52 protein-coding genes (2 of these 52 only partly in view) are annotated in these 57,109 nt (G+C 57.0%); 28 read left to right on the plus strand and 24 right to left on the minus strand.

Translation table 11 applies throughout. The features are described from left to right. Window positions 1-3,784, minus strand: partial view of an Ig-like domain-containing protein gene (locus tag EU556_RS22695; RefSeq protein WP_135436537.1) — the 5' portion only. The gene continues 884 nt to the left of window position 1, outside the view; 3,784 of the gene's 4,668 nt are visible here — the first part of the coding sequence; the start codon lies at window positions 3,782-3,784; the stop codon falls past the left edge of the window. A 461-nt stretch (window positions 3,785-4,245) separates the two neighbouring features. After that, entirely contained in the window at window positions 4,246-5,025 is a 780-nt protein-coding gene (locus EU556_RS22700) for an oxygenase MpaB family protein (RefSeq protein WP_135436538.1), read from the minus strand. A 186-nt stretch (window positions 5,026-5,211) separates the two neighbouring features. Here EU556_RS22700 and EU556_RS26380 point away from each other — a divergent pair, with 186 nt between their 5' ends. Next, complete coding sequence (locus EU556_RS26380) at window positions 5,212-5,451, plus strand: ribosomal maturation YjgA family protein (protein ID WP_210116353.1); 240 nt, start codon at window positions 5,212-5,214, stop codon at window positions 5,449-5,451. A gap of 168 nt (window positions 5,452-5,619) precedes the next feature. On the opposite strand, the gene EU556_RS22710 is transcribed toward EU556_RS26380, so the two are convergent. Further along, complete coding sequence (locus tag EU556_RS22710) at window positions 5,620-7,020, minus strand: NAD-dependent succinate-semialdehyde dehydrogenase (RefSeq protein WP_135436539.1); 1,401 nt, start codon at window positions 7,018-7,020, stop codon at window positions 5,620-5,622. A 293-nt stretch (window positions 7,021-7,313) separates the two neighbouring features. Here EU556_RS22710 and EU556_RS22715 point away from each other — a divergent pair, with 293 nt between their 5' ends. From EU556_RS22715 to EU556_RS22750, 8 genes are all read left to right on the plus strand, one after another. Continuing rightward, window positions 7,314-7,871, plus strand: a complete 558-nt coding sequence (locus EU556_RS22715; protein ID WP_245327843.1) for an RNA polymerase sigma factor — start codon at window positions 7,314-7,316, stop codon at window positions 7,869-7,871. A 2-nt stretch (window positions 7,872-7,873) separates the two neighbouring features. Beyond that, window positions 7,874-8,755: an anti-sigma factor gene (locus EU556_RS22720; RefSeq protein WP_135436541.1), complete on the plus strand. Its 882-nt coding sequence runs from the start codon at window positions 7,874-7,876 to the stop codon at window positions 8,753-8,755. 135 nt (window positions 8,756-8,890) lie between these two features. Beyond that, on the plus strand, window positions 8,891-9,442 hold the full coding sequence (locus EU556_RS22725; protein WP_167855693.1) for a heme NO-binding domain-containing protein: 552 nt from the start codon (window positions 8,891-8,893) through the stop codon (window positions 9,440-9,442). A gap of 53 nt (window positions 9,443-9,495) precedes the next feature. After that, complete coding sequence (locus EU556_RS22730; protein ID WP_135436543.1) at window positions 9,496-9,834, plus strand: arsenosugar biosynthesis-associated peroxidase-like protein; 339 nt, start codon at window positions 9,496-9,498, stop codon at window positions 9,832-9,834. A gap of 74 nt (window positions 9,835-9,908) precedes the next feature. Then, window positions 9,909-10,958, plus strand: coding sequence for an arsenosugar biosynthesis radical SAM (seleno)protein ArsS (arsS, locus tag EU556_RS22735; protein ID WP_135436544.1), 1,050 nt, complete (start codon window positions 9,909-9,911; stop codon window positions 10,956-10,958). A gap of 20 nt (window positions 10,959-10,978) precedes the next feature. Further along, a complete protein-coding gene (locus EU556_RS22740; RefSeq protein ID WP_135436545.1) occupies window positions 10,979-11,527 on the plus strand; it encodes a rhodanese-like domain-containing protein in 549 nt (182 codons plus the stop codon). 126 nt (window positions 11,528-11,653) lie between these two features. Then, entirely contained in the window at window positions 11,654-12,250 is a 597-nt protein-coding gene (locus EU556_RS22745) for a TIGR04282 family arsenosugar biosynthesis glycosyltransferase (protein WP_245327846.1), read from the plus strand. 55 nt (window positions 12,251-12,305) lie between these two features. After that, window positions 12,306-13,262 (plus strand): hypothetical protein, encoded by a 957-nt coding sequence (locus EU556_RS22750; RefSeq protein ID WP_135436547.1) that lies wholly within the window; start codon window positions 12,306-12,308, stop codon window positions 13,260-13,262. Here the strand turns inward: EU556_RS22750 and EU556_RS22755 are convergent. From EU556_RS22755 to EU556_RS22765, 3 genes are all read right to left on the minus strand, one after another. Beyond that, window positions 13,231-14,649 (minus strand): hypothetical protein, encoded by a 1,419-nt coding sequence (locus EU556_RS22755; protein ID WP_135436548.1) that lies wholly within the window; start codon window positions 14,647-14,649, stop codon window positions 13,231-13,233. The two genes, EU556_RS22750 and EU556_RS22755, sit on opposite strands and share 32 nt — an antisense overlap. 12 nt (window positions 14,650-14,661) lie before the next feature. Next, complete coding sequence (locus EU556_RS22760) at window positions 14,662-16,137, minus strand: cellulose synthase family protein (RefSeq protein WP_135436549.1); 1,476 nt, start codon at window positions 16,135-16,137, stop codon at window positions 14,662-14,664. Between the two features lie 95 nt (window positions 16,138-16,232). Further along, complete coding sequence (locus tag EU556_RS22765) at window positions 16,233-16,937, minus strand: glycosyltransferase family 2 protein (RefSeq protein ID WP_135436550.1); 705 nt, start codon at window positions 16,935-16,937, stop codon at window positions 16,233-16,235. A 170-nt stretch (window positions 16,938-17,107) separates the two neighbouring features. Here EU556_RS22765 and EU556_RS22770 point away from each other — a divergent pair, with 170 nt between their 5' ends. Continuing rightward, window positions 17,108-17,572: a peroxiredoxin gene (locus EU556_RS22770; protein WP_135436551.1), complete on the plus strand. Its 465-nt coding sequence runs from the start codon at window positions 17,108-17,110 to the stop codon at window positions 17,570-17,572. A 218-nt stretch (window positions 17,573-17,790) separates the two neighbouring features. Here the strand turns inward: EU556_RS22770 and EU556_RS22775 are convergent, their stop codons facing one another. From EU556_RS22775 to EU556_RS22785, 3 genes are read right to left on the minus strand one after another with little or no spacing between them, the layout of a single operon-like run. After that, window positions 17,791-18,114 carry a hypothetical protein gene (locus tag EU556_RS22775; protein ID WP_167855694.1) on the minus strand — a complete coding sequence of 108 codons (324 nt, stop codon included), beginning with the start codon at window positions 18,112-18,114 and terminating at the stop codon, window positions 17,791-17,793. 40 nt (window positions 18,115-18,154) lie between these two features. After that, window positions 18,155-18,907, minus strand: coding sequence for a dolichyl-phosphate beta-glucosyltransferase (locus EU556_RS22780; protein ID WP_135436553.1), 753 nt, complete (start codon window positions 18,905-18,907; stop codon window positions 18,155-18,157). Next, window positions 18,904-19,872, minus strand: a complete 969-nt coding sequence (locus tag EU556_RS22785; RefSeq protein WP_135436554.1) for a radical SAM protein — start codon at window positions 19,870-19,872, stop codon at window positions 18,904-18,906. Before EU556_RS22785 ends, EU556_RS22780 begins: the two co-directional genes overlap by 4 nt. 258 nt (window positions 19,873-20,130) lie before the next feature. Between EU556_RS22785 and EU556_RS22790 the strand changes: the two genes are divergently transcribed. Beyond that, complete coding sequence (locus EU556_RS22790; RefSeq protein WP_135436555.1) at window positions 20,131-21,150, plus strand: sensor histidine kinase; 1,020 nt, start codon at window positions 20,131-20,133, stop codon at window positions 21,148-21,150. After that, window positions 21,147-21,896, plus strand: coding sequence for a LytR/AlgR family response regulator transcription factor (locus EU556_RS22795; protein ID WP_135436556.1), 750 nt, complete (start codon window positions 21,147-21,149; stop codon window positions 21,894-21,896). The genes EU556_RS22790 and EU556_RS22795 overlap by 4 nt, the downstream gene beginning before the upstream one ends. Before the next feature lie 469 nt (window positions 21,897-22,365). Here EU556_RS22795 and EU556_RS22800 read toward each other — a convergent pair whose 3' ends face one another. Further along, complete coding sequence (locus tag EU556_RS22800) at window positions 22,366-22,797, minus strand: hypothetical protein (RefSeq protein WP_135436557.1); 432 nt, start codon at window positions 22,795-22,797, stop codon at window positions 22,366-22,368. Window positions 22,798-23,578: 781 nt separating this feature from the next. Between EU556_RS22800 and EU556_RS22805 the strand changes: the two genes are divergently transcribed. From EU556_RS22805 to EU556_RS22820, 4 genes are all read left to right on the plus strand, one after another. Next, window positions 23,579-24,202: a porin family protein gene (locus EU556_RS22805; RefSeq protein ID WP_135436558.1), complete on the plus strand. Its 624-nt coding sequence runs from the start codon at window positions 23,579-23,581 to the stop codon at window positions 24,200-24,202. Window positions 24,203-24,513: 311 nt separating this feature from the next. Beyond that, window positions 24,514-25,071, plus strand: a complete 558-nt coding sequence (locus EU556_RS22810) for a hypothetical protein (protein ID WP_135436559.1) — start codon at window positions 24,514-24,516, stop codon at window positions 25,069-25,071. Window positions 25,072-25,158: 87 nt separating this feature from the next. Next, window positions 25,159-26,151 (plus strand): alpha/beta fold hydrolase, encoded by a 993-nt coding sequence (locus EU556_RS22815; RefSeq protein ID WP_135436560.1) that lies wholly within the window; start codon window positions 25,159-25,161, stop codon window positions 26,149-26,151. A gap of 60 nt (window positions 26,152-26,211) precedes the next feature. Beyond that, entirely contained in the window at window positions 26,212-26,538 is a 327-nt protein-coding gene (locus EU556_RS22820; protein ID WP_135436561.1) for a hypothetical protein, read from the plus strand. Window positions 26,539-26,588: 50 nt separating this feature from the next. Here EU556_RS22820 and EU556_RS22825 read toward each other — a convergent pair whose 3' ends face one another. From EU556_RS22825 to EU556_RS22840, 4 genes are all read right to left on the minus strand, one after another. After that, a complete protein-coding gene (locus EU556_RS22825) occupies window positions 26,589-27,134 on the minus strand; it encodes a hypothetical protein (RefSeq protein ID WP_135436562.1) in 546 nt (181 codons plus the stop codon). Between the two features lie 66 nt (window positions 27,135-27,200). Further along, window positions 27,201-28,616, minus strand: a complete 1,416-nt coding sequence (locus EU556_RS22830; protein ID WP_135436563.1) for a 4Fe-4S binding protein — start codon at window positions 28,614-28,616, stop codon at window positions 27,201-27,203. Between the two features lie 82 nt (window positions 28,617-28,698). Continuing rightward, window positions 28,699-28,929 (minus strand): hypothetical protein, encoded by a 231-nt coding sequence (locus EU556_RS22835; RefSeq protein WP_135436564.1) that lies wholly within the window; start codon window positions 28,927-28,929, stop codon window positions 28,699-28,701. Window positions 28,930-29,006: 77 nt separating this feature from the next. Next, window positions 29,007-30,338: an NAD(P)/FAD-dependent oxidoreductase gene (locus EU556_RS22840; protein WP_135436565.1), complete on the minus strand. Its 1,332-nt coding sequence runs from the start codon at window positions 30,336-30,338 to the stop codon at window positions 29,007-29,009. A 239-nt stretch (window positions 30,339-30,577) separates the two neighbouring features. Here EU556_RS22840 and EU556_RS22845 point away from each other — a divergent pair, with 239 nt between their 5' ends. After that, window positions 30,578-30,961: a hypothetical protein gene (locus EU556_RS22845; protein WP_135436566.1), complete on the plus strand. Its 384-nt coding sequence runs from the start codon at window positions 30,578-30,580 to the stop codon at window positions 30,959-30,961. Window positions 30,962-31,204: 243 nt separating this feature from the next. Next, window positions 31,205-31,906: a carboxypeptidase-like regulatory domain-containing protein gene (locus tag EU556_RS22850; protein WP_135436567.1), complete on the plus strand. Its 702-nt coding sequence runs from the start codon at window positions 31,205-31,207 to the stop codon at window positions 31,904-31,906. A gap of 127 nt (window positions 31,907-32,033) precedes the next feature. Here the strand turns inward: EU556_RS22850 and EU556_RS22855 are convergent, their stop codons facing one another. Beyond that, entirely contained in the window at window positions 32,034-33,503 is a 1,470-nt protein-coding gene (locus tag EU556_RS22855; RefSeq protein WP_135436568.1) for an APC family permease, read from the minus strand. A gap of 281 nt (window positions 33,504-33,784) precedes the next feature. Here EU556_RS22855 and EU556_RS22860 point away from each other — a divergent pair, with 281 nt between their 5' ends. After that, entirely contained in the window at window positions 33,785-36,517 is a 2,733-nt protein-coding gene (locus EU556_RS22860; RefSeq protein WP_135436569.1) for a hypothetical protein, read from the plus strand. A 381-nt stretch (window positions 36,518-36,898) separates the two neighbouring features. Next, window positions 36,899-38,074: a neutral zinc metallopeptidase gene (locus EU556_RS22865; protein WP_135436570.1), complete on the plus strand. Its 1,176-nt coding sequence runs from the start codon at window positions 36,899-36,901 to the stop codon at window positions 38,072-38,074. Between the two features lie 206 nt (window positions 38,075-38,280). On the opposite strand, the gene corA is transcribed toward EU556_RS22865, so the two are convergent. Continuing rightward, window positions 38,281-39,486, minus strand: coding sequence for a magnesium/cobalt transporter CorA (gene corA / locus EU556_RS22870; RefSeq protein ID WP_135436571.1), 1,206 nt, complete (start codon window positions 39,484-39,486; stop codon window positions 38,281-38,283). A gap of 167 nt (window positions 39,487-39,653) precedes the next feature. On the opposite strand from corA, the gene EU556_RS22875 reads away from it, so the two are divergent. The 3 genes from EU556_RS22875 to EU556_RS22885 all read left to right on the plus strand — a co-directional run bounded on the left by EU556_RS22875 (window position 39,654) and on the right by EU556_RS22885 (window position 43,066). Next, complete coding sequence (locus EU556_RS22875) at window positions 39,654-40,655, plus strand: hypothetical protein (RefSeq protein WP_135436572.1); 1,002 nt, start codon at window positions 39,654-39,656, stop codon at window positions 40,653-40,655. 55 nt (window positions 40,656-40,710) lie between these two features. Continuing rightward, on the plus strand, window positions 40,711-42,003 hold the full coding sequence (locus EU556_RS22880; protein ID WP_135436573.1) for an MATE family efflux transporter: 1,293 nt from the start codon (window positions 40,711-40,713) through the stop codon (window positions 42,001-42,003). A 145-nt stretch (window positions 42,004-42,148) separates the two neighbouring features. Continuing rightward, on the plus strand, window positions 42,149-43,066 hold the full coding sequence (locus tag EU556_RS22885; protein WP_135436574.1) for a glycosyltransferase family 2 protein: 918 nt from the start codon (window positions 42,149-42,151) through the stop codon (window positions 43,064-43,066). Window positions 43,067-43,225: 159 nt separating this feature from the next. On the opposite strand, the gene EU556_RS22890 is transcribed toward EU556_RS22885, so the two are convergent. Continuing rightward, on the minus strand, window positions 43,226-44,887 hold the full coding sequence (locus tag EU556_RS22890) for an ArnT family glycosyltransferase (protein ID WP_135436575.1): 1,662 nt from the start codon (window positions 44,885-44,887) through the stop codon (window positions 43,226-43,228). A gap of 50 nt (window positions 44,888-44,937) precedes the next feature. On the opposite strand from EU556_RS22890, the gene EU556_RS22895 reads away from it, so the two are divergent. Together EU556_RS22895 and EU556_RS22900 are read left to right on the plus strand one after the other, a co-directional pair. After that, the gene (locus tag EU556_RS22895; RefSeq protein WP_135436576.1) at window positions 44,938-46,557 is read left to right on the plus strand and encodes a hypothetical protein; all 1,620 of its coding nucleotides are present in this window, start codon (window positions 44,938-44,940) and stop codon (window positions 46,555-46,557) included. A gap of 110 nt (window positions 46,558-46,667) precedes the next feature. Further along, the gene (locus EU556_RS22900) at window positions 46,668-47,657 is read left to right on the plus strand and encodes an acyl-ACP desaturase (RefSeq protein ID WP_135436577.1); all 990 of its coding nucleotides are present in this window, start codon (window positions 46,668-46,670) and stop codon (window positions 47,655-47,657) included. A gap of 77 nt (window positions 47,658-47,734) precedes the next feature. On the opposite strand, the gene EU556_RS22905 is transcribed toward EU556_RS22900, so the two are convergent. The 3 genes from EU556_RS22905 to EU556_RS22915 form a co-directional block, all read right to left on the minus strand. Continuing rightward, on the minus strand, window positions 47,735-48,376 hold the full coding sequence (locus EU556_RS22905) for a hypothetical protein (RefSeq protein ID WP_135436578.1): 642 nt from the start codon (window positions 48,374-48,376) through the stop codon (window positions 47,735-47,737). Window positions 48,377-48,621: 245 nt separating this feature from the next. After that, a complete protein-coding gene (locus EU556_RS22910; RefSeq protein ID WP_135436579.1) occupies window positions 48,622-49,260 on the minus strand; it encodes a hypothetical protein in 639 nt (212 codons plus the stop codon). A 211-nt stretch (window positions 49,261-49,471) separates the two neighbouring features. Beyond that, window positions 49,472-49,753, minus strand: coding sequence for a DUF427 domain-containing protein (locus EU556_RS22915; protein WP_135436580.1), 282 nt, complete (start codon window positions 49,751-49,753; stop codon window positions 49,472-49,474). A 152-nt stretch (window positions 49,754-49,905) separates the two neighbouring features. On the opposite strand from EU556_RS22915, the gene EU556_RS22920 reads away from it, so the two are divergent. Then, window positions 49,906-51,012 carry a vWA domain-containing protein gene (locus tag EU556_RS22920; RefSeq protein WP_135436581.1) on the plus strand — a complete coding sequence of 369 codons (1,107 nt, stop codon included), beginning with the start codon at window positions 49,906-49,908 and terminating at the stop codon, window positions 51,010-51,012. 209 nt (window positions 51,013-51,221) lie between these two features. Beyond that, complete coding sequence (locus EU556_RS22925) at window positions 51,222-52,748, plus strand: sigma 54-interacting transcriptional regulator (RefSeq protein ID WP_135436582.1); 1,527 nt, start codon at window positions 51,222-51,224, stop codon at window positions 52,746-52,748. Window positions 52,749-52,844: 96 nt separating this feature from the next. Here the strand turns inward: EU556_RS22925 and EU556_RS22930 are convergent, their stop codons facing one another. Further along, complete coding sequence (locus EU556_RS22930; RefSeq protein WP_135436583.1) at window positions 52,845-53,306, minus strand: peptidylprolyl isomerase; 462 nt, start codon at window positions 53,304-53,306, stop codon at window positions 52,845-52,847. 192 nt (window positions 53,307-53,498) lie between these two features. On the opposite strand from EU556_RS22930, the gene EU556_RS22935 reads away from it, so the two are divergent. After that, window positions 53,499-54,134, plus strand: a complete 636-nt coding sequence (locus tag EU556_RS22935; RefSeq protein ID WP_135436584.1) for a fasciclin domain-containing protein — start codon at window positions 53,499-53,501, stop codon at window positions 54,132-54,134. A 253-nt stretch (window positions 54,135-54,387) separates the two neighbouring features. Here EU556_RS22935 and EU556_RS22940 read toward each other — a convergent pair whose 3' ends face one another. From EU556_RS22940 to EU556_RS22950, 3 genes are all read right to left on the minus strand, one after another. Further along, window positions 54,388-55,272, minus strand: coding sequence for an NAD(P)-dependent oxidoreductase (locus EU556_RS22940; RefSeq protein ID WP_135436585.1), 885 nt, complete (start codon window positions 55,270-55,272; stop codon window positions 54,388-54,390). Between the two features lie 126 nt (window positions 55,273-55,398). Then, window positions 55,399-56,325: a ribosome small subunit-dependent GTPase A gene (rsgA, locus tag EU556_RS22945; protein ID WP_135436586.1), complete on the minus strand. Its 927-nt coding sequence runs from the start codon at window positions 56,323-56,325 to the stop codon at window positions 55,399-55,401. Between the two features lie 120 nt (window positions 56,326-56,445). After that, window positions 56,446-57,109, minus strand: the 3' portion of a protein-coding gene (locus tag EU556_RS22950; RefSeq protein WP_245327848.1) for a 3-deoxy-D-manno-octulosonic acid transferase. 536 nt of this gene lie beyond the right edge of the window; only the last 664 of its 1,200 coding nucleotides appear in the window; the start codon falls outside the window, past its right edge; it ends in the stop codon at window positions 56,446-56,448.

Raw genomic sequence — 57,109 nt, forward strand, 5'->3', positions numbered from 1 at the left:
CGTCGCCATCAGCATCTGCATAGAACACCAGGCCAGGGTGCACGGCGGGGTTGAGGTCGTCGCAGTCCTCGTTGGAGGGGTAGCCGTCGCCATCTTCATCGGCGTAGGCCACCGTAACGTTCACCGGCACCGAGGTAGTGGCTAGGCCACCATTATCGGTGGCTTTAGCCGTGAGGGCATAGCTGCCTACAGGCACGTTGTTCCACTGGAAGCTGTAGGGCGCCGTTGTAGCCGAGCCCAGCAAGGTGGTGCCCTGGAAGAACTCTACTTTACTGATGGTGCCATCAGTGTCAGCGGCCGAGGCCTTGAGCGTAATGCTAGCTGGCACAGCAAATGTGGCCGAAGCCGTGGGTGACGTAAGGCTAACTGTAGGCGGCGTATTTACCGGGGCAGTGCCACAGGAAGCGCCTACCGTGTAGCTCACCTTGGCGTCAGCGGTGTTGCGCTCCAGGCCATTGGGGCCTACTTGGTAGGTAAAGTACAGGCTGAGTACTGAGCCGGCGGCCTGTCCGCGCGCCGTGTAGGTAAAGTCACCAACGGAGTTCTTGGTCATGCCGTAGCCACCGCCATTGATGTACAAGATAACCAGGTTGCCCCCAGCCGTTGCCCCCAGCGGGTGAAACGTGAAGGCAACATCGGTCCCAGTAGTTACGGCCTTCCAGCTAAAGTCACCGTTGGCCGCCGTGCCGCAGTAGCCGCCGGTGTCACCGCCGGGCGTAGTACCCGTTACGGTTATTGCTACAGGTGCCGAGGTAGTGGCTAGGCCACTGTTGTCGAAGGCTTTAGCGGTGAGCGAGTAGCTGCCTGCCGCTACATTGCTCCAAGAGAAGCTGTAGGGTGCCGCCGCAGCCGTGCTAAGCAGGGTGGTACCCTGATAGAACTCTACCTTACTGATGGTACCATCGGCATCGGCGGCATTAGCCGTGAGGGTAATAGTAGCTGGCGCAGCAAACGTAGCCGAAGCCGCGGGCGAGGTCAGGCTGACGGTCGGGGCAGAAGGGGCGGGCGCATCGCTGCACACCGTGCCTACCGTGTAGGAGTGGGGCGCGGCCGCCGAGTTCTTTTCACCACCGCCGGCTCCTACTTGGTAAGTAAAGTAGAAGTTGAGGGCTTGGCCGGCCGTCTGGTTGGGCAGCGAGTAAGTGAAGTCACCCACCGAGTTTTTCGTCATGCTGTAGCCGGGGCCATTCACGTAGATGATGGCCAAGTTGCCGCCGGCCGTGGCACCCAGGGGGTGAAACACAAAGTTGACGTTGTTGCCCACCGTAGTAGCTGCGTAGCTGTAGTCGCCGCTGGCGGCGGTGGCGCAGTACGTCACGGGCGGCACCGTTACGGGCGCCGAGTTGTAGTATACGTTGTCAAAGTAGAAGTCGGCCTGGGCGCTGGGGGCATCACCGGCAAACATGAAGGCCTGCTCCAGGGCGGTCCAGTCGAGGTTGCCGAAGGCTTTGAGCGGAATGGTCACCTCGTGCCACTGCCCGTCGCGCACCAGCCCGTACTGCGTGGCGCCGGGCGCGAAATCAACCCAGCCTTCGGTGCCGCTTTTCACGCCCACTTTAAACTGCCCGGCGTAGGTAGTCTTGAAGTGGAATTTCAGGGAGCCATTTGAGAAAGCTGCCAGATTCTTGACGCTGTTGGCAATGCCAAACCCAAACCAATTACCGGCACCCGCGCGCAGGGCCAGCACATCAGAGCCCTCGTAGGGCGTGGGGGAAGGAATGTTGCTGAGGTTGTTCCACAGGTACAAATCGGCATCCTGGCCGAATGCCAGCTTCTCTGTTACTTGGGCATTTTCGGTATACACCCCGAAGTTGGGCCCGGCAATGACGTTGCTCTTCACCGTGATGGTCACTGGAGCTGAATTGGTTACGAGCTTGCCGTTATCTGTCACCTTAGCCGTGAGCGTGTAAGTGCCCGCCGCTACCCCGCTCCAGGTGTAGGTGTATGGGCTGCTGTAATCGGTGCTGAGCAAGGTTTGGCCGTTGTAAAACTCCACTTTATACACCGAGCCGTCGGCATCGGCGGCAGTGGCGGCTAGGTTGATGGTAGCCGGGGTGGTGAAGCTGGTGCTGGCCGTAGGGGCGGTTATCGAAACTGTGGGAGCCGTGTTGTTGGGCGCCGCCACAAACACCGTAATTGGGGCGGAGGTAGTCGTTACACCTTCGTTGTCGGTAGCTTTGGCCGTGAGCGTGTAGGTGCCAGGAGCCACGTTGTTCCAAGTGGCACTGTAGGGCGCGGTGGTAGACGTGCCCAGCAGCGTGGGTCCGTTGTAAAACTCCACCTTCGTAACCGAGCCGTTAGCATCGGCGGCTTTGGCCGTCAGGGTGATAGTGGCAGGCGTAGGTATCAGCGCCTCATTAGCTGGGGAGGTTAGGCTGACGGTAGGAGCGGGGTTGGTGGCCACGCCGCCGCTGTAGTAGATGTTATCGAAGTAGAAGTCGGCGGCACTACCGGGTGCATCACCGGCAAACATGAACGTAGCCGTTACCGAGCCCAGGTCGCCATTGTTGAAGGCCGACATCGGAATCACTACTTCGTGCCACTGCCCATCGCGCACCAGTCCGAAGCGCGAGGTGCCGGCCGGGAAATCAACCCAGCTCTCACCCGCCCCCGACTTAATCCCGAACTTGAACTGCCCAGCATAGGAGGTTTTGAACTGAAGCTTTAATGAGCCCTTATCAAAGGCCACTAAGTTTTTTACCTGGTTATCTACGCCCATGCCAAACCAGTTGCCGGGGTTGGCGCGCAGGGCCAGCACCTCCTGCCCTTCAAAAGGGGTTGGGGTAGGGGAGGTGATGTTGGTCAGGTTGTTCCAGATGTAAAGGTTGGCATCCTGCCCGTAAGCCAGACGCTGCGTGATGGCGGGGTTCTCGGTGTAGATACCGAAGTCCCCGGCAATGCCGTTGTTGGTGCCCAGGTATAGCTCGTCGCCAGGGCTCTGGTACAGCCGAATGTAGTCTACCTGCATCTGACCCGGTAGGGGCGCTGTGATGCCCTCAGTGCCGTAAATGCCGGTGTACTGGCCGCCTACGGCTAAGTTTAGCAGAATGTACTGGGCCTTATGAAACTCCTCTAAGTCGGCAGCGGCGCCCTTCGAAATGTCGATGGCGTAGTACTCGTGGTCGTCGATGAACATGCGGATGAGCTGGCTGTCCCAGGTCATGCGGTACACGTGGTAGTCGTTGGTAAGGTCCGTGGGACTGTCGAAGTACCGGTCGTAGGAAGCGTGCTGACCGGCGTTTTGCCAGTGCGTGGCCCCACCCACCCGGCGGTTGATGACGCCATCTTTGATGGCCGCCGCCGAGCCCATTTCCATAATGTCGGTTTCTCCGCTGGCGGGCCAGGTACCGCTGGCGCCCAGGAGCCAGAAGGCCGGCCAAAGGCCGTTTTGCAGATTGGGTACTTTGATGCGGGCTTCCAGAGTGCCATACTTAAACTGCACGCGGCCCAGGGTTTTCAGGCGGGCTGAGGTGAAGGGCTTACCCTGGTAATTTTCTCGACGGGCCTCGATAATTAGGTTACCGTTTTCAACGCGGGCGTTTTCGGGGCGGTTAGTGTAGGTTTCCAGCTCGCTGTTGCCCCAGCCGCACACGCCCTGAGCGCAGCCGTCGCCGAGGTCATACGTCCAGGTGTTGGGGTTAATGCTGGTGGTGTTGAAGTTTTCTTCCCACACGAGTTGCTGCTGGGCCTGCGCTGGGAGGTGCGCGGCGGCTAGTAGGCCACCCAACAGCGCTAGGCAACTCAACCGGACTCGTTGGACATACTTGTAGAAGGTTCTTTTCATACTAGTGGGATTTGAAAGGGAAAATGGATCGGAAAGCGAAGGGAAGGGCGGCAGGTTAGCCGCGATAACTCTAGCTAGCGGCGGAAATAGGGGACTCGCCGCGAAAGTGAATTCAGAATAGTAGAGGCCTAGCCAGTAAGAGGCAGTAGCTAATAAAGGAGGTTGACGGGGCAGATAGAAGTGTCAGAAACTGGCCTAGAATAGTGCTAATGTATCCTTAATAATTACCTAAATGCAAGGTGCAAAACTGAGCTACAGGCTATTAGATAAGCATATAGTCCGGATATAATACACTTAAAGCACACGCCGAAAATCGGTCTGAGCACACGTGCTTGTACACGCTCCGAGACTCACCAATCGGGAGCATGCGCTTAAAAAACAAAGCGCCCCGGTCCCGTTTCAGCAATATTTTTTGCGAAACGGGGCCGGGGCGCTTTCAGGTACCCAAGCTAGGCTAAAGTTTAGGCTGCCAAGCGCATACCTGGGTCACCATCGAGGGCCAGGATCTGGGCCTTGTAGGCCGACGGCAGAAGTGATGCTCTGAGCCAGCGGCTAAACGCCAGGTGTTGCACGCGCCGGTACACGGGCAATACTGGTCGCAGCCAAGAGCGCCGACCCAGCTGTAGCAACTGCCGCACTTGAGTTGGCGCTACTAACCGTTGCGCCTCCAGCAGCAACCGGTAGCGCACTGGCCCCAGGTGATGCCGGTACTGCTTATATAAATCGGCAGTGAAGTGGCTGTGGATCAGGTGCTCATTGAGGTGCTGCTCGCGGGCCACCTGCCACTCCGTGAAGTTGTCTGGCAAGCCACTAATGCCCATGCGCTGGCCTACGCGGCCAAACACGTCAAACACCTCGGCCTTCTCGGTTTCGGTCAGAGGGCGCTCCAGCACTTCAAATGCTTGAATAGAGTAAGACACCAGCATATAAAGCACGTCGCGGTAGGCCCAATCCGGAATGTTCATGCCCCGTTTGGCTTCCACCGCGCCGTGAATGGCAGCAATGGTGTCAATGGCCCGCTCGGCCCCCGCCCGCTCCGCAAACACAATTTGCCGGGCGTACTCTACGGTTGAAAACAGCCGGGCCAGCGGGTCGGCGGGCAGGCGGCCGGTAAAGTACAGCCAGTCCACGGCCTTGTTCAGGGCAAACTCGGCCGCCGAGCCCGCAAAGATGAACAGCACCACGTCGGCCTTGCTCCAGATAGAGCGCACCACTGAGCCCGGGGCAACGAAATATTCCATAGGAGTGATAACCTGAAAGTGAGTGGCCTAGATCCTTCGAAGTACTTTGGCTGGAAGTTGAGCTATAAAAGAACTTTGAATTACAAAGTAAGTGATAATTTTGCTAACAATCATCTAGTGCTACTAATCATTACAAGCTGAGTGAAGAACCTTCGCCTGAGGTATTTACTACTGAGCATCAGCACAATGCTTCTAGGCCTATCCTCCCGCCTCTACGGAGCCTGGCTGCCGAGTTGGGTGGCCGCCTACGCCGGCGACACGCTTTGGGCCTTGCTGGTGTACTGGTTACTGGGCTTCGGGTGGCCTAGCCGCACCGCTCAGTGGCGGGCGATAGTGGCCTTGAGCTTCTCCTTCCTGATTGAACTTAGCCAGCTCTACCACCCGACTTGGCTGGATGCGGTGCGCCGTACCACACTTGGTAGCTAGTGCTAGGCCACGGCTTTTTATGGAGCGACTTGGTCTGCTACACGGTGGGCGTGCTGGCTGGGGTGGCGCTGGAAACGCTGGGCCGTAACTTGCTAGGCCAAGCAAATAGCCAAACGCCCCGCCTTCTAAATAAAAAGCGGGGCGCTAAAGCAGCTGAATAAGTACCAGTTACTCTACTTTCTTCTTGGCTTCGGGCTTGGTCTCCTTGGCTACCCACACCGATTTCTGGTTGACGAACTCCCGGATGCCCAGGTGGGAAAGCTCGCGCCCGTAGCCCGACTTCTTCACACCCCCAAACGGCATTTCCGGCGACGATTTCACCAAGCTGTTCACGAACACCGCTCCCGCCTCCACGCGCCGCGCCAGCTCCTCGCCGCGCTTGCCGTTTTTGGTCCAGATGGAGGCGCCGAGGCCAAACCGCGAGTCGTTGGCTAGTCGGATAGCATCGTCGGCGTTCTTGGCTTCCAGAATAATGGCTACCGGCCCGAAGAACTCTTCCTCGTAGGCTCGCTGCCCGGGCTTTACGTGGCTCAGCATCATGGGCCGGAACAGGGCGGTGCCGGGCTTGCTCTGGCCCCCGAACAGCTCCACTTTGGCTCCCTGCTTCACCGAGTCTTCCACCTGCTGGGTAAGCTCATCGGCAAGGTCGGGGCGGGCGAGGGGGCCGTATTGGGTGGCTTCGTCGAGCGGGTCGCCGGGGCGGAAGGCCAGCAGGTGGGTTTTCATCTTCGAGATGAACTCCTTTAGCACCGGCTTCTCCACAATAAAACGCTTGGCGGCAATACAGCTCTGCCCCGAGTTGATCATGCGGGCCTGTGCGGCGGTTTTGGCGGCCAACTCCAGGTCGGCATCAGCCAGCACAATAAAGGCATCGGAGCCGCCCAGCTCTAACACTGTCTTCTTGATTTCGCGGCCCGCTGTGGCAGCCACCTGAGCTCCTGCCGGCTCTGAGCCCGTGAGCGTCACGGCCCGCACCCGGTCGTCCTCAATGAGCTTGGTCACCAGATCCGTACCAATCAGCAGGGTGCGGAACGTGGCAGGAGGGAAGCCGGCATCGTGGAAAATTTTCTCCAGCGCCACAGCGCACTGCGGCACGTTGGAGGCGTGCTTGAGCAGGCCTACGTTGCCGGCCATCAGGGCCGGGGCGGCAAAGCGCACTACTTGCCAGAACGGGAAGTTCCAGGGCATAATGGCCAGCACAATACCAATGGGCTCGTGAGAGATAAAGCTATGCTGGGCTTCCGTCTTGATTTCCTCGTCGGCCAGGAAGGCCTCGGCATGGTCGGCGTAGTAGTCACAGGTGAGGGCACATTTCTGCACCTCGGCCCGACCATCTACGATGGGTTTGCCCATTTCCACGGCCATCATGCGGGCCAACTCATCCTGCCGTTCGCGCAGCAGCTCGGCGGCGCGGTGCATCAGGCGGGCCCTGTGGGCGAAGGTGGTGGTGCGCCACTCGGCGGCGGCCCGGTGGGCCTGGCCTACAATGCGCTCCGTCTGAGACCAGCTGAAGGCCCGAAAGCGCCGCTCGACGCGGCCAGTGAAAGGGTTAAACGACTCAATTGCCATGCAGGAAAAACAAGTTGGGGCCGACGAAGCGACATATAGATGGAAGCTGTACCCTAAGGAAGGCGGGACGGAGGCGCTGAGGCCCAGTCAGGGGCTAAACAACTGCGGAAGGGCGGTGGTTAGCTCAGGTGCCCGGCCTGCAACTCCGGTTGCACTGTGTGCGTAGCACCTGAGCCGTTCCGGCGCTGCCGCATTTTTGTACGGTGTCGCTTGGAATACTGGCGAATCATGTACTTTCGTCCCATTCAGGGGGTGGTTTTCCTACGCCGTTCCCGTTCCCTTAGTTGCTGCCTGTGTCTGCTACTACTCCAGAGTCTGCCGCTCTCGCAACCGAAGAACTGCTCGTGCAACGCCTGCGCGACCGGGACGAGGCGGCCATGACCATCTTCTACGACAAGTACTCGGCTGCTCTCTACGGTGTGATTTTTCGCATCGTCAAGAAAGAAGAAATTGCCGAGGATGTTTTACAGGAAGCCATGGTCAAAATATGGCACTCCTTTCCCTCTTACGATGCCGAAAAAGGCCGTTTATTCACTTGGGTGATGAACGTGTGCCGAAATTTAGCCATCGACAAAATCCGCTCTCGGCAGTACCGCGTAGGTAGTCGTACGCAGCCCATCGAGGAAAGTGCAGCGCTGCGCGAGGCCGCCGAACCCACGTTCCGGCCTGAGCACATTGGTTTGCAGGAAATGACGCGCCAGCTGAATCCGGAACAGCGGCAAATTGTTGACCTGCTTTATTTCGGCGGATTTACGCAAAGCGAAGTGGCAGAAGAACTCAGTTTACCGCTGGGTACGGTGAAAACTCGTGCCAGAGCGGCTATCAAGGTCCTTTCCAAATTGATTCGATAATCGTGAACGTTCAGGAATACATCGAATCTGGAATTCTCGAGGAATACGCCCTGGGCGTGTTGAACGAGGCCGAGCGCTCCGAAGTGGAGCGCATGGCGGCCCAGCACCCGGAAATTCGCCAGGAGCTGGAGGAAATTACGCGCGGTCTGGATTTCTATGCCGAGGCGCACGCCATCACGCCCCCCGCCGGCATGCGGGAGCGGGTGCTAAGCGGCTGGCAGCAAGTAATCCAGCAAAATCCGGTGCAGCCCTTAACGGCCCCGGTAATGCATGCCTCAACGCCCGATCCGGTTGCTGTTGCTCCGGCTCAGGCACCTAATGCGGGCGTGGTGCGGCAGCTGCCGAGAGAAGAAAGCAATAGTGGCCGCACGCGGTGGTTGATTGCTGCCTCGGTTGCCCTGCTCATGCTCAGCGCGCTGGGCAACTTCCTGCTCTACAACCGGCTGAAGGAAACTGAAGCCAACTTGGAAGTAGCTCAGAATGAGCAGTCGCGTTTTGCTACCACGCAGCAGGCCGCCCTCAATGAGCGCGACCAGCAATTGCGAATCTTGCGCGACGAGGCCTTCCGCCCGGTGGAGCTGAAAGGTACGCCAAAAGCACCCGACGCCCTGGCCCGCGTATACTACAACGCCAAAACCAAGGCAGTGTATGTGGATGTGCGCAACCTGCCCGCCCTGCCCGAAGGCAAACAGTATCAGCTGTGGGCCCTCGATAACGGCAAGCCGGTAGATGCTGGGGTGCTGGCCACGTCCACTGCTGCCGGCGATAGTATTCAGCAGATGAAAGACATTGCCAGCGCTCAGGCTTTTGCCATGACGGTGGAGCCCGCGGGAGGTAGTGCTAGTCCAACCCTGACTACTATGACCGTGCTCGGTAACATCTAGGCCACGCGGGAGTTACTGAAGAGCGAGCTGCCCACACTGGTGGCTCGCTCTTCTTTTTTAGGGAGTTGGCTGCCAAAAAGAGAAGATCCTACGTAAACGGTGGAGCTTACTCAACCCTCACTACCTATTGCTCCTGTGCACGGAACCATCTTTACGCTGTTAAAACGCTACATACAAACGCAGTACGACCATAGCACCTGGGTGCGGCTGCTGGAAGCTTCCAACCTTTCGGCTACCGACTTCGACCATAAGAATGTGTACCCCGACGAGCACATGTATGCGCTGGTAGGCCACGCCGCCGAAATGACGGGGCTTTCTGCCGATGAACTCCACGAGAAATTTGGGGAGTACTTGGTGCCTGACCTTATGTACATGTATCAGCGGCTGGTGCAGCCCGAATGGAAGACCCTCGATATGCTGGAGCACACGGAGCATACCATGCACCGGCAGGTGCGCAGTGAGCACATCGAGAATGCGCCACCCGTGCTAGAGGTGACCCGCGTTTCGCCCACGGAGCTGTATATTGATTACATGTCGAAGCGACGCATGGGGGCCCTGGCTGTAGGTATTGTGCGGGGCCTAGCGGCGTATTTTGACGAAGCCGACCAGATTCTGGTGGAGCCAACCACCGATGAGAACGGTGAACGGGTCCGCATTCGGGTGCGGCAGATACCAGTTGCGCACTAGGCCTCTGTTTCAACTTTCATTCACTTAGTTGCCGTCGGCAACTCTTTCAAATCATGGAAAAAAGCACTTACTACAATCCCGCCGACCTAGCTAAATTTAGTAACATCACGGAGTGGCAGCCTGAAATGGGCAATAAGTTTTTTGCCTACTACGCCGAGGTATTTAAAGATGGCGCCCTTTCTGAGCGCGAAAAGTCCCTGATTGCCTTGGCCGTAGCTCACGCTGTGCAGTGCCCTTACTGCATTGATGCCTATACCTCCGACTCGCTACAAAAGGGCGCCGACGAGGCCCAAATGATGGAAGCCGTGCACGTGGCTGCTGCCATTAAGGGGGGAGCTGCCCTTGTACACGGCGTACAGATGATGAACAAAGCCAAGGAACTATCGATGTAAAGCAGCCGGTTGGCTTATAAGCCATTAACTGACTGCTTTTCTTCTCCAACTCTCTTAGTGCCCAGCTACGATTTATGAAATCACTCCACGCCCGACAGGCGCCCTTGGCCGATTCTGGCTACCAGTTGGCAGTTCTGTCTCCGGCCGAAGCGGCGGGGGCACATTTCCCTGCTTTCGCGCACAAGCTGCGCGAAAGCGGGCTGCTGCCCTTGCGGCCTACTGGCCTAGCGGTGATGCAGATCAATGTGGGTAAGATGTGCAACCAAACCTGCCGCCACTGCCACGTGGATGCCGGCCCGGACCGCACTGAAATCATGACCCGTGAAACCATGCAGCTCTGCCTAGATGCGCTGGCTCAAACGGACATTCCGCTGGTAGACCTGACCGGGGGCGCCCCCGAGATGAACCCCGACTTCCGGTGGCTAGTGGAGCAGATTTCGGCTTTGGGTCGGGAGACCATTGTGCGCTGCAACCTCACCATCATTGTGGCCAACAAAAAGTACCACGACCTGCCCGAGTTTTTTGCCCGGCACCGGGTACGGGTGGTATCGTCGCTGCCCCACTTCTCGGCGGGCCGCACCGATGCTCAGCGGGGTGAGGGAGTATTTGAGCGCTCCATTCGGGCCCTGAAAATGCTGAACGCCGTGGGCTACGGCGTGGAGGGTTCGGGCTTGTCGCTGGATCTGGTGTATAACCCCTCTGGGGCGTTTATGCCGGGCAGCCAGGCCAGCCTGGAGCGGGAGTTTAAGCAGCGCCTAGGGCGGGAGCACGGCATCGTCTTCAGTAACCTGCTTACCATTACCAATCTGCCCATCAGTCGGTTTATGGAGTACTTGCTGGAAAGCGGCAATTACGAGGGCTACATGGAAAAGCTTATTGCGGCGTACAACCCCGTGGCGGCCGCCAACGTGATGTGCCGGAGTACCCTCAGCATTGGGTGGGACGGGCAGCTATATGATTGCGACTTCAATCAGCAGCTCGACTTACCGGTAGCTGCCACCGCCCCGCAGCACATCCGTGACTTTAATGAGGCTGCGCTCAGCAGCCGGAGCATTGTTATTAACCAGCACTGTTACGGCTGCACGGCGGGGGCTGGCTCCAGCTGCGGCGGCGCCACCACCTAGGCCACTCGCGCGTGCTACAAGTGAGAAGAACTAGTTGCCGGGGAGTGTTGGGCTGGCTATTGCTGTGGCTGGTGGCCTGCACCACCGCCTGTAGCCAGTCGCCCAAAGCTCCCAACAGCCCCCCCATGACGGCCTACGACCGTATGCTGAGCCTGCTGTATAAGCAGACGGTACCCACCATTCAGCCGGCTAAGCTGGCCGAAACCCTGCGTCAACACCCCAGTGGAGTGGTATTGCTAGATACGCGCAGCCCCGAGGAATACCAGGTAAGCCACCTGCCCGGAGCCCGCTTCGTCGACTTTGATGGTTTCAAGACAGCTACGTTTCAGGACGTGCCGCGCAACCTGCCCGTAGTGGTGTATTGCACGGTGGGGGCCCGTAGCGAACAGGTAGGAGCCCGCCTCCGGAGCTTGGGCTTCCAGCAGGTGCACAACCTCTACGGCGGTATTTTCCAGTGGGTAAATGAAGGCCACGCGGTGTATAACCAAGCAGGCCCCACGGCCAAAGTACACCCGTATTCGGCACTGTGGCGACCCTGGCTAAAGCGCGGCGAACCAGCCTATCAATAAGTTTTGACATCTGATTTCCTGGCCTAGTGGCACTTGTCGGGCTAGGCCACCTTCCTATCTTCTTTCATTTTGTCAGCTAACCAAAGTAGCTCGAACCCGTCCGCACCTGCCCATCAGCAGCATGATTTGATAGTTTTTGCCCGGTACCCTGAGTTAGGGAAAGTAAAAACTAGACTGGCAGCAGGCGTAGGACCAGAGCGAGCTTTGCAGGTGTACCGGCGGCTGCTAGCCCACACCCAAGCCGTAACAACGGACCTGCCTGCCCGCAAGTGGCTATGGTTGGCCGAGGCAGGCCCCACTGCTGATCAGTCCGATCCGTGGGTAGGCTACCAGCGCCGCCCCCAGCCCCCTGGCGACCTAGGCCACCGGATGCAGTCGGCGTTTTCGCACGCATTTGCTGAGGGCGCAACTGCGGCAGTCATCATCGGTACCGACTGCCCTGGGCTCACGCACGAGCATCTGCGGGATGCCTACGAGGCCTTGCGCACCCACGAGGTGGTGCTGGGGCCCGCCACCGATGGCGGCTATTACTTGCTAGGCATGAAGAAAGTGTGGCCCGAGTTATTCGCAAACAAACGGTGGAGCACTGATTCGGTGCGGGCTGATACGCTGGCCGATGCGCGGCGGTTGGGTCTGCAGGTGCACCTATTGCCGGAGCTACGCGACGTAGATACTGCCGATGACCTTCGGGCTTGGGAAACCGCCGAAAAAAGAGGCAGCTGAACACTTTCGGGCCTATTCCGCGTATGGAAGCCCGTCTGCCATGTTGTATCAGCTCATGTATCGCGTAAATAGAGTTTCCGTTCGGTTGCTAGTGGTGGCCCTAAGTGGCCTAGCGGCGGCGTGCTCATCGGGCGGTGAGAAGAAAAAAACAACCTCTCCAAAAGCAGCCGCTCCCACCACCGACCACGTGCTTACCCGCCGCGGCAGTGTGTTCAATCACCAGTGGGCCATGGATACTCTCTGGGAAGATGGGCTAGCGGAAGTGGCAACGTACGACGCTGAACGGATGGTGTATGGAGAGCCCCGCAAATTTGAGTACACCATTATTACAGTGAAGGAAGAGTTCAACGCGCAATACAACGTCAAGACCGACGACTACCAGCGCAAGGACGTGTTTCCGGTGATGAAGGTCAACGAGTTTTGCGCCATCCCGACGGAGAACTACCCTTACCACTACCTCACCTCCCTGTTTTTCCGGCGCGACCAGCCCACCATGCTGCACAAAATGACCACTTCTTCGCAGGAGTGGTGCGGCAACACGTTCAAGGCCATCACCGATGAAGGCCTGCACTACAACCAAAGCTATAACTCGTACTGGGATGGGCAGGGGGCCGGCCGGCGCCAACTCCGGCGCGAGGCTTTGTTTGAGGATGCCCTACCTTACGTACTGCGCACCATGCGCTTTGAGCGCAAGCCATCCTTCACAGTACCGGTATATGAGCTTCAGCAGACCAGTCAGGCGAAGGTGCCGCAACTGTATAAGGCCTTAGTGATAACGGAAGAGGCGTTGCCCAACGATACTACTGAGCCGGCTTGGCGGGTAACCGTATCCTTGCAGGAGCAGAAGCAGAATGTGTACTGGTTTGCCAAGCGCTACCCTAACCTGCTGCTGCGGCAAACCACTTGGGACGGCCGCACGCTGCTGCTCAAGCAGGTGCGTCGCTTCGCCTACTGGCCTCAGCGCAGCCCCCGCCCCGACACTACCGCTGCCGTTGGTCGGCCGCTGACGTAGGCACTGGCCGTCTAAGGTCCCACCCGAACACGCTCAGCACCACCACGTATTCTAGCGCCACCAGCCATAGGTTTTCGGTGTAGGCCAGGGTTTGATAGGCGGCGTAGGAAAGAACCGCCATACCAGACCAAACCAAGGCGTAACGGTAGGAACTGAACACGCTTAGAGCTACTAGAGGCGTGATATACCACGGGTGCACGGTAGTAGCCAGCAGATAGTACAGCGTGAGCAACAGTAGTAAGGTGCGTGGCAGTGTAGGCCAGGTGGGGTGAGCCTCGCGGGCCGCCAGCAGCAGCCCACCCACTGCTGTGGTAAGCGCCAGAGCAGGACCGATGCGGGCAATTTCGTTGTAGCCCGTAACCCATTGGCCTAGGGGGCGCAGCAGGTAGTAAACACTGGCGTTAAACTCGAAGCTGCGGAAGTACAGGTTCAGACTTTTGCCGATGTTGAGTAGTAACTCCCAGGAGAGAAAGGGGCCGAATACCAGCAGCAGTGTTGCGCCCGTGGTAGCTGAGAACAGCAGCCACCGCCGCCAACATAACCGGCGCAGCAGGAGCGGCACCACCAGCACCGGCAGAAACTTAGTGGCTACGGCTAGGCCAAGCACCCCACCGGCCAGCGCTACCCGCTTCCGCCAGAGTAGCCAGAGTGTGAGCAACAACAAGCAAATCACGAGGGCCTCGAAGTGCAGGTTGCCCGTCAGCTCCACTATCACCAGTGGGTTTAGTATATACAGTAACGCCCGGTGCTTATCTAGCCCAAAAGCGACCAATAAGCGCCACAGTAGCCCCACTGTAACCAACTCGGCGGCCAGCAGCACCAGGCGCAGCAGAAAAGCAAACCCCATGGCACTCGTCGGGAAAACCCTCACGGCCCCAGCAAATATTGCTTGGCACACCGGTGGATACACGGAGTAATAATGGGGCGAGTTAAGTAGCGGATATTCTGCTGCCAGCTGTTGCAGAACGGTCCCAGATAATAAGTGCTGTGGCGGGTGCCGTGCTGGGCTCACCGTGTCAGCTAGGCCAGTCTTGGCCGGGGTTTGGGCTGGGCGGCCCGGAAGCGTAAACTCATCGGGCCGAAACTGATACGGATTGATGCCCGCCACTACTAGCAGCCCGTCCCAGCGGAAGCGGTGGTAATCATCGGAAAGCGGAGGCAGGGCCGGGAGCCAGATAAGGCGCAGGAGCAAGGCCGCCACCAAGCCTGCTTTTAAGGGGAGCCGCGTGTACCAGAGGCCCGCATACGCCCCAAACGCCACCATCATCCAAGAAAGCAGCAACCAAAAGTTCTGGCGCGGTACGGTGTAGGCCACTGCTGCGTAAGCCCCTGCACTCAGCAGCAACAGCAACCAATGAATGGGGCGCAGGCCAGTAAGTCGGGGCATAGCGGGGCCGGCTTACCGCCGCGAATTATGGCGCAGAGAGTAGTAAAAGACCAGCCCGTAACCCACCGTAAGCATCAGGTGGAAGGGGAACAGGCCAAAGTCATGGAAGTAGATACCCGCAACCAAGCCCGAGAGAAAGTACAGGGTCAGCAAACCTTCCAGCGCGGTGAGGCCGTCTAGGCCACCCGTGCGGTAGCGGCGCCCCTGCCAAGTGCCCTGCCGCCGCACCAAGCCCAATTTAGGCGTTCGGATGAAGGCCGACTGCTGCCCCAGCAGGCCTAGCGCCACCGCCCGGGCGTTGTGCAACGAAAGGCCCATCATTACCGACAGAAACAGCAGAAAGCGCAACACGAAGCCGAGGCCCGTGGGCTTGCGGTCGTGGGCGGCTAGCTGCCAAGAGGTATAGTAGTAAGTGGTGAGGGGCACAAACGCCAGCAGAAACACCGAGGCCATCTGGAAGGCCGGACGCAGGGCGGGTAGGTCGGCGCGCACATACACGAGCGGCACGCTCAGCACCGCCATCAGCAGAATGGCCCCAAAAACAGAGCTGTTGAGCAGATGAAACGTAGCGTGGATTTTCACCCCGATTGGCTCCGAGGAGCGTAACACCCGGCCTAAGTGTTTGCGGGCGGTTTCGGCGGCGCCCTTGGTCCAGCGGAACTGCTGCGACTTCAAGGCATCCATGGCGGCGGGCAGCTCGGCGGGGGCTACTACCCGCGGCAAGTATGTAAAGCGCCAGCCGCGCATTTGGGCCCGGTAGCTCAGGTCTAAGTCTTCGGTGAGCGTATCGGCCTGCCAGCCCCCGGCATCCTCAATACAAGTGCGCCGCCATACTCCGCCGGTGCCGTTGAAGTTTATGAAGTAACCCCCGGCCGTGCGGCCCACCTGCTCCACGTAGAAGTGGGCATTCAAACCAAAGGCTTGCAGCTCAGTCAGCAGAGAATATTCCTCGTTGAGGTGACCCCAGCGGGTTTGCACCACCCCAGTGCGCTCCGCCTGAAAATGCGGAATCGTGCGCAGCAAAAAGTCGGGCTCCGGAATGAAGTCGGCGTCGAAAATGGCAATGAACTCCCCGTCGGTTTGCTCCAGGCCGTAGCGCAGGGCACCCGCCTTGAACCCCTCCCGGGTAGGCCGCCGCACGTGGTCGATGCGCAGGCCCTGGGCACGGTAATAGGCTACTCGCGCGGCTGCTAAAGCCACGGTTTCATCAGTAGAATCGTCGAGCACTTGCAGGTGAAGGCAGTTAAGCGGGTACTGTAATCTGGCACAGGCATCAATCACGCGCTCAACTACATATAGTTCGTTGTAGATGGGGAGCTGAACGGTGACCCTAGGCCACTCCGCGGGAATAGGCGGCGCTGGAGTAGCAGGCTGCCGGTAAGCGCGGCGAGCTAGACGGGTAAGTTGAAACTGCGTCAGGCTGAAGCTTAGAATAAATACCAGGCAGAGGCCGTAGAGTGCTACCAGCAGAAGTTCTAGACCAAGCATTCAGGGGTAATGAGCAGTGAGGGTAAGGGCGCGTTGCAAAGAACGGAAAGCGGCACCAGCTTTCGTAGGCCTGTGAGCCGCCCGGGTGGCTTCGCTTATAAGTACCGGAAAATCGTCCAGAGAATTTTGTAACCGGCGCCCAGCGTGCCTTTCACTGTCCCGGATACTTTGGAGACGCCAATGCGGCGGCGGTAGCGCACGGGCACTTCCACGTTGCGCAGCTTTAACCGCGCCGCCTTTAGCTGCATCTCCACCGTCCAGCCGTAGGTGGTGTCCTGCATGCCTATGCGTTCCAGGGCCTCGCGCCGGATGGCCCGGAAGGGGCCTAGGTCGGTAAATTGGGCACCGTAAAACCACCGCAGCAGGGTGGTGGCCAGCCAGTTTCCAAAAATTTGCTGGGGGAGCATGGAGCCTGATTCCCGCTCGCCCAGGGCCCGTGAGCCAATGACCATATCGGCCTCGCCGCGCAAAATAGGCGCTACCAGGGCCGTCATGTCGGCGGGGTAGTCGGAGTAGTCGCCGTCCAGAAACACAATGATGTCGGGTTGCTCAGCAGCGGGGCGCCCAAAGCAGCGGGCCATGCCGGCCAGGCAGGCGTGCCCATAGCCGGGGCGCGGCTCCCGCAGCACCGTGGCCCCAGCGGCCCGGGCTACGTCGCCGGTGCGGTCAGTAGAGTTGTTATCGACCACAATAACCTCCCGGGCGAGGCCCGCCGGAATTTCCGCCAGCACTTTCGGAATTGATTGCTCCTCATTGTAGGCCGGAATGATAACGTCGATGAGGGGCGGGGTAGAGGTCATGCAGAAGAGGGGCAGCGGGAAGGCAGGAACAGGGTGAGCGTACGGGCACACAACGGCTGCAAAGATGCACGGTTGTGCTCGTTGTGACTGTACCCAGCCCAGCTCACTTGAACAATTCCCGCAAGCGCACGTTTGCAGCCTAGTTTCTTTCGGTTCTTACCCCAGACTCTATGCTCCAGATTGGCGACCTCGCGCCCGACTTTTCTCTGAAAACTACCACCGGCGAAACCTTTCGCCTCAGCGATTACCGCGGAAAGCGTAGCATTGTGCTGTATTTCTACCCCAAAGACGACACCCCCGGTTGCACGGCCGAAGCTTGCTCTTTCCGCGACCAATATGAGGACTTTCAGGAGCTGGGTGCTGAAGTAGTGGGAGTAAGCTCCGACAGCGAAACTTCCCACCAGAAATTCACCCAAAAGCATCGCCTGCCTTTTCCGCTCCTCGCCGACACCGGTGGCCGCGTGCGCAAGCAGTATCAGGTGCCGCGCGCGTTGCTAGGCCTGTTGCCTGGTCGCGTTACGTTCGTGATTGATGCCGATGGGCGTATTCAATACATCTTTAACTCCATGAACCGCGCCACCGACCACGTTTCGGAAGCCAAGGATGTCCTGACTAAGCTACGCGCCACCATCTAGGCCACTCGCTACAGTTCCCCGCATTCCTGGTGTCGGGGGACTGTTTGCCGCCCAGCTCAAGCAGAGCTGGGCGTTTTAATGTTTTCAACTACATAGGTGCCTTCAGCTAAGAAGCCAGCAAAAATCGGGTCGTATCGTTGTAGGTAAGACTACTTATTTCATACGGTTCGTTAAGTGACTTTCAACCCTGTAGCCAGGGTTTGAAGCGAATAAGGAGCTTATCCTCCCGGCTTCAGACTTCCTATTTGGTCGAATTCACGTAGAACTAGCACACTCAGCACAAAGAAACTAAGCGCTGCAACTGCGTAAATTATTTTGCCCCAGGTGTTATGCTTCGTTAGCGCCCACAGGAAGGCGGCCAAGTTGAAGACCGTGCTCCCTAAAATGGATAGCCCCGCGTAGAGCACGTACCCCAGCCCGCCTAAATAGCCGTCTCGTTGATGTGAAATAGCTAAGGCCATCGCCCCGAAGATGTTCAGGATCAGCAGCGCATTGATGGCCAGAGGCCGGATATAGTCTGTAGGAGGTGCTTTTTGTTCCACGTGGTACGTATGCTCTCTAGTGAGCGAACAGGTGCATAATTCAGTACCCAAAATCAGTTTGAAGCGCAGTTGCCGTTTCCCTTTCTCCTTGCCGAAGCTGCTGGTGGATGCGGTACACATGCTGAATCTCCCGAGGGAGCTGGCGGAAGCGGGCTTTGCTGCGCTCATCGTTTTTCCAGCGCACGGGTACTTCCCGGATGCGCAACCCCCGGGCGCGAGCCTGGGCCAGCACTTCCAGATCAAACGACCAGCCATCTACAGTACAGACTGCAAAGGTGCGCGCCGCCGTGGCCGTGAAGGCCTTGAAACCACAATGTGGGTCGGCTAGGCCAGGCAGCAGCACACGCTGCACAACTTGGTTGGCGAGCCGGCTCCAGGCTCGGCGCAGCCAAGGCTGGGGCCGCGTGACCCGGGAGGCTGGCAAGTAGCGGGACCCGATAGCAATATCAGCCCCTGCGGCCAGCTCCTGCAGCAGCAAGTGCAACTCGTCGATAGGAGTGGAGCCGTCGGCGTCGGAAAATACCCGGATCCGGCCCGTAGCTGCTTGCATACCCCGGCGCACCGCATATCCTTTTCCCCGGTTCACCGGGGAGCACAGCACGCGCAGACCAGGCAACTCGCCGGCCAAGGCTGTCACTAGGCTCACCGTGTCGTCCGTCGAGCCATCATCCACTACCAATATCTCAAAGCTTGCGGGGCGCGAAGTCAGATACGCATGAATGCGCTGCAGCGTGGGGCCAATACGCGCAGCTTCGTTGTAGGCCGGAATAATTAGACTCAGGTCCAGTATCATACCCCAACACGTTGCTGCCGCCGGAAGCCGTCTAGCCGACTGCCTAGGTGGGCGTAGGCAATAGGGCAGCGCGCCGAGCAGGATTTTCCACACTCAAACTGGCTCCGAATATCTTGCACGGAATACTCGGCCAGGGGTTTGGCCGGTGAGCCGGTTTTAGGCTGGCACAAGTGCACCAGGCCTGCCCCGTCCACCTCGAAGTGCCGAGCCCCGGCCCGGCATTTCCAGGGTTTGCTTTCTCCCCGGGCCAAGGGCAACTGAAAGTTATCATTCAGTACTTGCGGCAGGCGACCCTTCAGGGCCCGAATGCGCAGGTAGGCCTGCAAGGCTTCGTCGCTCAGGGGTAGGGCCTGCCCACTGCTGTCGCGCATCAAGGAACACTGAAACCCAAAGCCCAGCCCCACGACGATGTTGGCCACCTGCTCCATCTCGGCCGGGTTGCCAGAACCCAGCACTCCGTTCACGCGCACCATAAACTGGGCATGCTCGCGCAGCAACTCTAGCTTAGGCCGCAACCGACGCATGCTTTTCTCAGTCACCTCATTGTCTTCCAGACTATCACAGCTCAGCTGCATGCCAAACAAGCCTGCCTCGTTTAGCTTCTTGATAAGTTGGGCCTTAAGCACGTGCCCGTTGGTGTTGATCATCGGGACCATACCCGCTTCGGCGATGTAGCGCACCAGCTCGGCAATATCCGGGTGCAGCAGAGGCTCGCCGCCATTGAGTGTCACGAACACCGCTTTCAGTTTGCGCAGGGTATCGACCCGCGCTTTCAGCTCTTCCAGCGGGACGGGCTTAGACACCTTGTCGTACTCGTAGCAGTAGCCGCAGGCGAGGTTGCAACGGCGGGTGACCACAATTTGCACCAGCACTGGCCGGTCCCGATCCAAGGCGGCCTTGGCCATTTTCCAGAAAACGCGTGGTCGGGAAATGCGAAGCGGTTGATCAAATGTAGGGTAGCGCATGGGCAGTTGGGAGTTAGCAGTAATGAAGGAAATGCATCTGGCGTCTACCAGAATGAGATAAAACTGCCATGTCTTTTACCGACCCGGAAGCGTTTTCTGATAAGGCCGGATTTCGAGGCACTGAATCGGGATAAAGACCAAGTGAATTGGCAAGCGGCATGCGGCTTTTCAGCCGGCGAGCCGGTACCTTTACTTTGTTTCGCTTACTTTCTAGGCCACCTATTATTCTCAGGCACCTTACTGCTCTACCCTCGCCCCATGATCCGAAAAATTGCGTTGGCGGCCTTGGCCGCTGTAGCAGTATTTTATGCCACGGTGTTTATCCAGAAGGGCACGTTGTGGGTGAGCGAGTTGGCGGGGTATAAGGAACTACTGCTGGTATTTGCCTTTCTGCTGCCCACCTTCTGGGCGCACACCCATATTGCCCAACTGTTTGGGGCCGACCGTCTGACCCAAATGCCCGCCACGATCAAAGCTCTGCTAGAAGGGTTGTGCGTGGTGTTAGTCAGCCTGGTTTTCTGGGAGGTATTCTTCTCCATTCCGCAGCACTACCTCGTGCCCACCGCGCAGCTTTCGCCCCGGGCCCTGCGCCTATCCCTGGCCGTGAATGCAGTGCTGTCCCTATTCTTCTACTACTTCGTGGAGCGCGAGCATAGTCGCCAAAAGCTGCAGCAGGAAGTAGTGCGGGTGGCGCAGTTGCAAAAAGAAACGTTTCAGGCGCAGCTGGAAGCCCTGAAACACCAGGTAGACCCGCACTTCTTGTTTAATAGTCTCAACGTGCTGGGCTCACTGATTCACCTCGACGCCGACCGCGCCGTTCAGTTTCTGGGGCAGCTCTCAGACGTGTACCGGGTCCTGCTTGATACCGGGGCGCAGCCGTTGATACCGCTGCGCCGCGAAATGACGCTGGTGCGCGCTTACGCCAGTCTGATGGAAACTCGCTTTGGCGAGGCGCTGCGCGTGGAGTGGGATATTGCCCCGGCCTGGGAGCAGGCCCTGGTTCCCCCTACGTCCGTGCAGATGCTGCTGGAAAATGCCATCAAGCACAATGGTTCTACCGTCCGCAAGCCCCTGCGCATCAAGGTATCCGCCACCGATGGGCTACTGGTGGTCGAAAACAATCGGCAACCCCGCACCGACGCGGTAGCGTCTACCCACACGGGGCTGCTCAACATCCAACGTCGCTACCATCACCTGACAGACCGCCCCGTGGAAATCATGCCCACCGCGGAATCCTTCGTGGTCCGACTCCCGCTGCTTACTGCTCCCGCTGCATGAACGCCCTACTCATTGAAGACGAGCCCCTGGCCGCCCAGGCGCTAGCTGCCTTGCTCACCCGCCTACGCCCTGCCACGCGCATTCTGGCGTCGTTGGGCTCCGTGGAAGAAGCAGTGGAGTGGTTGCAGGAACAGCCAGCACCCGACGTGCTTTTCTGCGATGTTCATCTGTCGGACGGCAACAGCTTCGATATCTTCCGGCAAGTGGCAGTGCAGGCACCTGTTATTTTCACTACTGCCTACGATGCGTATGCCATCCAGGCCTTTCAGGTGAACAGTGTGGACTATCTGCTCAAGCCCCTGCAAGCGGCGGCGGTGGAAAAGGCGCTGCAGAAATATGAGACCCGGCACCCGGCTACGCTGCCGGCAGTGGTTGAGAATGTGCAGCGTTTGGTGCATACCACGCCCCGCACGCGCTTTCTAGTAAAATCCGGTCAAGCCTTGCAGGCGGTACCCGTGGAGCATGTGGCGTATTTTCTGGCAGAAGAGGGCGTGGTGTTCCTCGTCACTCACCCCGGCAAACGATTCATCATTGCCGACACCCTCGATCAGCTAGAAGGCCAGCTAAACAATCAAAACTTCTTCCGGATCAATCGCCAGGTGATTTTGAGTATCGAGGCGGTGCAAGAAATCCGGCCGTACTTCAAAGGCCGCTTGGTGCTGCAGGTAGCTCCCCCTGTAGCGGGAGAGGCCTTGGTAGTAAGTGCCGGTCGTGCAACAGCCTTCAAGCAGTGGCTTGATTATTAATGGGCGGATTCTTCCCGAACGACTTGTTTCGTGTTTGACAGAAACTAGTCAGCACACAGCGCCCGAGGCAATAGGTCGGTAAACTAGGCCTATGCCGCCAGTCGCTCAGGCTCGTTTACTGACGTCAAGGCGACTGTTCGCGGGGACTTGCCTTGAATTGAGGTGCGCTCCGGCCAAGGAGCAAGTGAACCCAGCAGTTCCTCGCTGTCCAGCAGCAATAGGGCAATGATTGCCAACGAGGGTTGGGGAGATGAAACTAGCAGGTCGGTGTGCATAACAGGTCGGAAGCGAGCAGAATACCCAAAGGTATTCTGCACTTCGGGCTCAAGACCAGGCAATACAGAGTGGAATTGTGACTAGCAATGAGCGTAGATATAGCTGCACTTTGCAAGGCAGATACCTCATAGCGTAGCGCTAGGCCACTATTGCACACGCCAGGTTGCGCAAAAAAAGAATGCAGAAAACCCCTTCACCCAGTTGGCGTTTGCTGCTGCAGCCACGCTATGGCCTGCTCCCGCGAATCGGCCACGGTATAGTGTACCCCACGCTGACGAAGTTGGGAGAGAAAGTCGGCGTAGCCCACATGGGCAAATAGGTCGCGGGGAGGTATCAGGGCGAAGCACCACGCCCCAGCTGCTTGGGCCCGCGGCAACCAGTTGTAAAGCAACCAAGTGTGATATGATACGGGGAACGCCGGCATGGGCGGCTGCTTAACCAAAATCTTACCCCACCCAGTGCGCCTCAGGCACACCAGCAGCTGTTCCATAACCGTCTGCGCCGCCGACAGATGCCAAGGTGCCCGTTTCCAAACCACGCGCAGGTACTGTCCGCGCGCTTCTTCCGCAATCACGGCCAGTGGATTTTCGAAGCATATTGAAGAGGCAGGAAGGAGGGAGCACATAGGGACAGGAGGAAAGGGGGTAGAGTGAAATCTACTGAAAAAGATAGACTATTCTATGTACGCATATTGATTTCAAATAATTGATGTTCAGTAAGTTTTTAATATATTATTTATTATATATTTAAGTTTATCGTTACCTGAAATTAATCTGATGCCTCTACCCAAGGCACCACCCATGCAATACCGCCCTTCCTAACTCTCATGTCTAGAAGGAGGGGCCTATTTAACCTGGAAAGTATGGTGATATAGAAAAACCTGGCCCGCACTTCTTGAACACTACCCACTGCTGCACCGTGGCATCCCAATAGGTAGCCATCAGAACGTCTAGGTGTCATCCTGCGCTCTTACTTACTTGTTATGCCAGACAAGTGAGTGAGGTGCACTCGTACTGCAGCAGCATTTTTTCTATGGCCAGCAGCGTCAGCGGAGGTACCGGCATAGCAGTAGCACCTTATCCGGAAAGGCGGCTTGGGGCGAGACTGCGTGCGACTATAGCTGAGAAGTACATAACGATGTTAGCACTAGAATCATAAGCGGTAAGATAAAGCGGCAAAAAGTCATTGATCTGTTGATATGATGGGTATCACTTCGCGGGCATGCTCACACGGGAACGATCTTCAGTCGTAGCTTCTAAATGCTGGGCTTGTTAATTGAAAATCAATAATTTATCAAACAAATTCGGTTATTCTTCGTCTTTATTTATGCCGCTTGAGCTTAGGGGCTTGATTAACCTTATACTCCTAGCGGCACTTCACGCCTTCACTCTTCTCTCAATTCAGCTATGAAACAGTTTCTTCTCTCTCTGGCCTTGCTAAGTGGTGTTACCGCTGCAGCACAGGCCCAATCTACCACCGGGGGCGGCACCCGCTTCGGCCTTAAAGTGGGCGTCGTGGCAGCCTCACTCGCCGGTGACGACAAAGACTTTCAAGGCGATGTGCAAAACCGCTTCGGATTTCAAGCTGGCGTCACGACCACCACGACCTTGGGCGTGGGCGGCCTGTTCGAACTGCACCCCGAGCTATTGTATTCCCAGCGCGGCTACCAGATCGAGGATGTATCCAAAACCACCTTCCACAACATCGACTTGCCGCTCCTAGCTCGCCTCAACGCCGCTGGGTTAGTATTTGAAGTTGGACCGCAAGTAGGCTACTTGTTCGCGCGTAAAACCAAGTATGATGATTCGGCCATACCAGACGTTACCGCCCGGGGCCAACTTAATAAGCTCCAGTTCGGCTACATCGTAGGTGTTGGCTACCAACTCGAAAGTGGCCCCAATGTGGGCATCCGCTACAACCGCAGCATCACCAAGCTCTATGATGGCGACGCGGCGCTGCCCGGAGGTAATAAAATCTACAACTCAGTATTTCAATTCCAGCTGGGCTTTGCCTTCCCCGGCAATAAGTAGGCTGTCTTACTTCCCTCGAAAAAGTCCCATTTCCGTCATGGAGATGGGGCTTTTTTGGCTGCTTAAGCAAGTATATCTAACAAAAAATCTGGCACTTGAAATGATTCGGTTGCTATCAATCTCAGACTGTGGACAGATTATCCTGCTATACTGTGCCACCGGCTACGGTTCTGCAGCCAAGAACGTCCTGATTAAGGTGCGCGCCAGCGCCTAGGCCACTTGTTGCAGTATTCGGCGCAGCTAGTACTGCCGAGGTGTATATTTGCCGCCCGGCGCATCAGTGGCCGGCTGGTTATATACAGTGTGAATTTATGGGAGCTTTATTATCTGACATGCTTCAGCGGGCGCAGCGCAGCCGGCGGGTAGTGTCTATTCAAACCAGCGGTGGTACGTTTCTAGGGTACGTGCTCAACCACAACCCAGAGCTTGTAGTGCTGCGCACCATCACGCGGCAAGGCCTGCTTACGGGCGTCCGCACGCTAAATCTGGGCAACGTTTCGCAGGTGCACTTTGATGATAAGTATGTGCGCCTGATTGAGTTCAAGGAGCACAACCCAGAGGTAGTGTATGCCCGCCCCGCCGCTCCCGACGGGCTCGACAATCAGTACCTGACTGTGGCAGCCGTGCTGCAGCGGGCCAGTGAGGTGCGCCAACTAGTGCAGCTGGAAACTCACGCTGATAATGACCTCTACGGGTACATTGAGCGCATCACGGAGGATGAGCTGCTGGTAGAAGTGTACACTCAATATGGGGAGCCCGACGGCCACACCGTCATGGACCTTGATAACGTGCGCAGCGTAGTGTGGAGCGACGAAGACACGCGCACCATCGAGCTACTGCTCCGGCAGCGCGATTCGGAAGCGAAGTAAGTCTACCCTGAAAGTGGCCTAGCACGACTTGCAGCGGAACGGCAGCGCGGTTTCTGCGTATGTTTCACTTCGCTAATTCCGTTTGTGATGAAGTTTTTATTTGTGCTGCTGGCCTTTGTAGGGGCAATTAGCGCTTCGGCGCAATCCTCAGTTCCCGCCGCGCTCAATGCCACTCTCGATGGGTACGAGTATCCGTATCCGGTGAAGTATTTGCCTTTGAAGCTCGAGGGGCAGGCCCTGCGCATGGCGTATATGGATGTGCCCGCTACTGCTAAAGCCAACGGCCGCACCGTAGTATTGCTGCACGGCAAGAACTTCTTCGGGGCGTATTGGCGCGAAACCATTAAAGCCTTGGCGGCAGCTGGGTTTCGGGTGGTCGTGCCCGACCAGATTGGGTTCGGCAAGTCAGATAAGCCCGATATCCACTACTCGTTTCACCAGCTGGCCCGCAACACCAAGCACCTGCTTGATACGCTGGGCGTGCAGAAGACCGTGGTGGTAGGCCACTCCATGGGTGGAATGCTGGCTACACGCTTCGCGCTGATGTACCCGTTGGCCACCGAAGAGCTGGTGCTGGAAAACCCGATAGGCCTAGAGGATTACCGCTTAGGCGTGCCATTTCAGTCCGTAGATCAAGCTGAGGCTACCGAGCGCAAGAGCACGGAGGAGAGTATCCGGAAGTACCACGCCACCTATTACCCCCACAGCTACCCCAAGGCCCACGATGAATGGCTGTTGCCCCTGGCGGCCCAAACTCGCCACCCCGATTTCCCGAAAGTAGCCCGCGCCAATGCCCTCACGTTTGAGATGATCTACCAGCAGCCCGTGAGCTATGAGTTTGGGCGGGTAGCTGTGCCCACACTGCTCATTATTGGGCAAGATGACCGCACAGTAGTGGGCAAGGGGTTGGTGAAAGACCCGAAGGTGCTGGCCACGCTAGGCCAGTATCCGGAGCTGGGCCGCCGCACTGCCGCACAAATAAAAGGCGCTAAACTAGTGCCGCTGAATGGTATAGGCCACATCCCACACTTAGAGGCGACGCCGCGCTTCCTGGAGGCTTTGGTGGCGTTCGTGAAATAGAGACTACTGCAACTATGGCGCGGCTTTAGGTATCTTACCTAGCAACCAACGTAATACGGTATGAAACGCTTATTGCTATTGACGATGTGGGGCCTGCCGGGCTTTGTGCTGGCGCAAACTACTGCTCCGCATGGGGTAGGCCTAGGCCAGTATAAACTCAAGGCCAATATGTCAGCCGGAAAGAAGCAGATACACGAAGCGGCCATCCGGCAAGAGGCGCGCCAGCAATTAGCACCGGGGACGTACGAAAGCCGCCCGAACTCCCTGCAGGTGGCTGTACCCGGCTCATCATCCTCATCCATGCCACGTGCTACCACGCCTAATCAGGAGGCACCCGGTGGCGTGGCTCCACTGCCAAAGCAGGAACTCCGTAAGAAGCGGCCGTAAAGGAAATTACTTAGCTCAGGCACTGGCTTAAGAAGGAAATGCTGACGGTGTTACCGAAGAAGGATGGTGCCTGGTGAGCGGGGGCTGTGTGACGAATTGGGAGGTAGAGTCAGCCAGATATCCACTCTTGTTTCGGGAGCTTCTGGTGTGGGCTTCTGAATGTGGAGTTGCCCAATAGCAACCGGTGCAATGCGTAGGGCGGCCGCATCTTCGGTGCTGAGAGTGTGTCCATTGAGGGCAAAAATCAGCGGCCCTCGAAGGCCCAGCCGCCGGCCTACCTGAGCAAAGGTGCGGCTGCGTACTCGTTTTGGATAAGTGATATTGATGACCCCGAAACGGCTTAGATTTTTTAAGTGAGATGCGCCTGCCTGAGCTTCTGAGTTGCCAGGGTCTTTGTATACTTCTATTGATTTAATATGCTGAGGGTTAATATTCTGCAAAAGGCCATTGATGATAATGCTAGAATTCAGCACATACACAGGCTCGGAGATTTGAACCTGCGGGCGGCTGTACGAGGCGGTTTCCTGGGCGTGACCTGGTAGAGCGATGCAGCCCAATGCCATTAAGCAAAACAGTCGGATAGCAGAGTAGGTCATAGAGAGGAATAAATACGTTACAACTAGTTAAGAATCCTCCTGCTGTGCACCCGTAGCACGTAAAAATTAGCTCAGGATGCGCAGGCTTTCTGCCGAAATCAGCGGGGACGCTTGATAGCGGCCCTCGCGCGGGCCATTTTCGAGGTTAAGCACGCCGCGAGGGCATACGGTAGAGCACAGGCCACAACCCACGCAGGACGCCCGGATGATGGGCTCACCGCGCTGGGCGTATTGCTTTACATCAATACCCATCTCGCAGATGTTGGAGCAGTTGCCGCAGCTGATGCACTGGGCGCCGTTGGTAGTAATGCGGAAGCGGGAGAAGTGCTTTTGCAATAGGCCTAGATAAGCGGCCATTGGGCACCCAAAACGGCACCATACGCGGTTGCCCAATAACGGGTAAAAGCCCACACCAACTACGCCGGAGAATACCGCGCCAATAGCAAAGCCGTAGAATTTACTCAGGGCATCAACCGGGCTCAGATTATTGAATAGCCCAATGCTGGAAGCTTGCGGCGTAGTTGCCCAGGCCGGCAGCAACCCCGACACGCCCAGCCACAGCAGCGCGGTTACGAGCACAATGAGTCCGAGGATAGGGTAGATGAGACGAACTTCCCAGCGCCAAGCCTCCCGGCTCTTATCGGAGAGGTGGCGGTATGGGTCACCGGCAGTTTCGGCTAGCCCCCCGCAACCACACACCCACGAACAGTACCAGCGCTTCCCGAAAAAGTACGTGAGTACGGGCGTGCCCACGAAAGAGATAACCGCGCCCCAGAATACCATAAACACGCCTAGGCCAGGTCCGCCATCCTTTAGTAAGTAGCTCACGGTGCCCGGAAACAGGTAGTCGTATTTCAGGGGCCAGAAGTAGCTGAAATAGTACTCAGGGCGCTGAAATGCCAGCAGTAGGCTCGGCAGCAGGTACGCAAATCCAAGCTGAAAGAACATCACCGATACCGTACGGATGCGCTGGTACGGGGAATGGCGGTACTTCCACAGGGCCCGACCCCCCATCACCAGAATAGCCAGCGTATAGAATGTGCCGTACAAAAACCACTGGTCGGCGGGACGTTGGCGCAGGGCTTGGCTAAACGGGTCGAGGGCGTGAATCAGGTTGTTGAGCAGGCCAAAGTTGCCTTGCTCATCTGGGCTGCTAAACCAGTATAGTACCACGTAAAAACCCGTCAGCACCACGGCCGTCAGCCAGGCTACGTTGCCCCGACTGGTGCTGGCGCGCAGCCATAGGTTATCTTGTTGCACCCCGGCCGGGTGGCTCCCAAACTTGCGCGCCGCCCACAATAGAGTACCGCCACTTACCAGGGCCAGCGCTACATACAGGCTTACCCGGGCCTGCCATGGGTCGGCCGCAAAGGCCGCAGGCAGCAGCGCCAACAGCCCCAGCCCAATAATAGTGAGCAGGATCTTTTCGGTAGCCGGTACGGTGGGCAGCGGAGGTGTTGGGAGGGGAAGGGTGGAGTTCATAAGTAACAGGGGAGATGTGCGCCATTAGCTAACCTAGCTAAGGCGCCGCCGCAAGCTGATAGCAACGTGGCCTAGGCCACCCTTAGTGGTGATGATGGTGGTGGCCGTCGGAGGGTTTACCAAACAGGTTGAGCAAAGAGCCTAGCACGTAGAGCACCACCCAGCAGAGGTAAAGCCAGTTGTAGCCGTTGGGCTCGGGTTGGTTCAACAGGTGAATGACCAACTGAGCGCCCGCACTCATCACGATGCCTACGAGAGCAATGTATTGAAAGCTATTGAGGGCGCTGGGGCGGTAAAGTTTAGAGAAATCCATGTAGGTACAGCCAGAAGAAGTAAGCACAGCGGGGCACTAAAGCTTGGTACTGCGCGCTGGGCAATCAGGAGAATGCGTTAACGAAATGAAAAAATTCCTTTACGGCGAGGTGGCGCCACGGGGTACTGCGGAAACTGCCGGGCAAACTCGCCAACAATGGCGGCTTCGTGCCGCCGGAAAAACTCCGGGTCGAAGTTGGCCGTGCCGAGGGCGCTGAGCACTTGCGTAATGGGCGTGGCAGTGCGTAGCCACTGGTCCCATACGTCGTGGCGCTGCCGGATACCCATCGTATTCATGCCCATAACGGCACCGTGGGCATCGGCCTGAAAATTAATCCGGAGCAAGTGCTGCTCAGTGGGGTGCTGCCAGTAAAAGCTGTGAATGCCGGCGGGCAGGCGAGCAGGCACGCGGCCGTAGGTCTGGTATTCCAGCTGAAAGAATTTGGCGGAGTTAAACCAAGGACCGCGCTGGTAGGGGCGTGGCTGCCCACATATGGCGTATGCCACGGTTTCGCCCTGCTGGCGGCCCGTGTACCAGAGCTGTTCAATGGGCACCTCCTCGGGACCGGGCTGGCGGTGCTGGGCACAGTCGCCGGCCGCAAACACATGGGCTTGGCTTGTCTGGAGCTGCTCATCTACCAGAATACCACGGTCAGTTTCTAGGCCGGCGGCTTGGGCTAGGCCTATGTTAGGCGTTACCCCAATGGCGAGACCTACCCACTGGCAAGGAATTTCCTCGCCCTGGGAAGTGCGTACGGCGCGTGCTCGGCCGGCTTCATCCCCTATAATTTCGGCTAGCTCGGTGCCATACTGCACCGTCACCCCATGGGCCTGAAGTTGGCGGTTGACCAGGGCCGCTTCCTCGGGCGGCAGCACTGAGCCCCAGTAGTGAGCATCACGCACGAGCATGGTAACGGCAATGCCCCGGGAACGAAGCATTTCCGCCAGCTCAATGCCAATTAGGCCACCTCCCACTACTACTGCCTGATGTACAGCATGCGTTTCGCGGTGCATACGTTCCAGATCGGCTAGCCCGTAGAGGCCTTGTACGCCCGCTAGGTCTTGGCCGGGCCAATTATGCACGCGGCTCACAGAACCAGTGGCTACCAGCAGCTTGTCGTAGGGTAAGGCTAGGCCAGTGCTTAGTTCTACCTGTTGCTGTGCGGTATCGAGGCCAGTGACGGTGGCGTGCACCAGTTCCAGTCGGTTTTCGGCCCAAAACCAGTCGCCGTAGGGTTTTAGGTCCTGGGGGCGGAGGTGCCCCATGTAGGCGTACATGAGGGCCGGCCTGGAAATATGATAGGGGCTTTCTTCGGAAATCAGCGTGATGCGGGCGTCGGGACGCAGTTGGCGCACGGTCAGTGCGCAGGTTACCCCCGTAATGCCGTTGCCGATTATAACCAAATTCATACGCAAGCACGTGGAAAAGACCACTGCGCAAAGGTGGAAGAAAAAACTGACCAGCCCAGTTGCCTAGAACTGGCCTAGTACGAGCTGGTCTTTGCCATACGGAGGAGTTAAGGTGCTGGATTGATTTTCAGGAAGCGGCCTTTACCAGAGGGTATGTTCCTCACTGCCACCCAACCTACCGCCTGGGTCAGCGTACACCCTCAAAACCACGTTTCCTTTCCACCAAAATTCCGTCCATCATGGCTACGAATGATAAATCCGCGGATAACGCAGTACACGATAAAGCCGCTACGCCCGATAACGAGCACCTGGAGAATACCAAAGAATTTAAAGAGGTAGTGAGCAACGGCAAACAGTCCGATGACTCCTCGGCTCACCGCAACCAGGGTGCCGGCGGGTATACCCAGCGCTCCGACCAGAAAGATCAGCTTGAGAACTTGCACATTGGCGGGGGCGAAGGCGTACCCCAGGGTGGCAATGACCACGACAACCCCGGCGAGCAAGCCGGCGGCCCTGGCTTCGGTATCGAGGGTAGCGTCGAGCTTGACCATCAGCTCCGTACCCGCGACCAGAAATTCGGGGAATCGACGACTAGCGGTCCTGCTAAACCAGTTGAGGACTAGTACAATGCCTGTATTGTATGAGAAGCCCCGCTCTACCAAGAGCGGGGCTTTTTTGTGGCCTACAGCGCGCAAGGTGAGAGTCCAACTAGTCGCTACGAGCGAAATTAGGATTTACACAATTCGGTCCTTTATCTTTAGGAACCGCAGAAGGGTTTAAACGGGATTATTCCACTAACGGACTCTGCTGATTGGGTTTACCGTACGCTTCTACCTGCAAATTCCCTTTTTATTACGCACACCCTCATGAATGAGAACACCTCTACTCCCCTTAACGAAGAAGAAGTAACCACTAACGTGTTGGCCGAGGAGGAAAATTTTTCTTCTGGCAACGGACGCTTGGCCCTGATTGTGGGCGGCATTGTGGCGCTGGTAGTTTCTGGCTATGCTATGTTGCCTGCTACCACCACGCGCCAACTGGTAAGTGCCATGCCGGGGATTGAGCTAGGCGATGCTACCGTAACGGGCACCCGGGCCGCCGAGCAACCCACCGACACCGTAGCTGCCACCACCGCGGCCGACCCCGCCGAAGAGCCCAAAACTCCCGCCGAGCAAAAGGCTATTGCCGCCAAGCCCCAATCTGCCCGCGAGACAGCCGCCCGCACAGAAGCTGAGGAGGTTAAAGAGGAGGCTGCGCCCGCCGAAATTGAGGTAGAGCCCGTGCCCGCCGCCGAGCCAGCAACCCCCTCTATGGTTACCATTACGGGGCGCATTCTGAATGAGAACGGCCGCCCTCTGGCTGGCGCTACGGTGCTGGTGAAGGGCTCGAAAAAAGCCGTCGGGACAGATGCCAATGGTAATTACTCCCTGGAGTTGCCGGCCGGCGACAACACGCTGGTGTACGGCTACGGCGGCTACGAAGACCAGGAGATTCGCACTCGCAACGCTCAGCCCGTAAACGTTACGCTGGTGCCAGCTGAAAATGCCGGTAAGCGTCGTCGGCGCTAGTGGCCTAGCCGGGCAATTTACAGCGCAATGGCGTGTGGCGTATGCTGTAAGATAAGCCAGAATAAAATACAAAAGGCCCGCTGATCTACATCAGCGAGCCTTTTGCGTGAGTTTGGATAACAATGGCCTAGGAGGGCTCTTGAGGTGAGCTATTTGAAAAGCGCTTCCCAAAGATGAAGTACACGGGTATTCCCACGGCCACCAAGCCGAGACCCCGGAGGGCAAACTTTGAGTTTACAGGGTCGGTGAGCAGAATAAAGCAGAAGCCCGAAGCGAGAATGATATAAAGCAACGGGATAACGGGGTAACCGGCAGCTCGGTAGGGGCGAGGAGCATCGGGCCGGGTGCGGCGCAGCACAAAAATGCCGATGATGGTAATAACGTAGAACAGGATAACCGAGAACATTACATAGTTGAGCAGGTCGCCGTAGGAGCCAGAGAGGCAAAGCAGGCTGGCCCAGGCGCATTGCGCCCACAGCGCCACGCCCGGAACCCCAGCCTTGTTAAGACGAGCCATTCCAGGAAAAAACAGCCCGTCGGCGGCCATAGCGTAATAGGCCCGCGCCCCCGACAGCAGAATGCTGTTGTCGGCGCTGAAGGTGCTGATCATGATCAGAATGGCCATTACGTAGGCACCTACCTGACCTAGAATGCTTTCGGCCACGGCCGTAGCAACGCGCTCATTGGTGGCATACATGATGCCGCGGCCCATCACGGTAGTGGCTTCTGGGTCGCCTTTCAGGGGCAGCACCAGCAGGTACACTACGTTAATGAGAATGTAGAGCGCCGTTACGATGGCCGTGCCAAGGGCCATGCTGAGCACAATGGTGCGCTCGGGCTTCACAATTTCGTCGCCCGAGAAGCCGATGTTGTTCCAGGCATCGGAGCTAAACAGGGAACCCGTCATGGCCAGTCCGATTGCCGTAATAAGGGCCGAGGTAGTCAGGGGAGAAGAGTGGCCTAGCTTATCGAAGCTCATGGCCTGCCACATGTCCTGGAAGTTTACGCTTACGGCCTGCTGGTTGATGCCCAGCGCTAGGCCACCCAATATCAAAAGGCCTAAGGCCACAAGCTTGGTGCTCCCGAAGATGTTGGAAATCAGCTTGCCACTGCGCACCCCGCGAGAGTTGATATAGGTAAGTACCACGAGCAGCGTAACGGCCAGCAGTTGCACCGTGCTTAACTCAAACGTACCCACGCGCAGCAGTACATTCGTTTCACTAAACCAGGGCAGCAGCACGCCGGTGAAGCGGGCAAAAGCCACGGCCACCGCCGCAATTACGCCCGTCTGAATCACCAGAAACAGCGTCCAGCCATACAGAAAGGCCACCAGCTTATTGTAGGCCTCACGCAGGTACACGTACTGGCCACCTACTTTCGGAAACATGGAGGAAAGCTCGCCATAGCTCACGGCACCCGCCAGCGTGATAAACCCCGTTAGGAGCCAAACCACCAGCAGCCAGCCGGCCGAGCCCACCAATTGAGCTATACCCGCCGACACGATGAAAATACCGGAGCCAATCATGCTCCCGGTCACAATCATGACGGCATCAAACAGCGTAATGGCCCGCTGGAAATGGCCTTGCTTTTCAGACATACAGGGAAAGTAGGAAGTGTTTCAGGGCCGGAAGATAGAAAAGAAACGGGCGGATAGTAGAATGCCTAGGGCGAAGGCCGGAAAACGGCCAAAGCTTGCCTCACGCCGCGCCGGAACCCAAACGGATACCTACTAGGCCAGTCTGAAAGCACTTTGGAAGCGTTGGGTTGACTACCAACGCAGCTGTTTGTGCCCGCAGCCGTAGGAGGAGTACGCCCAACCATCGCGCGCCAAAGGAGTAATCCTTATTTTTGCCGCCCGCCCTTCTCCCGGAATCCTGCATGTCGCAACGAGTACTGGTGTTTCTGACAGGTCTGCTGCTGCTTACGGCACTGGGTTCCTACGTGTATTACCGCCACCGAGAGGCGCAGGTGCCCGTCGACCCTTGGGCACTGGTCCCCGACGATGCCGTGCTGGTTACGGTTACCCACGACCACCCCACGCTGGTTCGCCACCTCAAGGAAACCCAACTCTGGGACAATCTCACGGCCGTGCGCTACTTCCAGCAAGTGGAGGATAACGTGGCCCTGGCCGATAGCCTCACCAGCGGGCAGGATGTAGTCCTGCGCTTTCTGGGCCGCAAGCGGGTCCTGACGTCGGTGCACGTTACAGGCCCCACCAGCTTCGACGTGCTTTTTCAGGTGCCCATCAGCAGTGTGCGGGAGTATCGCCAGGTGCGCAACCTGGTGGAGGGGCTAGGCCGCGATGCACGCTTTCAGGTGAGTACCCGCGAGTTTCACGACCAGCAATTTACGCAGGTGCAGCAGCGCAGCACCGGCGAAGGAATTACCTTTTTCAACTACCGAAACCATTTGCTCATCAGTGCCAGCCCCGCGCTGGTGGAAGCCGTGGCCTTGCGGCTGGAGCATCCCGAGCAGCCCACCGTGGCGGCTGATTTCCAGAACACCGATTTCTTCCGTCAGAGAAACGTGGATGCTACGCTGCTGCTGAACCAGCGGCGCTTGCCGCAGTTGCTGGGCGTTTTCTTTCGGCGCGACATGGAAGCTGAGCTAACCGAGGTGAGTAGCCTAGCGCGCAACGGGCTGGTGCAGATGAAGCTGGAAGGAAATAAGGTGGTGTTTAATGGATTCGCTAACGCCGAAACTGCCCACCGTGGCCTACACGAACGGCTGCGAGGTCAACCGGCCCAGCGCCTGCGCATGGCCGAGGTAGTACCCCTTCGAACGGCCCTGCTCGTGCACCTAGGTCTAAACCAAGCAGCTGCCCTGCGGAGTGGTGCTGCACCTGTGGCGTCTGATTCTCTGGTGGCTAATACGGTTCCCTTGGTAGATAGCATGGCCGCGCTGCTCCGGCAAGAGGTGGCGTTGTGCTACCTGAGTACGGCCTCGGCTAGGCTGCGGCCGGCCAAGCTGGCCCTGGCCTGGTGCTCCAACCCTACGCAGTTGGGTATTCTGCTTGGGCAGATGCGGCGGGCCACCGGCACCACACCCTCCTTCGAGCGGGTGGGTCCCTACCAACTTTACCAAACCGGTGTGCCGGAGCTGCCCCAACGTCTGCTAGGCCCTCTGTTCCGCAATTTTGCGCAGCCGGTAGTAGCGCAGGTAGGTAACTACGTGGCGTTTGGCGAAGACGCGGAAGCAGTGCGCCAGTGGCTGCTGAGCGTAACCGCGGGCGAGGTTTGGAGCCGTTCTCCCACGCAGGTTGCCTTTTTGCAGGACACGCAGCCCTTGGCCCGCATGAGTGTGCTGCTTGATATGGGCAACGCCTGGAACGTGCTGCTGCGCGGACTGGTGGAAGAGCGCCGGGCCGGATTGCTGCGCAACGAAACCCTGTTCAAGCGCTTCCCTCAGGTGGCCCTGCAGTGGGTGCCGGCGGCCAATGAAGCCGAAGAAGGGGCCCAGTACTACACGCATTTTGTGCTTCGCCACCCAGCAGAGGGTCCAGCCGTGGCCAGGCCGCAAAACCAAGATGGCACCGGCAGCATCCTCACGTTCAAGGCCGCCTTGCGCAGCTCACCAACCCTGGTACCCGTTAGCGGGGCCCGGCTCTCGGGTATTCTGGTGCAGGATACCGCGCAGATTCTGCACTACATCACCCCCGACAATGTGGTAGCCTGGTCTGACACTCTGCCCGGTCCCCTCATTGGGCAGCCCTACCATCTGCCTGGCAACAGTGGGTTCTTGCTGGGAAGTGCTACGCAGCTATTTGGGTATAACAGCCGAGGACAGCTCCTTCCCAATTTCCCCCTGAACTTGCCCGATACGGTGCAGGCCACTTCTCTGACGGTGTTGCCCATCCGTGGGGGGCAGGCTGCCCGTTTGCTGGTGGCGGGCAGTGGCAGCAACTTGTTTCTCTATGATACGCAAGGGCGCAGCTTCCCCGGTTGGCAGCCCAAGCAACTTGATTTCCGGTTGGCTGCACCGCCTCATTACCTCAGCGTAAACGGGCGCGATGTAATTGTGACCCTACTCGAAAATGGGTACGTCTACGCGTATGATCAGGCCGGAGGCGTGTATCCAGGTTTTCCTATCAGCGTGGGCGCCCGCTTGCATAGCGGCGCGCTAGCCGAAATAGGCCCCACCATGCGCCGCTCCCGCCTCACGGTAGTTACTCAGCACGGAGAAAGGGTAAGCTTTAACCTGAGCGGCGACATTGTTTCCCGGAGCCGAATAGCCACCTGGAGCCGAAATTCTGAGTTTCACTTGGTGCCGGATCAGCAGCAGCGTACGTATGTGGTGACGCGTGAGGAGGGTGGACGCCTCACGTTGTTCGATGCCGCCGGTCGTCAGCTGCTTACCCAAACCTTCGTTACCTCAGCCCCTAAGCAGGCACAGTACTTCAACTTTGAAGGGGGGCGCCAAGTGTACGTACTTTCGGAACAGGGGCCTGGTAAGGTGTACCTCTACGACGCCCGCGCCCGGCTCGTAGGCGGACAGCCCTTCGATAGCTCCACGCCCCAAATTGCGCTGGAGTTTAATCCGGCTACCTCAGTGTACTACCTGTTTCGAGTGATAGGTAAGGAGCTACGCCGCTCTGATTTGCGCCTGAACTAGGCCAGGTTGGATCACTATCTCAAGGCAAATCAGATAGCAACCTCGCTAGAAATAAGTGGGGATGTAATAAGTATTCCCTGGAGTTTACAGCACTAAGCACGTATGCTAATTCTGCTTCAGTATGGGTATTTCGCAGTTTTAATCCTTATCTATTGATGAGCTGGCAATAGATAAGAGTAAATATTATCTATATTGTATTTTATTATTATTTTAGGATTATATATAATATAATTTTAGCTTGGCCAGCATGTTAGATGATTCCGCTCTGTCTAGCTGAGTACAACAGAGTAGGATAGTATGGCAAGCACGTCATTACATTGCTCTTCTAACAGCCTTCATACAGTTTGACTTATCCTTTCTTTCCATAACCTAATCCGCTCTATGAAGCACCTTAACCGCCTAACGGCCCTCTTCGCATGCTCCTTCATCCTGCTGACCAGCTGCTCGAAGGAAACTGAGAATTCTATTCGTCCGAGTGCCACCCAACAATCTGCTCAAGTTACCTCTACAACCCGCGAAAAAATCAACCAACTCCGGGCTTCGCTGCCTGCTGGGGTTGAGGCTAAGCTAAAGGAGCGCTCCGCTCTTTTGTTACAAACTGACCCTCAGTACCGCGAGAAAGTACGCAGTGTACTAGCCATCGAGCCCACGGCTTGTAACGACAACACACCCGTTAATCAGTGGTTCGACCAGCAACTGGTGGGCTGGAACAACGAGGTAATCGGCTACGTGCTGGACTTCGCCATGCTTGATCTGCCAACCTACGACGCCCTGGTGTTTGAGAACAGCTCCAATGGCCAGACCTTTGGGGTAAATGGCGAATACACCCAGACGCTAACTAAGACCTTCAAGGATCTGCAGCGCTTCTGGAACATTCAGTCGGCTGACATTGTGCTGGCTGCAATGCACGGCAACATGCTCACGAACCGTGACCGGATTATCCGGACTTACGTGGCTGTGTATGACGTAGACCCGGCCACGGCTGGTATTCTGGCTGATATCGTGACCATGCTGGCCGACGAAATTCCGCAGTACCGGGATGGTAACCACCCCATCTTCACCTTCAACGCTTTTGCCCAGCAGGGCTTCAACTTTCCTCCCTACGGCCGCATTCCTGATAAAATTATCATGGGCGACGGTATCATGGATGCCTTTGCGGCTACTGGCTACGGCGACGTAGCGCCCCAGGCCATTCTGGCCCACGAGTTTGGCCACCAGGTGCAGTTTCAGCTAAACTTGTTCGGGACGGTGCAGAGCCCTGAAGCAACCCGCCGCACCGAACTTATGGCTGATGCCTACGCGGCCTACTACCTCTCGCATGCTCGGGGTGCGGCCATGCAGTGGAAGCGCGTGCAGCAGTTCCTGGGCGTGTTCTTCAACATCGGCGACTGTAGCATCACCAGCAATGGCCACCACGGTACGCCCACGCAGCGGTTCGCGGCTGCCCAGTGGGGGTACAACCTCGCCAACGATGCCCAGAAGCAGGGCCACATTCTCTCCAGCCAAGAGTTTGCCCGCTTATTTGAGGCTCAGTTGCCCGTGTTCGTTAAAAAATAAACAGCCATTTAATCTGAGCTGGGTTTTGGCCTAGCATCAGCGGAACAGGCCTAGAAAAAGCCCTTACCTCCAACCGGTGGTAAGGGCTTTTTCTAGGCCTGTTTAGTTCTGGCGTGGTGCCTCACGCCAGTAAGGCGAAAAGAGTCAGGTAGTCAGAGGCTGCCTGCTATGAATAGAGAGGAAGGTAGTGCTTCGTGCCTACCTTTTTACCGATTGGTCAGCCAGCCTTTTCGGTAGAAATAGATAAGCTGAAACAGCACAATTAGGCCTAGTATGGCCAGCAACACAGGGTACCCCCAGGGGCTGTACAGCTCGGGCATGTTGAGGTAATTAATAGTCCCGTCGGGGGCTTCGCGCTGGAAGTTCATGCCGTAGAGGCCTACCACAAAGCTGAGCGGAATAAAGATGCTACTGATGATGGTGAGCACCTTCATCACCTCGTTCATGCGGTTGCTTTGGTCGGAGAGGAACAGATCGACGAGGCTGCTGACCGATTCGCGGTAGCTCTCGGCCAGATCCATTGCCTGAATAGAGTGGTCGTAGCAGTCCTTGAAGTAGGTTTTCATCTCCTCCGGCACTATTTCCTCGGGCATGCGCAGAATCTCGGCAATCTTCTCCCGCTCGGGGTACACTAGCCGCCGGAAGCGCACAATATCTTTCTTAATGTGCAAGATGCGGTTGAGCAAACGCCGGTCGGAGCGGCCCGTGAAAATGCGCTCCTCTAGCTTTTCAATGTAGTCGCCAATGGCGGCCATAGTAGGGTAGTAGTGGTCGAGTACCACGTCGGTGAGGGCGTAGGCCAGGTACAACGGAGAGCGGCGCCGAATAGAACTGCGGCCCGAGCGCAACCGCTGCCGCACTGCTTCTAGGCAATCCTCGTAGTCGTCCTGAAAACTCAGAACGTAGTTGTCGCCAGTGAAGAGGGAAAGTTGGTCATCCTCGATATCGAGTTGGGAGGTAAATTCCGTCATGCGCGATACCAGGAATAAACCTTCTTCTGTCTCTTCCACCTTGGCCCGCTGATAGTCATTAAGCACATCCTCCATCATCAGCGGGTGAATGTGGAAGTCGTCCTGAATCTGCTGCATCAGGCCCAGGTTATTGTAGCCGCGGATGTCAAACCAATGCTTCAGCTCGGGATGCTCCTGTATATACGCCCGCAGGGCTGGGTAATCGAAATATTCACGTTCCTGAAAAAAGTTTTCGCTGTAACTGATCAGAAAAAGGCGCGGCGGCAAGGCATCAGCCCGGACCATAAGCGTGCCGGGGCGTTGGCCTACGGTTTGTTCGTGCGCCTGGCGGGTCGCGTCGCGGTCGGCAAGGGCGCCAGTTGGGGAGGGAAGCTCCGCTTCGGGGTCGGGCAGCACGGGAGGAGGGAAAGTAGCTGAAGGGGAGGAGGCAGCAGAATTCATGCGGGCACAAAACAAGTACGTAGGGCAGTTTACGAAATGTGGCGACAAGTTCGTTGTTATAATCTCCACTATTAACGTAGGGGTAAGCCCCAGTGCTTATCGGCTCTAGCAACCAGCCGCGGCATTTTTCTCGTACTTTCGCTGCCCGCCCTCCTCTACAGTTGCCCTTGGATTCTGCCGCTACTTCTACTCCTAATCTGCTGCCCCTCCCCGTTGAGAAGGGGCGGTACGCAGTGCGCTGCCAGCACGGAATGGAAGCCCAGCCGATCCGCCCCCTGGCCTACGACCCTTTTTTGTATCTCACGGCGGCCCACTTGGCCTTACAGCAGGCTCCTGGTGAACGGCTTCACTTTAAGCTGGAAGACCAGCGCAACAACCAGACCGTAGGCCAGTTTCAGGTGTTCCTGGATGCGGCGGGCACGGCGGCCTATAGCCCTTGGCAGGCGCCATTTGGCAGTGCTCAGCTTCTGCCTGGGTTGCCCGCCGAGGTAGTATCCAGCTTCTTGGCCGTGATTGAAAGCCAGCTCACGGCACGGGGCGTGCAGCGCTTCCAAATTCGGAGCTACCCGCTTGGATATGATGAGGCCGGTAGTGCTTTGCTCACGCAGGCGCTTACGCAACTGGGCTTCCGCATAACTCACACCGAGCTGAATAACCATTTGCCTTTAGCTGAAGAGTTTACTTCTCGGCTGCACCCCTCCGAAAAGCGCCGGCTGCGCAAGTGTGAGCAGCATGGCTTTCAGTTTGAGCAGGAACCTCCCTTGCTGCTGCCCCTGGCCTACGAGTTCTTGAGTCGTTGTCGCCAGGAAAAAGGTCAGCAGCTTTCATTGCCGCTAGAGCGCCTGCAGGAGTTGTTTCGCCTATTTCCGCAGCATTACTTCCTGTTTTCGGTGCGAAACCCAGCCGGAGAGTGGGTCGCTCTCACAGTAGCTATTCGGGTAAACAGCGAAGTGCTCTACAACTTTTACCCCGCCAGCCCCCTGGCCTACAACGCCTTTAGCCCGGTGGTGCTCCTGAATGCTGGCCTGCACGCCTTCGGCAAAGCTAGTGGTATGCGGCTGCTAGACCTAGGCACTTCCATGCTGCCAGAAGGACCTAATTATTCGCTGTTGCAGTTTAAGCGCCACCTAGGCGGGGTGCTCAGTCTGAAGTTGACGTTCGAGAAATGAGTGGATTCAGTATGTCAACTGGCTGCAGGCCGTGGCTAAGCCACCTTACTTGGTAATGCAGCATCCACCGGATTCAGTAGCACCCCAGCCAGAGCCGCGCGCCGCTGTGCTGGGCCGTTTCCTGCGCGGCTCACTAGGATCAGGAGTAGCTGTGCTAGTGAGGGCGGCTGGAGCAGTAGTACTCAACAAGCTACTAGCCCTGTATGGGGGGGCGGGGGGCATTACATTGCTAGCTCACTTTCAAAACCTCATGGCCTTATTCACTACCCTTCCTAATGATGGGGTGCATGTGGGGCTAGTAAAATATCTGGCACCTCTGCGGCCAGGCTCTGGCCGTTACCGGGCGTGGTGGGGTGCAAGCTTAATCCTGAATGTAGGAGCCTTGCTGCTTGGCTTCCTGTTGCTGGCGTTGGTTCCCAACCCCCTAATAGGAATGTTTCGGCCCACAATAGGCTGGGGGGGACTGTTTGCGTTAGGCATCACTTTACTAACAGGACATGCATTGCTGGTATCGGTACTGTTGGCGGCGGGGCAGCTACGCCAGTACGTGCTCCTGACGGTGCTGCTCAGCAGCTTAGGGGTGGGAGCCGTGGCCACGGTATTGGCCTTGGGCGGTTCCAGTGAGTCAGCCCTCCTGGCCTATCTATTTGCTCAGGGAATGACAATAGTACCTACGCTGCTGCTGGCGCACCGAGCCGGATTGCTGCCTCGCCTTACCGGCCGCTTCAGTCAGCCAGCTCTTCGCGGGTTGAGCCGCTTTCTGCTCATGGCCGTAAGCGTGCTACTCTTTGGCAAGAGCATTGATTTTGCCATGCGGGAGGTGCTCATTCGGCAGCTAGGGCTGAGCCAAACTGACCTTTGGCAGGCCATAGCAAAGCTCTCCGATAATTATACTATGGTGTTTTCCGCTATCATGGGTAGCGTTTATTACCCACGGCTGGCTGCCTTTTCAGCTCAACCACTCCAGCGTAAAGCGTTGGTAAGGGCAGTACTAGCCCTGTTGGCTCCCGCTATATTGGTAGGGTTTGTAGTATTATGGTTGCTGCGGGTGTGGTTGCTTCCACTATTGTTTGATCAACACTTTGTAGCGGCGGCCCCGCTGCTCGCCCCGCAACTTGTGGGCGACTGGGCTAAATTTCTGACCTGGACGCTACTGTATCTGCTGACTGTGCAGGCGCAGGTCGGACGTTACATATTCGTGCAGGCAGCTTCTGCAGTGCTATATGCCGTGCTACTGGTGTGGCTGTTGCCTCACTATGGCTTGATGGGAGCACCTTTAGCACATGCGGCGCGCTTTTGGCTGCTTTTGCCAGGCTGCCTCTGGTATTTTCGGCGTGATATTGTGTAGGATAGCCTGTTAAGTGTTGTCTTATTTTAGTCTTGGTCGCTGTTGAAGCAGATAGTCTTCATCTGACGTACTGTAAAACCAGTCAGCTTGAATACAGAGGATTGCGTGTGTTCACCTCCAGTATGCCTGTTTAACTTGCCGCTCTATGTCAACTGTTGAGCAACCGCTGGTAACTATTATTGCACTGTGCTACAACCACGCTCGCTTTCTACCCCAGGCTCTCGACTCCCTGCTTAACCAGACGTACCCTAACCTAGAAGTACTGCTGGTTGATGACGCAAGTACCGATGATAGTGCTACTATTTTAATGCGTTACGCGCAGGCACAACCCAACTGGCGTCTCTTGTTGCTACCAGAAAATGTAGGTAATTGTCGAGCATTCAACAGCGCTTTTCGGCAATCGATGGGGGAATTTGTAATTGATTTTGCAACCGATGACGTGCTCCTGCCTCATCGGGTAGCTCATCATATAACTGCATTTCAAGAAGCTGGCCCGCAGTGCGGTATGGTGTATTCTGATGCGGAACTGATCGATGAGCAAGGGCACTTGGTGCGTCGTCATTTCCGACGTACTGCCCAAGGTCTGTTCCCACGGCCGGCATCAGGGTGGGTGTTTGCCGATGTGCTGGCGCGGTATTTCATCAGCACTCCAACTATGACTATGCGCCGCGCCACTTTGGAAGAGCTGGGTGGCTATGATGAAGCCCTGGCTTACGAAGACTTTGACTTTTGGGTGCGCGCCTCCCGCAACTGGCAATTTTACTTTTTGGATGAGGTGACTACCCAAAAGCGCCTGCACCCGCAATCAATGTCGCGGAAAGGCTACCAGCCCCACGATCCGTACCTGAATTCTACTATTCACGTGTGCCGTAAGGCCTTAGCTATGTGCCGGAATGAGGCTGAGCGCACTGCTCTAGCGGTGCGTGTGCGCTGGGAGCTGCGCCAAGCAGTGCGCTGGCGCAACTATTCAGAAGCCCGCACGCTTTATACGCTGCTGCAAGAGCTAAACCACCTCACCCTCTTCGACAGGTTGCTCGGCTTATGGGTGGCTATAATAAAGTAATCGGTAGGAAAGGGACCCTGTAAAGTTTATACTTAGAGGGACGAGCACTCTTGCCAGAAAGGACTGGCCTAGCGCTTGATGAGCCAATAAGGCAATTAAGTCACTGCTCCCAACTGCATGTACTTCTGCTTATCCACTTATCGAGTCGAATCCCCACTATTAATTATTCTTACCCTTTCTCTCGTCTCCTAAAGTCACTTCAAACAGCGACACTTTGCCATCTTCTGCAATTAACTGCCGCCGGGGGTACCAACTCAGAACTGAATCGGGAGAGTAACGGATGAGTTTGCGAGTTAGCTCATCGTTGGTGAGGGTGCTATGATTGAGCAACAGCCAGGCATGTTGGCCCGGACGTAGCTGCAAGGAGTCGCGCGACCAGTAGCGGCGATACTGCAACCCGGTCGGCATGGCAAAGCTGTAGTAGAAGTCGTAATTATCGATCAGAAAGTCATCAACTAATACCACGCCTTGGGCCGGGGCTTGCAGATGCTGCTTGATAACCCGATTCTGCGCAAAGTGAGACGACACTGAGGGCTTCCACATAAAATACGCCGGCCGAAGAACTAGGCACCCAACTAGCACCAGCAGGGTAAGTAGAGCCAATGGCGCCTGACCGGGCCGCAAAAAAGTAGGGCACAGAGGACGTGACTGAGCAACTGCCACTACCGCCAGAAACAGGCCTAGGCCACTATACAATACCGATAGGCTATTGTGCAGCCAACCCGCACACAGCAACAGGCCTAGCGCTATGATGACCACGCCACGGCCGTTGCGCAGCATGTACTGCAGCCCAAACCCCGCGGCCAGCGCCAGTGGCGGTAACAGGGGAGTCGTCATGCGTGGCAGCAGCGTGATGGGGTTATACTGGCCAAGCGAGGTACTACCAACCCAGAAGAAAAGCAGAGTGCTGAAGCCTAAGCCTAACCAAAACCGTTTGTCGGAGTTAGGCGCGGCAGGTTGTAGAAGGGCTGCGGCTGCCAGCAGTAGCATCGGCCCGAGCCCGGCTCCAATAAAGAAAGCAAGTGGCTGCCACGTAATGCGGCTGATAAGGGCCGCACGATTGCCTAACAGGTAATTACCTTCCTTTAGGAACTCATTGGTGTTCTCAATCAGGTGCAGGCGATACAGCGCATCGTGAGTATACACTTGGTAAAAAGCCAGGTATGCCGTGAGTAGGGCGAGGCCCGTAAACACAGCTGCGCCCCAAAACCGCCCGTGTTGGCGTCGCCAAGCATCACGTCCCAGCACGGCCAGGTAGAAGGGGAGGTAGTAGACAATGGTTTCTTTGCTGAGCAAGGCCGCGAAGCTGACTCCCGCGAACCCGATGCCCCACGCAAGCGTCCGCGCTCCGGCCCGCCGCCCGACCAGCAGCGCAGCCGACCCAGCCAAGCACCAAAACATCAAGATGTTATCGGGGTAGAGGTAATTGGTCAGGTTGAGGGTGAAGTAGTGCAAGCCCAGTAGCAGCATAGCTGTGGCTGCTACTACCGGCTCTTGCCGCCGGTACAGTTTCCAGATGAGCACAGCGCACCCCAGCGTAGCTAGCAGGGGCCACAGGGTGCTGCTGATAATATTAATACCGAACAGCAGGTAGCACAGCGCCACCGGACCGTAAATCATGGGGCGCTCCTTGAGGGGGTCGTGGAGGAGCCCTTGTGGGTCGGGAGCTACCCGAAAGGTGCCGTTAATCAGTTGGTGTGCATAGCGGGAATAGAAATAATCGTCGATAGCATACAGCCCTTCGTGGCTGAGGAAAAAATACGCAACGGTAAACAGTAGCACGAACAGGAGCGTCCAGTCGGCTAGGCGGCGAGATATCATGCGCGCAAAGCTACGCAGCGGCGCTGTGCCGGAGGCTGTATCTTGCGGCCATGAACCTACGTCGTTTCTGCTTGCTGCTCTTGCCGCTGCTCTTGCTCCTGGCGAGTGGCCTAGGGCTGGGCTGCTTCAGTGAAACAAACGACGACCTGACTATTGTGGCCCTGCTGCGTGGAACGTCGGCCGCGGCTCCGGTTACCGATCTACACCTGTACTTTCATGGGTATACTGCCCTCTGGAGCCGCCTGTATGTGGCATTTGCCGGGGTGCCTTGGTATGCCCTTACCCTATACACGCTTTTGTACGCGGCTACCGTACTCACCTTTTTGGTGTTGGAGCGGCTACTGCGGCCTAGGGTTTTGCTAGGCCAGGTGCTGATATTTTTGGTGTTGTTCTTTGCCGTAGCCTGGCTCGAACATGGCTTCTGGTTTAATTACGTGCGAGTACCGGTGCTGCTGGCGGGGGCCGGTGTGCTGTTTGCGGCCCAGCGCGCTCCTACTCGTTGGGCGCTGGCACTAGGCCTAGTAGCTTTTGGGCTAGCTTGGCTGATTCGGCCTAGCGCCGCCGTGCTGGGATTGGCGGCAGCAGCACCGGGGGCTTGGTGGCTGGCTCACCGGCAAGCCATTCCGGTAGTGGTGGGAGCCACAGGCTGGGCCGTGCTGGGGGCGTTGTGGCTTCACTTGACCTGGAGCCCCCAAGAAGTCACGTTTCGGCGGCTTGATGTGCTCAAGTCTAACATCAACGATTTTCAGTTGGCACACCCGCAGCCGCGCACTGCTCCCGATAGCCTAGCTCTGATGGAGGTGCAGCACTGGATGCTTAGTGATTCCACCCTAGTTAATGAGCCGTTCTTTGCACGGGCCGCTCCCTTCAATGCTGCGCATTTTCTACAGCACACCGCCCCCATTAAGCTAGCCGTGCTGCTTCAACAGCTTGGGCGCAATTACTTTCCAGTGCTGGTCGCTCTACTGGTAGTGGCCTACCAGGTTGGCCGCCTGCCACAAGCAGTACCCAAGCGGGAGTTCTGGCTGGTGCAGGCCGGCTTTGTTACTTTACTGCTGCTGCTAGGTATAGGGTTGAAACTGCCACCTCGGCTAGCCCTGCCATTGCTCGACTTTTGGTTGCTGGGTGGGCTGATCTACCTCTGGCAACGAGAGGAGGGGCTAGGCCAGTCCTTGCTTAGTATCTCAGTTGTTCTGCTGCTGACTGCCGTACCGTACGGATACAAGACTTGGCATCGGCGCACCCTGCTCAGGCAGGAGCAGTACGCCAATGAAGCGCTGCGGCGCCAGATATTAAGTCCAGCAGGTGCACCTCCGTTGGTAGTTTCTGATGCCGTGGAGCTGACATATAAGTCCAGTTCTCCGTTTGCTGATCCGGCGCTGGGGCGGCCCGTGCGCGTATTGTCACTGATGGGGTGGCAAACTCTTGACCCATCCCAGGCTGCGTGGCGACAACACCTAACGGGTAGTCGCGACTTTACACTGGCCTTGCAGCGGCTTGCTACCCGCCGCACGGTGCGCTGGATGCTTACACCAGCCGGCGCGGCATTGCTCAATCAGCACTTACTACGTGCCCACAGTGATGGTAAGCCCCTTGTGCAGTTGTTGCTTAAGCCGCTGCCAGCAAGCGGGTTATATGGTGTGCAAGAGTATGTAGCGGAGGTGAAGTAGCGGAAAAAGCCAAAATTTTATAGGGGGGTCTGCGGACTTATTCCGCGCAATACGGGGTACTGAATACATACATTTGGCCTAGATTTCTCCTCTTCCTTTCCGTCACCACCATGATTGCAAGCGTCACCTCCCGCGCGGAAGTCCTGCAGCACCTCGAATCTTTTCTGAAGGAAAACATGAGTTCCTTCCTGAAAAGCGTGGAGGCCAGCTGGCAGCCCACCGACTTCCTACCTGATTCCAGCCTCGATAATTTCTTTGACGAAGTAAAGCTTCTGCGTGAGCGCGCCAAGGAACTCAGCTACGACCTGCTGGCCGTACTCATCGGCGATACTATTACGGAGGAAGCCCTGCCCAACTACGAGGCGTGGTTTCACCAGCTTGATGATCTGAAGCGTGACCACAACAATGGCTGGGCGCAGTGGATCCGGGGCTGGACCGCGGAGGAAAATCGCCACGGTGACCTGCTCAACCGCTACCTCTACCTCTCGGGCCGCGTAAATATGCGCGAGTTTGAGGCCAGCACCCAGCACCTTATTGCTGATGGTTTTGACTTAGGCACTGCCCACGACCCATACCGGGCTTTTGTGTATACGAGCTACCAGGAAATGGCCACCAACATCTCGCACCGGCGCGTAGGCCAGTTGGCCCGCAAAGCCGGCGACGAGCAGCTCTCCAAGATTTGCGGCATGATTGCCGGCGACGAAACCCGCCACGCCCGCGTCTATAAAACCTTCGTGGAGAAAATTTTCGAGGTAGACCCCTCCGAAATGATGCTCGCCTTCGAGGATATGATGCGCAAGAAGATTGTGATGCCCGCCCACTACATGCGCGAGTTGGGTGTTGAAATGGGCAAAACCTTCGGCCACTTTACTGATGCTGCTCAGCGCCTAGGTGTGTACACCAGCCAAGATTACACCGATATTCTGGAGTCGTTGATTCAGGATTGGAAAATCGAACAGATGACGGGGCTCAACAGTGCCGCCGAAAAAGCACGCGAGTACGTAATGGCCCTGCCAGGCCGCCTGCGCCGCGTGGCCGACCGTATGCCGGTACCGAAACTAGAGTACAAGTTCAAGTGGATTGACGAAGTAGGCCGCTAGGCCAGTCACTGCACTGATAGCATAAAAAAAGCCCCCGCAACAACCTGTTGCGGGGGCTTTTTTATAAGTGATGCAGCTTAGCGCTGGGCGTCCATCGACTGGCCCATCACAAATTTGCCAGAAGAATCAAGGGTATACTCAACTGTGCGGCTAGTAGCTGCGGTAGCCGGAGCAGTGCCCGTAGTGGCTGCCGTGGCGCTGTTCACCGGGAAGGTGCGTACCAGTTTGTTGCCGCTGATCTGGTACGTGTCTTGGCCGGCATAGCCAGTTCCAGCGCTGCCGGTGGGCGTGCTGGGCGAGGTGATGGGCGTGTAGCCTCGCTCGCCAAACTCGTAAGCGTACAGACCGCCGTTAGCTTTCTTGTTATCGGTGAAGATGTACAGTTCAGGCTTGCCGTTGCCGTTCAGGTCACCGGATACCACGTTGGTTACGGCACCCATGATATCGGTGCGTAGAGGGTCAATGGTTTGAGCCGTGCCCCGGTAGGAGCGGATGCTGGCAACACGCTGCTCTTGCGAGCCAAATGTCTTAACCGTGAAACGATAGTTTCCCTGCGTAACCTCACGATCAAAGCTTACATCAGAAGCCTCTACCGTTGGCGTCGTAGAAGCCGAGTCGTCGGAGCTTTCGCTGGCCACTGGCCGGGTTGAATCGCAGGCAGTTAATGCCGCGCACATGCCAGATGCGAGTAAGAGAAGGGTGAAGGAAGACGTACGCATAGTGGTGAATGGGTTTGGAAAGACAAATAGTCGGCTAGTATAGTGCTGAGCAGAATATTCGTCCGGAGAGACTAAGCAAGTAAACGAAAGTGAAAAAAATGAGTTGTATTTTTCCTGTTAACTAGTGTAGAGCAAAGCTATTTATATAAACCAATATTAATATAACGAATAAGAACAATTTATAATAAGCTATGAATATTTCAGTAAGCTCGACTGTATTAGGTCTTCAGCCAAGCGCCTCTTAGTTAATTATTGCTGGTTTGCTCAACTCGAGTTTGGCGCCATCCTTGGCCTCGTTCTGCTAGTGTGTAGCGCACCGTGCGTTGGCCACCTGAAGGGCAGCAATTGGCATCGGCTGGCGCGTAAATAGGGAAGGTGCGCACTACTTCCTGGCCTAGCACTTGAAATGTGTCGTGCCCTTGGTAGCCCTGGCTGGCTGGGCCAGTTAGCTCGGGTAGCTCAGGCAACCGCCGCAACGTTTGGCCCTCAGGCAGGTAGCCATATAGTTGGCCGTATGAGCCACTCCCCGCGCTTTGCACAAAAACCAGCAGGCTAGATTGGCCACCGCCGGTCGGTAGTAGGGCCGTCTGCTGAACTTCCCCATCCAACGTGTCGCGGAGTGCCACTGGGGCCTGGTTGTTCTGCCGAACGCCTATGCTCATCATACGCATGCTACCCTCGCCGGTAGTCCGAACCATGTATTGAGTAGAACCCTGGGTCAGAGTCCGGCGGTAGCTAGTAACGGTATCAATACCACCTGCCTCAGATGGCATGGCAGTAGGTGCGCCCGGGGTGGTTGTGGTTTCGCGCGTGGTGTCGCAACTGGAAAGCGAGAGGCCTAGGGCCGCAACCGACAGGCCTAGTAAGGGTAAGAAAAACTTCATGTAGGGAGGAGAGAAAGAGTGCTTTCTATACGTAGGCCATAGGTAGGCTGTTGACCAATATCTTACGTTTTGCCCCTAAAATCACAACATTCTGCCCAACTACCTGAAGCTGGTGAGCGTACCAACTAAGGATGCTCGCAGTGGCGCTCAGGCTACAGGAGTGCGCCGGCTATAAAGAAGAAAGGCTGGTGTCAGCCAGCCTTTCTTTGGGTTACTTCTCAACTTTTACGCCTTTCCAAAAAGCTACCCGCCCCTCAATCTGTTTGGCAGCTTCCTTGGTCTCAGGGTAATACCAAGCGGCATCTTTGTTCAGCTCACCGTTTACGCGCAGGGAGTAATAGCTGGCGCGGCCCTTCCAGGGGCAGGTGGTATGAGCAATGCTTTCCTCAAAAAACTCCCGCTTGATGGAGTCGGCCGGGAAATAGTGGTTGTTTTCTACCACTACGGTGTCGTTGCTTTCGGCCACAACGGTATTGTTCCAAATAGCTTTCATGGGGTGTGGTGGGGGTTATGAAGGGAAGGTAGTATCTTGAAAATGGGCTTCTAGGCCAGTAGCGCCACCCCGCAAATACAATAGGGGCAAACCGGCACGCAAAACGAACATTGCTGCCCGTCCAGTTGTTCTAATTTCTCACTCCCCTTCATATGGCAGCAGGCTTTCGTTTCCGGGACTTCGTGCCCGAGGAGTCGTCCGATAAAGGTTTCGACTCCCTTTTCAAGATATTCATGCAGCTCATCACCATCACCAGCGGCGACGTGGGCGAGGCCCTTTCCTGGCTGAATGAGCTCGATAAACAATATGGCCTGACCGACGACAGCTACGGCATGGGTGACTTCATCGAGGACCTCAAGAAGAAAGGCTACATCGATGAGGATCCGCAGGAGCAAGGCGCGTTCAACATCACGGCCAAAAGTGAGCAGACCATCCGAAAGAGCGCGCTGGAGGAAATCTTTGGTAAGCTAAAGAAGTCGGGGCAGGGCAACCACCGCACGCCCCACACCGGCCAGGGCGATGAGCAGAGCACCGACATGCGGGAATTCCGCTTCGGCGACTCGCTTGACCAGATTTCCATGACGGAGTCGATCCGCAACGCCCAGCTCAACCACGGCCTCGGCACCGGCGACTTCATGCTGACCGAGGGTGACCTGGAAGTGCGCGAGAACGAGCATAAGTCGCAGACCAGTACTGTGCTGATGATTGACATCTCGCACTCCATGATTCTGTACGGCGAAGACCGCATCACGCCCGCCAAGAAAGTAGCTATGGCGCTGGCCGAGTTGGTAAAGCAGAAGTACCCCAAAGACTTCCTCGACGTTATTGTGTTCGGTAATGACGCCTGGCAGATTGAGGTGAAAGAGCTGCCGTACCTACAAGTAGGTCCCTACCACACCAACACGGTAGCTGGCCTAGAGCTGGCCCTGGATCTGCTGCGTAAGCGCAAGACGCCCAACAAGCAGATCTTCATGATTACCGATGGCAAGCCCACCTGCTTGAAAGAGGGCAACGGCTATTATAAGAACGCCTTCGGCCTCGACCGGAAAGTGGTTAACAAAACCCTGAACTTGGCCGCCGCCGCGCGCCGGCTCAAGGTGCCCATTACCACCTTCATGATTGCATCCGACCCCTACCTGCAGCAGTTTGTGCAGGAGTTCACGGAGGTAAACCAGGGCAAGGCCTACTACAGCTCTCTTAAGGGGCTAGGCCACCTCATCTTCGAGGACTATAAGCGTAACCGCCGGAAGTCGGTGTAAGTACTTCCGTCAGCTGGGTGAAAAGCCAGTCTGTCCGTGTAGAGCCTTTCTAGGCCACTACTGATGGGCTAACTTCTCATTATTTGGCTGACCGGTGGGATTCATTTCCACCATACCAAGCTGCGGTAGCGCAAAGGCAGCATGCCTGAACCTGCACGGCCCTTTACCAGTTAACTCAACCGGGGCTTAACTCCCCTCTCTACCTCCCGATGAAACAAGAATCCATTCGTACGCTGGGCCAACTGCGGGCCAGCGGGTACCAGCCGCGGTCTGTGAAACAGGAGCTGCGCGACAATCTGATTGCCAAGCTGCGCAGCAAGGAAGATGTGTTTCCGGGCATCTATGGCTACGAAGAAACTGTAATTCCCGAGTTGCAGCGGGCCATTCTAGCCGGCCACCATATCAACCTGCTTGGCCTGCGGGGCCAGGCTAAAACCCGTATTGCCCGTCTGCTGATCGGCCTGCTTGATGAGTATGTACCAGTAGTAGAAGGCTCGGAGCTGAACGACGACCCGCTGCAGCCGCTGTCGGTGTTTGCGAAAAACCTGATTGCTGAGCGCGGCGACGATACGCCCGTTGCCTGGCTGCACCGCGACGACCGGTACACCGAAAAGCTGGCTACGCCCGACGTATCGGTAGCTGACCTTATTGGTGATGCCGACCCTATCAAAGCGGCTACCCTAAAGTTGCCGTATTCCGATGAGCGCGTAATTCATTTCGGCCTGATTCCGCGGGCCCACCGGGGTATTTTCGTCATCAACGAGCTGCCCGACTTGCAGGCCCGCATTCAGGTGTCGCTGTTCAACATTCTGCAGGAAGGCGACATCCAGATTCGGGGCTTCAAGGTGCGCCTGCCGCTGGATCTGCAATTTGTGTTCACGGCTAACCCCGAGGACTACACCAACCGTGGCTCCATCGTTACGCCCCTCAAAGACCGTATCGACGCCCAGATCATTACGCACTACCCGAAGTCAATTGAGATTGGCAAGCGCATCACCAAGCAGGAAGCCCGCATCAAAGAGGAGCAGAAAGGTCTAGTGACCACCAACGAGATTGTGCACGACTTGGTAGAGCAAGTGGCCATTGAGGCCCGCGGCTCGGAGTTCGTGGACGCCAAGAGTGGCGTTTCGGCCCGTCTGACCATTTCTGCCTACGAGCAGGTGGTAGCGGGAGCTGAGCGCCGAGCTCTCATCAACGGCGAAGCTAAGACCTATGTGCGCGTGGCTGACTTCGTTTCGGCGGTGCCCGCCATTACGGGTAAAGTGGAGCTGGTGTATGAAGGCGAGCAAGAGGGAGCCGGCATTGTGGCTGAGAAGCTGATGGGCAAAGCCATCCGGACACTCTTCCTGAACTACTTCCCCGACCCCGACAAAGCCAAAAAGCTAAAAAGCCGCCCCAGCCCGTACAAAACGGTGCAGGAGTGGTTCGGCAGCGGCCACACCGTGGACATTCTCCACGACGCCTCCGACAAGGACTATCACGCCGCCCTCGACCAAGTGCCCGGCCTCCGCGACATCGTGAAGGAGCTGCACCCCAACGAGGACGCGGAAACTACCTACTTCCTGATGGAATTCCTGCTGCACGGCCTCTCCGAATATAGCTTGATTTCCCGGAACCGCCTTACCGCCGGTGCTCAGTTCAAGGACTTGCTGTCATCTATGTTCACCATGCCCAGCTTCGGTGACGATGACGATGAGGACGAAGACGAGAAGCCCCAGCGCGGCCGTCGCCGGTAGTAGCATCCCCTTGTCATTCCTCACTCTGTAGGAATTACATCAAAAAGCCCCGCGTACCACTTGGTGCGCGGGGCTTTTTCGGTTTATTCGACTGGCCTAGGCCTGCTCGTTTACCACGATTTTCTCGATGGTATCGTTCTGCTTGATCTGGTCGATGATATCCAAGCCTTCTACCACTTTACCGAACACGGTGTGGTTGCGGTCGAGGTGGGCGGTGTTCTGACGGTCGTGCACGATAAAGAACTGGCTGCCGCCGGTGTTACGGCCAGCGTGGGCCATGCTCAGGGCGCCGCGCTCGTGGTACTGGTGGTCGCCGGTCAGCTCGCAGTCGATTTTATAGCCGGGGCCGCCGGTGCCGGGCATGCCTTTCGCGCCCTCGCGGGTGTTGGGGCAGCCGCCCTGAATCACGAAGTTGGGGATAACGCGGTGAAACTTCAGACCGTCGTAGAAGCCTTTTTTGGCCAGGTCGGTGAAGTTTTTCACGGTGTTCGGAGCGTCCTGCTCATAGAACTCTACTTTCATTACACCTTTATTGGTGTGGATTTCGGCAGTTTTCATGTGGGGTTGAAATGTTGGGTGATGAGCGTATACGCAAGCACCAGCAAGGCGGTGCAAGAAGGGCGCAAATGTAGACAATTTAGGCGCGGTCAAACATCCAAGGTACAGGCGAGTTTCGTAAGCATATCCTGAAGCGGTGCTTCCGGAAATAGAACTATTTTTCTCCCTCACCAACCCCTGTTCTACCTTCTTATGAAGAAGACTCTGCGTATCACCACGCTAGCCTTGCTCTCGGCTGGTACTGTTTCCTTCGGCCTTATCAGCTGCGGCGAAAACAAGTCAGCTGAAGAAACCACAACCACCACACAAGCCAACACCGAAACCACCGTCGACTCAACGGCCATGCTCTCTGACTCCGCCCGGATGGGTAAGAAAGAAGGCGTCATGGTGGATGGGGTGGCCATGACCCCCGACCGTACCATTGTGCAAAATGCGGTGCAGGCCAAGAGCGTAACTACCCTGGTGAAAGCCGTACAGGCTGCCGGCCTCGATGGTACTCTCAGCGGCACAGGTCCTTATACAGTTTTCGCGCCTACCAATGCCGCCTTCGACAAGCTACCCAAAGGTGCCTTGGCTGGCCTGATGAAGCCCGAGAGCAAGGAGAAGCTCAAAGGCGTACTCACCTACCACGTCATTGCCGGCCGTTTGCTGGCCCAGGATCTGAAAGATGGTCAGGAACTGACGACGGTGAATGGGGAGAAAATCAAGGTGTCGGTGAAAGATGGTAAAGTGATGATCAACAATGCCAATGTGGAAACTCCCGACGTGATTTCCAGCAACGGCGTGACCCACATAATCGACAACGTTTTGCTGCCGACAGGCGAGTAGCACCCCTAAGATTTCCTGATTGGTTAGAAAGGCCCGACTGCTTCAGTCGGGCTTTTTTGTTGGTGTGCGTCAGTCTGCTAACCACCGTTGTCAGTAGACAACGGTGGTATTTATTTCAGCCCGTCATGTCGTGCTTATCGAGACAGTGCGCGTGCTGACGTAGTAGTAACCCAACGATTCAATCGACATGTCTCGACAAGCTCGACATGACGAGTTAGAAAACTATGCGTGCAACAAAGGCAAGCCTACTGGCCTAGAGGCCGGCGTTTTCGGCGGCGCGCTCGGCAAAACCGGCCCAGTCTACCTGCTCGTTCTTGGCAACTGTGGTAGAGAGGTTGTCGTGGATGATGTTCGCAAAGGGCATGGGCGCAGTCTGGGCGCGCGACTCATCCAACACCAGCCGCAGGTCCTTGCGGATAATAGCGGGTGGGGCGCCTACCGGCTGGTAGTGCCGCTCGGCTACCAGCTTGCCGTAGCTCTTGTAGATGGGCGTGTTGAAGATGGTGCTCGTGAAGAATTCATACACCTGCTGGCGGTCTAGGCCACTCTTTTGCGCCAACGTAAAGGCCTCGGCCATAGCCTCGATGGCGGCGCCCAGCATGAAGTTGCCGCAGAGCTTTACCACGCTGGCCGCGCCGGGGTCGTCGCCAAAATCGTGCACGCCCTGGCCTAGCGCCTCCAGCAAGGGACGCACCTTTTCGCGGACTGGCGCATCGGCACCAGCGGAGGCCAACCACAGCTTACCGGCTGCTGCCACATCGGGCTTCCCAAACACGGGCGTAGCAATGAGGTGGCTGCCGTGGGCAGTGTGCTCTTCGGCCAAGCGGCGGTTGGTGCCCGGCGCCACCGTACTGCAAGAGGCGTGAATAGCCCCAACTTTCATAGCGGGCAAGATGCCATCGGGACCCAAGCAAATTTCTTGGAGGGCCGCATCATCGGTTACCATGGTAAACACGAAATCGGCATCCTGCACGGCCTCGGCGGGCGTAGCGGCTACTTTGGCGCCTTGAGCCTTTAGCTCATCGGCTTTGCTGGCGGTGCGGTTGTAAACGGTGAGCTGATGACCGGCCTTCAGCAGGTTGTTGGCCATAGCCAGTCCCATGCTTCCTAAGCCCAAAAAGGCAACGGTATGCGACATACTATAAATTAGTGAGATGGTAAAGTTGTCGTTCGACTGGCCTAGAAAGCGCCAGCAGCGTGTATTGTTACGGGTAGGCCCGCTAAACGTCAACCTCACCGCTTCACTATTTCACAAATTCACCTTCTAATGGCGATTATCGTCGCCTTCCAGCATGCTCACGTAGCTGTCGTAGCGGGGGAGGGCAATTTTACCTTTGTCGACGGCTTCGCGCACGGCGCAGCCCGGCTCGTGCAGGTGCTGGCAGTTGTGGTAGCGACATTGGTTGAGCAGGGCCCGCATTTCGGGAAAGTAGCCAGCCAGCTCACCCTTCTTCACGTCGACTAGGCCTAGCTCTTTAATACCCGGCGTGTCGATGAGGTAGGTGCCGGGCCTCACTTCCAGCATCTCGGCGAAGGTAGTTGTGTGCACACCCTTGTCGGAGAACTGGCTGATTTCAGCGGTTTTTAGGTCGAGGTCGGGTACCAGCGCATTGATAAGGGTGCTTTTTCCTACGCCTGAATGGCCCGAAAGTAGGCTGACCTTATTATCCAGTAGGGCATCAATATCGCTTACGCCTTCACCGGTATGCGCGGAGCTGCGCAGGCTGGGGTAGCCCACGCGCTTATACATCTTGGCTATTTGCTCTTGGTAGTCAAGCAAGTCCTCATCGTAGATATCCGCCTTATTGAAGATGAGTGTAACCGGAATGTGGTAGGCCTCGGCCGTCACCAAAAACCGGTCGATGAAGCCGAACGACGTGGCCGGGGAGGCCAACGTAACTACCAGTAGGGCCTGATCGAGGTTGGCGGCTACAATGTGGGCGTGCTCACTCTTGTGCACCGAGCGGCGGATGATGTAGTTGCGACGCGGCTCAATGTGGTGAATTACGCCGGCACCTTCCGTTTGGTCCTCCACGGTAAAGTCTACCTGGTCGCCCACGGCCAGCGGGTTGCTAACCTTCAGGCCTTTAATCTTGAACTTGCCGCGCAAGCGGCAGCGGTGCAGCTGCCCCGTAGCAATTTCGCGAACCAAGTACCACGAGCCCGTGGATTTGACAACAATACCCGTCATAGGGGAAATAGTGAAAGGTGAAGTTGTGATTGGTAACGTGGTGTGGGCTTGAGATACGGTGCAGGTTCTACTGGCTTAGTCAGCGCCTGTAATTCCGCCGGAGAGATAAATGACCCAGTTTTATTGGTTTACCACATTGCCTTTCAGCCAACGCATAATACGGTCTGTAGCGCCGCTGCTTTGGTGCACGTACTCGAGGCTATCATCTAGCACTCGCAGCCTTGCCGACTCATCGTGGTAGAGATACGCAAAGCTGCGGAGCAGGTCTGATGGCTGCTGCACGGGGAAGGCACAGTTCAATGCTACCAAATCCTGAGCTTCCTGAAATTTACCATACGTGGGACCAAAAAACAGGGGCAGACCAAAAGCCGCCGCTTCCAGGGTGTTGTGCAAGCCCTTCCCAAATGCCCCTCCAATATAGGCGTACTGACCAAAGCGGTAGAGCTGGCTCAGCAGCCCCACGTTGTCCATGAGCAACACCCGCGACTGGCCTACAGTGGCCGCATCGGCCTGCGAGTACCGCACTACCTGCCCTGGCAGGGCCTGCTCTACCAACCGCAGATTGGTTTCGCTGATTTCGTGCGGGGCTACAATAAACCGAAGCTGCTGCTGGTACTGCTGAAGTAGCGGCGAAAGAACCGGCAGGTCTTCGGGCCAGCTACTGCCAATGATAAACACTGGGGCCCGGTCCTGCACAAACGCTTCCACTATCGGCAGAGGGCGGGGCGGGGCCGCCGCCGTGCGCACTACCGTATCGAAGCGAGTATCGCCGGCCTTGCTGGCT

The organism is Hymenobacter fodinae (assembly GCF_004745825.1).
GTDB classification, from domain to species: domain Bacteria; phylum Bacteroidota; class Bacteroidia; order Cytophagales; family Hymenobacteraceae; genus Hymenobacter; species Hymenobacter fodinae.

Excerpts from the sequence above, each read along its gene's own strand:
- EU556_RS22700 (WP_135436538.1), bottom strand. The coding sequence starts at position 5,025 with ATGGAATATTTCGTTGCCCCGGGCTCAGTGGTGCGCTCTATCTGGAGC.
- EU556_RS26380 (WP_210116353.1), top strand. The coding sequence starts at position 5,212 with ATGCTTCTAGGCCTATCCTCCCGCCTCTACGGAGCCTGGCTGCCGAGT.
- EU556_RS22710 (WP_135436539.1), bottom strand. The coding sequence starts at position 7,020 with ATGGCAATTGAGTCGTTTAACCCTTTCACTGGCCGCGTCGAGCGGCGC.
- EU556_RS22730 (WP_135436543.1), top strand. The coding sequence starts at position 9,496 with ATGGAAAAAAGCACTTACTACAATCCCGCCGACCTAGCTAAATTTAGT.
- arsS (WP_135436544.1), top strand. The coding sequence starts at position 9,909 with ATGAAATCACTCCACGCCCGACAGGCGCCCTTGGCCGATTCTGGCTAC.
- EU556_RS22750 (WP_135436547.1), top strand. The coding sequence starts at position 12,306 with ATGTATCGCGTAAATAGAGTTTCCGTTCGGTTGCTAGTGGTGGCCCTA.
- EU556_RS22755 (WP_135436548.1), bottom strand. The coding sequence starts at position 14,649 with ATGCCCCGACTTACTGGCCTGCGCCCCATTCATTGGTTGCTGTTGCTG.
- EU556_RS22760 (WP_135436549.1), bottom strand. The coding sequence starts at position 16,137 with ATGCTTGGTCTAGAACTTCTGCTGGTAGCACTCTACGGCCTCTGCCTG.
- EU556_RS22765 (WP_135436550.1), bottom strand. The coding sequence starts at position 16,937 with ATGACCTCTACCCCGCCCCTCATCGACGTTATCATTCCGGCCTACAAT.
- EU556_RS22770 (WP_135436551.1), top strand. The coding sequence starts at position 17,108 with ATGCTCCAGATTGGCGACCTCGCGCCCGACTTTTCTCTGAAAACTACC.
- EU556_RS22780 (WP_135436553.1), bottom strand. The coding sequence starts at position 18,907 with ATGATACTGGACCTGAGTCTAATTATTCCGGCCTACAACGAAGCTGCG.
- EU556_RS22785 (WP_135436554.1), bottom strand. The coding sequence starts at position 19,872 with ATGCGCTACCCTACATTTGATCAACCGCTTCGCATTTCCCGACCACGC.
- EU556_RS22790 (WP_135436555.1), top strand. The coding sequence starts at position 20,131 with ATGATCCGAAAAATTGCGTTGGCGGCCTTGGCCGCTGTAGCAGTATTT.
- EU556_RS22795 (WP_135436556.1), top strand. The coding sequence starts at position 21,147 with ATGAACGCCCTACTCATTGAAGACGAGCCCCTGGCCGCCCAGGCGCTA.
- EU556_RS22800 (WP_135436557.1), bottom strand. The coding sequence starts at position 22,797 with ATGTGCTCCCTCCTTCCTGCCTCTTCAATATGCTTCGAAAATCCACTG.
- EU556_RS22805 (WP_135436558.1), top strand. The coding sequence starts at position 23,579 with ATGAAACAGTTTCTTCTCTCTCTGGCCTTGCTAAGTGGTGTTACCGCT.
- EU556_RS22810 (WP_135436559.1), top strand. The coding sequence starts at position 24,514 with ATGGGAGCTTTATTATCTGACATGCTTCAGCGGGCGCAGCGCAGCCGG.
- EU556_RS22815 (WP_135436560.1), top strand. The coding sequence starts at position 25,159 with ATGAAGTTTTTATTTGTGCTGCTGGCCTTTGTAGGGGCAATTAGCGCT.
- EU556_RS22820 (WP_135436561.1), top strand. The coding sequence starts at position 26,212 with ATGAAACGCTTATTGCTATTGACGATGTGGGGCCTGCCGGGCTTTGTG.
- EU556_RS22825 (WP_135436562.1), bottom strand. The coding sequence starts at position 27,134 with ATGACCTACTCTGCTATCCGACTGTTTTGCTTAATGGCATTGGGCTGC.
- EU556_RS22830 (WP_135436563.1), bottom strand. The coding sequence starts at position 28,616 with ATGAACTCCACCCTTCCCCTCCCAACACCTCCGCTGCCCACCGTACCG.
- EU556_RS22835 (WP_135436564.1), bottom strand. The coding sequence starts at position 28,929 with ATGGATTTCTCTAAACTTTACCGCCCCAGCGCCCTCAATAGCTTTCAA.
- EU556_RS22840 (WP_135436565.1), bottom strand. The coding sequence starts at position 30,338 with ATGAATTTGGTTATAATCGGCAACGGCATTACGGGGGTAACCTGCGCA.
- EU556_RS22845 (WP_135436566.1), top strand. The coding sequence starts at position 30,578 with ATGGCTACGAATGATAAATCCGCGGATAACGCAGTACACGATAAAGCC.
- EU556_RS22850 (WP_135436567.1), top strand. The coding sequence starts at position 31,205 with ATGAATGAGAACACCTCTACTCCCCTTAACGAAGAAGAAGTAACCACT.
- EU556_RS22855 (WP_135436568.1), bottom strand. The coding sequence starts at position 33,503 with ATGTCTGAAAAGCAAGGCCATTTCCAGCGGGCCATTACGCTGTTTGAT.
- EU556_RS22860 (WP_135436569.1), top strand. The coding sequence starts at position 33,785 with ATGTCGCAACGAGTACTGGTGTTTCTGACAGGTCTGCTGCTGCTTACG.
- EU556_RS22865 (WP_135436570.1), top strand. The coding sequence starts at position 36,899 with ATGAAGCACCTTAACCGCCTAACGGCCCTCTTCGCATGCTCCTTCATC.
- corA (WP_135436571.1), bottom strand. The coding sequence starts at position 39,486 with ATGAATTCTGCTGCCTCCTCCCCTTCAGCTACTTTCCCTCCTCCCGTG.
- EU556_RS22880 (WP_135436573.1), top strand. The coding sequence starts at position 40,711 with ATGCAGCATCCACCGGATTCAGTAGCACCCCAGCCAGAGCCGCGCGCC.
- EU556_RS22885 (WP_135436574.1), top strand. The coding sequence starts at position 42,149 with ATGTCAACTGTTGAGCAACCGCTGGTAACTATTATTGCACTGTGCTAC.
- EU556_RS22890 (WP_135436575.1), bottom strand. The coding sequence starts at position 44,887 with ATGATATCTCGCCGCCTAGCCGACTGGACGCTCCTGTTCGTGCTACTG.
- EU556_RS22895 (WP_135436576.1), top strand. The coding sequence starts at position 44,938 with ATGAACCTACGTCGTTTCTGCTTGCTGCTCTTGCCGCTGCTCTTGCTC.
- EU556_RS22900 (WP_135436577.1), top strand. The coding sequence starts at position 46,668 with ATGATTGCAAGCGTCACCTCCCGCGCGGAAGTCCTGCAGCACCTCGAA.
- EU556_RS22905 (WP_135436578.1), bottom strand. The coding sequence starts at position 48,376 with ATGCGTACGTCTTCCTTCACCCTTCTCTTACTCGCATCTGGCATGTGC.
- EU556_RS22910 (WP_135436579.1), bottom strand. The coding sequence starts at position 49,260 with ATGAAGTTTTTCTTACCCTTACTAGGCCTGTCGGTTGCGGCCCTAGGC.
- EU556_RS22915 (WP_135436580.1), bottom strand. The coding sequence starts at position 49,753 with ATGAAAGCTATTTGGAACAATACCGTTGTGGCCGAAAGCAACGACACC.
- EU556_RS22920 (WP_135436581.1), top strand. The coding sequence starts at position 49,906 with ATGGCAGCAGGCTTTCGTTTCCGGGACTTCGTGCCCGAGGAGTCGTCC.
- EU556_RS22925 (WP_135436582.1), top strand. The coding sequence starts at position 51,222 with ATGAAACAAGAATCCATTCGTACGCTGGGCCAACTGCGGGCCAGCGGG.
- EU556_RS22930 (WP_135436583.1), bottom strand. The coding sequence starts at position 53,306 with ATGAAAACTGCCGAAATCCACACCAATAAAGGTGTAATGAAAGTAGAG.
- EU556_RS22935 (WP_135436584.1), top strand. The coding sequence starts at position 53,499 with ATGAAGAAGACTCTGCGTATCACCACGCTAGCCTTGCTCTCGGCTGGT.
- EU556_RS22940 (WP_135436585.1), bottom strand. The coding sequence starts at position 55,272 with ATGTCGCATACCGTTGCCTTTTTGGGCTTAGGAAGCATGGGACTGGCT.
- rsgA (WP_135436586.1), bottom strand. The coding sequence starts at position 56,325 with ATGACGGGTATTGTTGTCAAATCCACGGGCTCGTGGTACTTGGTTCGC.